Here is a 55,724-nt window from a genome sequence, read left to right on the forward strand (position 1 = left end):
AACTCCAGCAGAAGCGCTTGACGAGCTGCTGTCACGAATGAAAACACTTGGTGTTGCGACCACCGCTTGAGCCCGCCTCCCGGCATTCCCCGCGCGATGGTCTTCACGCTTATACGCAGTCTCCCTGGTGCGCCGGGCGTGTTGGCCACCATTGCGCATGATGCTTGCGCATCAGCGCGTGATACCAGCATCGGGGTATCAGGACGCTGCGACTTCACGTCCGGAAGACATCGTTCGTCCGCGTCCTCGTGAGAAGACGCTGCGATCTCTCGCGGCCACCGCTCCCCGCCTCGCGTGTCGTGACGATCGCGCGCAACGCCCCTCCGCAGTGAGGCGGGATGGGCGGATCAAATCATGAATTCCGAAAAATAGCAAGAGTATTATTTTTATCGGAAATCAACGCGCGGTCCTCCCGCGCTCGTCCCGGGCAAGCCGTCAGCGACGCGAAGCCTGGCTGACGGCGCCGACTCGGGACCCATTCGCCGCAGCCGAGGTGGGGCGGCAGATGCCAATGACCAAGCTGCCTCAAACATCGCCCTGGGGGTATGGGTCCCGGCTCAAGGCCGGGACGACACTGTTTTTGTGGCGCCAGCGGTGGTTGGCCACGATCGTTCGTCATGGCCGGGCTTGTCCCGCCTGCGCGGCCGAAGCCGCTTGGGCGCAGCGAAGGCCCGGCTATCCACGTGGCCCAGCGTCCTCGGAACGACGTAGATGCCCGGGACAAGCCCGGGCATGCCGAGCAACTAACAACGTGCTCGTAGGAGAGAAGCTCCGCGCCCCGCTCAGTTCGTCTTGGTCACCGGGGCCTTGGCCGGCGCCTGGGACGGTTCGGCGGCGGCCTGCGGGGTGCGGCCGACGACGGCCGTGAGCAGGCCCTGGCTCCAGAGCTGCTTCGCCGCCTTCTTCGCGTCGTCCAGGGTGACGGCGTTGACGATCTCGCTGCGCTTCTCGATGTAGTCGATCGGCATCTTGTCGAGCTGATATTGCAGCATCGCCTGCGCCAGCTTGGAGGAGGTGTCGAGCGCCAGCATCTGCGAGCCGTTGATGTAGGACTTGGCCTCGTCGAGCTCCTGCTGGGTCGGGCCTTCCTCGGCCATGCGGCGGATCTCCTGCTCGACGGCCGCGATGGTCTCGCCGGCGCGGTCGAAGCGGGTGGCGGTGTTGCCGATGAACAGCGCCGAATGATCCATCCACAGCAGCGCGTCGTAGACGGAGTAGGCGAGGCCGCGCTTCTCGCGCACCTCCTTGTAGAGCCGCGACGACAGGCCGCCGCCGCCGAGGATGTGGTTGACCACATAGGCCGCCATGAAGTTCGGGTCGTGGCGGCGGATGCCGGGACCGCCGAAGGTGATCACGGTCTGCGGCACGTCGAGCGGCACGAGCGCGCGCTGCGGCGGCATGGTGGCGACGACGTCGGGCACCGGCGTCAAGGTGGCCTTGGCCGGCAGGCTGCCGAAGGTCTGATCGAGGAGCTTGCCGAGCGTGGCCGGGTCGACGTCGCCGACAACCGCGACCTTCAGCGTGTCCTTGGCGAGCACGCGGCCGACATAGGCCTTGAGATCGTCGACGGTGATCGTCGGCACGCTGTCCAGCGTGCCGTTGGCCGGACGGCCGTAGGGGTGGTTGGGGAAGGCAAGCTCGAGGAACTTGCGGCCCGCCAGCGAGCTCGGATTGGTGGTCTCGCGGCGCAGGCCGGAGATCACCTGCGAGCGGATGCGCTCGACGTCGGCGCTGTCGAAATGCGGCGAGGTCAGCGCGGTGCGCAGCAGCTCGAACGCCTCGTCCTTGTTGTCGCGCAGCATGCGCAGCGAGCCGCGGAATTGATCGCGCGAGATCTGGAAGCTCAGCTCGATGGCGCGGCGGTCGAGCCGCTCGTGGAAGGTCTTGGAGTCGAGATCGCCGGAGCCTTCGTCGAGCAGGTCGGCCACGAGATTGCCGACGCCGGGCTTGCCGGCGGGGTCCTGCGAGGCGCCGCCCTGGAACGCATATTCCATCGCGATCAGCGGCACGGTGGCGTCCTGTACGAACCAGGCTTCGATGCCGCCGGGCGACACCAGGTGCTGGATCTTGGTCGCCGCGTGGGCGGCGGGAACGATCGTGAGCGCGGCGGCGCCGACGGCGAGAACGCAGGCGAAGCGGCGGGCGAAGGTCATTGTGTTCATCACGACCGCTTCTCCTCGCGCTTGGCCGCATTGTCCTTGATCAGATAGCCGGTGACCGAGCGCTTCTTCTGCAGCCAGGTCTGCGCGGCGGCGCGCACCTGCTCGGCGGTGACGGCACGGATGCGGTCGGGCCAGCTCCGGATGTCCTCGATGCTGAGACCCGTGGTGAGGCCGCCGCCATACCAGCGTGCCATCGTCGCCTGGTTGTCCTGGGCGTAGATCGCCTCGGCGATGAGCTGCGTCTTGACGCGCTCGAGATCCTCCGCGCGCACCGGGTTCTGCGCGATCTCGGCGATGACGCTGTCGACGACAGCCTCGACCTGGGCGAAATCGACGCCCGGACGCGGCGCGACCGCGATCGAGAACTGGCTCGGATCGAGCGACGTGCCCTGATAGGACGCGCTGGCATTGACCGCGAGCGGCTTGTCGACGACGAGCGCACGGTAGAGATAGGAGTTGCTGCCGCTACCCATCAGTTGCGCCAACACATCCAGCGCGGCCGACTGCCCGGGGGCCGCGGTGGTGGCCGAGGGCACCAGATAGAAGCGGCGCATCGAGGGCTGCTCGACATGCGGGTCGGCCAGCGTGACCGTGCGCGGCGCCACCGGCTCGGGCTCCTGCGGCCGCAACCGGCGCGCGGGGATGTCGGGTTGCGCGGGAATCTTGGCGAAGGTCTGCTCCACGAGCGGGCGCACTTCCTTGGCGTCGGTGTCGCCGGCGATCACCAGGATGGCATTGTTGGGCGCGTAGAAGCGGCGATAGAACGCCAGCGCATCCTCACGGCCGAGCTTCTCGATCTCCGGCCGCCAGCCGATCACCGGGCGGCCATAGGGGTGGTTGACGTACAGCGCCGCCATGATCTGCTCGTTGAGGCGGGCTTCCGGGGAGTTGGCGACGCGCATGTTGTACTCTTCGAGCACCACGTCGCGCTCGGGCAGCACGTTCTCGTCCTTCAGCACCAGGCCGGTCATGCGGTCGGCCTCGAACTCCATCATCTTCGGCAATTGATCGCGCGGCACGCGCTGGAAGTAGCCGGTGTAGTCGACCGAGGTGAAGGCGTTCTCATTGCCGCCGATCTTCAGCACCGTCTTGGAGAACTCGCCGGCGGGATGCTTCTCGGTGCCCTTGAACATCAGATGTTCGAGGAAGTGCGCCAGGCCCGACTTGCCGGGCGTCTCGTCGGCGGAGCCGACCTTGTACCAGATCATCTGCGTCACCACCGGCGTGCGGTGATCCTGGATCACGACGACCTGCAGGCCGTTGGGGAGGGTGAAGCTGGCGGGGGGCTCGGAGGCGAACGTCGTTTGCGCCGAAGCGCCGGCCGTGAACGCGATGAGGGAGACGAGCGCGGCGGCGACGGATTTGAACCGGTGCGAGGACATCATGATCCTTCTGAAGGCCCGCAGGGAGGGGCGATCGGGTTTGAGCGCAGCATGCTACATCGCGCCGGACGGCGCCCGACGTCACAAAACAGCGACATCGTGCCGCCGCGAGACATTAAATTTCGCTAACGCCAGCGAAGCCGGCATCTCCGGGCGAACGGCTGCCGCCGTCACCGTTCCTTGCCGGTCATGATGTCCAGCTGCTTGCCGCCGATCGGCTCCTGCTTGCCGGTGCCATAGGCATAGCTCGGCGACGGCGTCTGATAGCCGGGCGGCGGCTGGGTCAGGCTCTCGCGCTGCGGCTCGCTGGTGAACGGCTTGGTTTCGCTGTCGCTGCCCTTGAACATGCCGAACAGGCCGCCTTTGAAGCCGAGCTGCGACGGGCTCATCATCGGGTTGTTGGCTACGCCGGGCTGAATCGGCTCAGTCGGCTTGGCGGCGGCCGTCCGCCCCATCTTCATCTCGGCCGGGGTCAGCGGACGGGCCGCATTGACCGGATCCCTGTTTTCCTTCTTGCGCGCGGCGGCCGCGGCCCGGCGTTGCTGCTCGTCGGGGTCCTTCGGCCAGTTTGGCGCGGTCGCCTGCGCCGCGGCGGCGGGGGGCGGCAGATCGAGCTTGGGCGGCACCACCAGGGGCGACCGCTCGCGGTATTCGATGGAGGGCGTCTCCATGTTGGTGCCGCCGAGACCGCGCATCAGATTGTCGATGATCTTCTCTTCGAAGGTCTTGTCGTCTTCCTCGTCGTCCTGGGCACGGGCGGCGCCGGCGGCCATGACGAGGCCAATGCCGAGCGCAACGGCGGACAGCCGCAGGACGCGAATGGCCGCGTGGGTCATGATCCGGCCGCTGACTTCGGTCTTGCGCATGGCTTTCCCTGTCCTCGCTTGTCCAGTGCTCGTGCTCCGACGAACCGGCCGCGACCCACCGATTGCGATCCTCGATTCGACGGGGGGCCGTCCAGGCATCGCGCCGATCTCGAAAACGTGAAGATCATCAGGCTCTTGACCCAGGATCGGCACCGGCCGGTATCGACCCGGATCAGGGCGCTTTTGCGGCGGGGGCCCCGAAGAAGGAGTCATATAGCAGGCCCGCCACCCCGGCAACGATCGCCACGTCGGCCATGTTGAAGATGTACCAGTTGTAAACCGTGCCGCCGATCTGGATGTGGAACAACGCGAAATCGACCACCGCGCCATAGGCCAGCCGGTCGATGCCGTTGCCGATGGCGCCGCCGATGATCAGGCCGAGCGACGCCGTCGCCAGCTTGCTTTCCGCACGCGCCATCCAGATGGCGAGGGCGATCACCGCGACGGCCTTCACCGCCATCAGTCCATATTGCGCCAGCGTGCTCTCACTCTGCAGCCAGCCGAAGCTGATGCCGATGTTCCAGGCGAGGTAGAGGTCGAAGAACGGGGTGATCTTGACGGTGCCGCGGTTGGGCAGGTCGAACACGTACAGCAGCCACAGCTTGGAGGCCTGGTCGATGACCAGGGTGGCGAAGCCGGCGATGAGGCCGAGGCGGAGGCGGGGGGTCATGAGGTGAGCGCGATCATGCCAAGCAACTCGCGGCAAACACCGCTGTCGTCCCGGCGAACGCCGGGACCCATACCGCGTGATGTGTGTTGGCGGAGAAAGTCTGGGTCATCGTCCTTCGTCAACATGAACGCCGGTGGTTATGGGTCCCGGCGTTCGCCGGGACGACAGTTGTGGGTGTCGCGCGATCACGCGTCACATACCGACCCCGAGCGCCTTCCACTCGCGCAGCGCTTGCGCGTCGCGCGGGGAAACGTCCGGGTACTCAGGGTCGTCGCCGACGCTCTCCAGGATCTTCCAGGAGCGGGCGCATTTCTTGCCCACGGCCTTCTCGACGACGACCGCCACGCCCGGCACCGCATCGAGCCGGAACGCATCGGCCGGGGCGTCACCTTCGCGGACCTCGTAGTTCGAGGTGATGCAGACCTCGGCGAGATCGGTGTCGAACAAGGTGCCGAGCAGCGCGCGGTCGGCGACGTAGATGACCGGCGAGGCTTCGAGCGAGGAGCCGATGGTCTTGGCGGCGCGGGCGAGCTCCAACGCGCCGGTGACGACGCGCCTGACGTTGCGGATCGTCTCCCACTTCGCGGCGAGCGCATCGTCGCGGTATTGGTCCATCGCCTCCGGGAACAGCGTCAGATGCACCGACGGCTCTGCGTCGGGCCTGTACATCCGCCAGGCCTCGTCGGTGGTGAAGGACAGCACCGGCGCCAGCCATTTCAGGACGGCATCGCAGATCAGGTCGATCGCGGTCAGCGCCGCCTTGCGCGCCACCGACGACGGCGGGTCGCAATACAGCGTGTCCTTGCGGATGTCGAAATAGAACGCCGACAGCTCCGTGTTCATGAACGCAGCCAGGCTCGCGATCACGGTCTTGTAGTCGAACGCGGCGTAGGCGCGGCTGATGACCTCGGCCTGCTGCGAGAGCTGATGCAGCATCAAGCGCTCCAGCTCCGGCATGTCGGCAAACGCCACGGCGTCGCTGCGCTTGTAGTGATGCAGGGTGCCGAGCATCCAGCGGATGCTGTTGCGCAGCTTGCGGTAGGTCTCGATGGTGTTCTTGAGGATCTCCGGGCCGATGCGCTGGTCGTCGGCATAGTCGGTGGCGCAGACCCAGAGGCGCAGGATGTCGGCGCCGGACTCCTTGATCACCTTCTGCGGCTCGACGGTGTTGCCGAGCGACTTCGACATCTTGCGGCCGTTCTCGTCGAGCGTGAAGCCGTGCGTCAGCACCACGTCGTAAGGCGCGCGGCCGCGGGTGCCGCAGCTCTCCAGGAGCGACGAGTGGAACCAGCCGCGGTGCTGATCCGATCCTTCGAGATACATCACCGTGTCCCGGCCGCCGTCGACCTTGCGCCTGATGCCAGCGAGGCCGGGGAAGTGCACGGGGTCTTCGAGCACGAAGGCGTGGGTCGAGCCGGAATCGAACCAGACGTCGCAGATGTCGTCGACCTTGTTCCAGTCCTCGTTGGCGCGGGACCCGAGGAAGCGCTCGCGTGCGCCGTCGGCGTACCAGGCGTCGGCGCCTTCCTTGGCGAAGGCCTCAGTGATGCGCTTGTTGACCGTCTCGTCCTGCAGGATCTCGGCGGAGCCGTCGCCGGTCTCGCGCACGAACACCGCGATCGGTACGCCCCAGGCGCGCTGGCGCGAGATCACCCAATCCGGACGGTTGGCGATCATGCCGGTGATGCGGTTCTGGCCGGCGGCCGGCACCCATTGCGTGACCGAGATCGCGCGCAGCGCGCGGGCACGCAGCGAATCCCCGGACTTCGCCTGACCTTGGTCCGCGATGTCCTTGTCCATCGCGATGAACCATTGCGGCGTGTTGCGAAAGATCACCGGCTTCTTGGAGCGCCAGGAATGCGGGTACTGGTGCTTGAGCCGGCCGCGCGCGAGCAGCATGCCGGCATCCGTCAGCGCCTTGATGACGGCCTCGTTGGCGTCGCCCTTCTCGCCCTTGTCGTTGATGACGCGTTTTCCCGTGAAGCCCGGCGCGTGGTCGGTCAGCGCGCCGTTCTCGTCGACGGTGTAGGGGATGGTGGTCGCGATGCCCCGGCCGTCGAGCTCGCGCGCATGCGCCATCCAGACGTCGAAGTCCTCGCGGCCGTGGCCGGGCGCGGTGTGCACGAAGCCGGTGCCGGTGTCGTCGGTGACGTGGTCGCCGGGCAGCAGCGGGACGACGAAATTATAGCCGCCGGCGAGACCTTTCAGCGGATGGGCGCATTCGACGGCGTCGAGCGTGTCGCCGGGGATGTCGCGCAGCTTGTTGTAGCTCGTGACGCGCGCCTGCTTGAACACGCTGTCGGCCAGCGCGTCGGCCAGGATCAGCTTGTCACCGGTCTTGGCCCAATTGTCTGCCGGCGCGTCCGTGACCTCATAGAGGCCGTAGGCGATCTTCGGCGAGAACGAGATGGCGCGGTTGCCGGGCAGGGTCCAGGGCGTGGTGGTCCAGATCACCACCGAGGCGCCCGCGAGCGCGCCATGCGCCGGCGACGTCACCGGAAACTTCACCCACACCGTGTCGGACTGATAGTCCTCGTACTCGACCTCGGCCTCGGCGAGCGCGGTCTTCTCGACCACGCTCCACATCACCGGCTTCGAGCCGCGATACAGCGTGCCGTTGGCGGCGAACTTCATCAGCTCGCGGGCGATCTGCGCCTCGGCCGGATAGGTCATGGTGGCGTAGGGATGGTCCCAGTCGCCGATCACGCCGAGCCGCTTGAACTCCTCGCGCTGCACGTTGAGCCAGTGGTCGGCATAGGCGCGGCATTCCTTGCGGAACGCGACCATGGCGGCGGAGTCGCGGAAGTCGGGCTTGGTCTTGCCCTTCTTGCGGTAGTTCTCCTCCTCGATCTTCCACTCGATCGGCAGGCCGTGGCAATCCCAGCCCGGCACGTAGTTGGAATCGTGGCCGAGCATCTGCTGGCTCTTGGTCACGACGTCCTTGAGGATCTTGTTCAGCGCGTGCCCGATGTGGATGTTGCCGTTGGCATAGGGCGGGCCGTCGTGCAGGACGAATTTCGGCCTGTTCTTGGCGGTGTCGCGCAGCTTGCCGTAGAGGTCGATGTCGCTCCAGTATTTCAGGATCTCCGGCTCGCGCTGCGGCAGGCCGGCGCGCATCGGGAATTCCGTCTGCGGCAGATAGAGGGTCTTGGAATAGTCCTTGGCGTCGGATTTTTGGGCGTCGGGCTTTTGCGGCTTTTCGGACATCGTGATCTGGCTGGCTGAGAGATGAGGCGCTGAGACGCGATTTCGATCGCGGGCGGCGGAACGAGCAGAGACATCCCGGTCTTGCGCCGAGCTCAAAGCTCAGGCGGAAGCCGGGCCGCTAATGCCGATGATGCGCCGTATCAACATGGGGCCTCCTCATAGCAGCCGGACTGCGGAATCGCAAAGCGATCCTGCGGCAGCAACGCTGCGGGATCGTCGTTCAGCGTCATTCCGGGGCGATGCGCTAGCATCGAACCCGGAATCTCGAGATTCCGGGTTCAGCCCTGGCGGGCTGCCCGGAATGACGTCACCGATGGAGCAGGAGGATCAGCCGATCTCGCCGAGCCGGGGGAAAAGGCCGGGATGGGCCGCCAGCAAAGCGCGGGCCCTGGCGCTGTCGTCGTCCATCTGCCGGATCAGGGCCTCGATTGAGCTGAATTTGGCCTCCTCGCGGATGAAGCCGATGAAGGCGACGTCCAGGACCTCGCCATAGAGGCTGTCCTTGAAGTCGAACAGGAAGGTCTCGAGCAGCGGCGCGCCGTTGTCGAAGGTCGGCCGGCGGCCGAAATTGGCGACGCCGTCGATCAGCACCCGCTCAGCGCCGCGGCCGCGGCCGACCCGGACGGCATAGATGCCGTGGCGCAGCCCGCAATCGCGATCGAGCCGCATGTTGGCGGTGGGGTAGCCGAGATCGCGGCCGCGCTTCTCGCCGTGGATGACCTCGGAGCTCACGAACCAGGGGCCGCCGAGCATCGCGGTCGCCTCGCTGACCTGGCCCTCCGCCAGCGCTTCGCGGATCGCGGTGGAGGACACCGGCCGCTCGTCGATGTCGACATGGGCCTGGATGTCGACCTCGATGCCGAGCTTGGGGGCCTCGTTGGCGAGCAGGCTGGGCGAGCCGACGCGGCCCTTGCCGAAATGAAAGTCGTAGCCGACCGCGATTCCGGCGATCCCGAGCCGCCCGATCAGGTCATGGTGAATGAAATCCTGCGCCGAGGTCTGGGCGCGGCCCTTGTCGAAGGCCATGACCACGGCGCCGGCAAGGCCGGTTCCGGCCAGGAGTCGCAGCTTGGCGGTCTCGTCGGTCAGGCGGAACTGCGGGGTATTGGGGCTGAAGAAGCGCCGCGGATGCGGCTCGAAGGTCAGCGCCAGCGCCGGGCGCCCCTTGGCCTTGCCCATCTCGATGGCCGCCTCGATCACGGCCCGGTGACCGAGATGGACGCCGTCGAAATTGCCCATGGCCACCACCGCGCCCTTGAGGATGTCCGACGGCGGGGTGGAATCGCGGATGATCTTGAAATCGGGCATGTGACGGAAATATCTCGCGGATTTCGGTGGGCTACCGGCGGACGGTGGTTGCCGTGACGGTGGGCGGCCGGCCCCGCGAAGTCAAGCCGAAGGGGTTCCTCCGCTCATGCAGCGCAGCAATAGCGACATGCAGCCGCAGCGCAGTTAACGCGCTGTTTAACGGCTGATGCTACTGCTGAAAGCGGATGGCGGGGTCGGTTACGACCCGTGCCGCATGAGCTTTTTTGTAACAGTCTGCGCGTTGTGTTCGCGTCTGGGGGAGTCAAGATGGCGGTTGATTTGACGATGCCGGTGCTCGTCGTCGACGATTACAGCACCATGATCCGTATCATCAGGAATCTTCTCAAGCAGATCGGTTTCGAGGACATCGACGATGCCAGCGACGGCTCGATGGCCCTCAACAAGATGCGCGCCAAGAAATACGGCCTCGTGATCTCCGACTGGAACATGGAGCCGATGACCGGCTACGACCTGCTCCGCGAGGTCCGCGCCGATCCGAACCTGGCGACCACGCCGTTCATCATGATCACGGCGGAATCCAAGACCGAGAACGTGATCGCGGCCAAGAAGGCCGGCGTGAACAACTACATCGTCAAGCCGTTCAATGCCGCGACCTTGAAGACCAAGATCGACGCGGTGTTTCCGGACATGGCGACGGCCTGACGCCCGCCTGATCCACTCCAACGAAAGACGCCCGGCACTCGGCCGGGCGTTTTGCGTTTCAGGATCCGTTCACCACTTCAATTCGCGCATCAGGGCGCGCGGCGGATGGCCGAACAGCTCCTTGATCGAGGCCGGGTCGAGCTGCTCGACGCCGGCGAACTCCTCGGAATGGATGCCGCGGGTCACGAACAGGCAGTCGATGCCGAAGCCGTGCGCGCCGGCGAGATCGGTGCGGACGGAATCGCCGATCGCCAGCACCTCCTCGCGCGCGACCGGCCGGCCGGCGTGCTGCTCGGCCAGCATCATGGCTCGCTCGTAGATTGGCCGGTGCGGCTTGCCGTAGAAGATCACCTCGCCGCCGAGCTCGCGATAGAGCTCGGCGATGGCGCCGGCGCAGTAGATCAGCCGGTCGCCGCGCTCGACCACGATGTCCGGATTGGCGCAGATCAGCGGCAGCTTGCGCTCGCGGGCGCGCAGCAGCATCGGCCGGTAGTCCTCGGCGGTCTCGGTCTCGTCGTCGTAGAGGCCGGTGCAGATGATGTAGGACGCTTCTTCGAGCGGCGACAGCGCCAGGTCGAGACCGCGATGAATGGAATTGTCGCGCTCGGGGCCGAGCCAGAACACCTTGCCGCCGGGATGATCGGCCACGTAGTGGCGGGTCAGGTCGCCGGAGGAGACGATGGCGCTGTAGACCTCGTCGGCGACGCCGAGCTTGCGCAACTGGCGCTGGACCGAATCGGCCGGCCGGGGTGCGTTGGTAATCAGGATCACCGTACCGCCCTGGCGGCGAAAGTGGTGCAGCGCGTCGCAGGCGTCGGGGAAGGACTCCAGCCCGTTATGGACCACGCCCCAGATGTCGCTCAGCAGCACCTGCTTGCGGCCGACCAGATCGCGCAGCCGCTCTTCGAAGCGGAGAACGGTCATGGCAGCCGGCTGATCTCAGAGGGTCCCGGCGGCACGGCGGGCGAGCGCGGCATTGCCGCTGCGCGTCGGAGCATTGCTGTGTGACGCGTCGAGAGAGGTGGTGCCGGCGGCATTGGGGTCCTGAATCTTGATGTCCTGCCCGCCCGATGGGCCGGCGGCGGCCTCGCCGGTAGCAGATGCGCCCTCGGGTCGCAATGGGCGGGGCGGCGCGAACAGGAAGCCCTGGCCGAAGCGGACGTCGTAGTCGAGCAGGTCGACGACGCTGTTCTCGCCTTCGATCCGCTCGGCGATCAGGTCGATGCCGAAGCGGCCGAGCAGATCGGAGAGATCGGTCGGGTGAATGTCGGAGGCCGAGCTCTGCTTCGGGTCGAGCAGCAGCGCGGCCGGGACCTTGATGAAGCGGACTCCGCGATCGGCGAGCTCGCGCGGCTCGAACCGGAGGTCGGTGACATGGTCGATCGAGAAGCGGTAGCCGCGCTGTGCCAGGGCCGCGAGATGCTCGGTCCCGGTCGGACCGAGGCTGCGCAAGGTCGACTGCTTGAATTCGAGCACGAAGGACGGCGCGAGGGCGCGATTCGCTTCGAGGAAATCGAGGCATTGTGAAAAGTTTGCAGGGCTGCTGAGGGTCGCCGAGGAGATGTTGCAGAAGATGCCGACGTCCTTATTGCGAACCATCAGGCGGCGCAGCACCTGGACGCAGCGAAGCAGAACCATGTGGTCGATGCGCCCGACCAGGCCGGCGGCTTCCGCGATGCCGATGAAGTCCTCGGCCGCGACCACCTGGTCGCGCTCGTCGCGAAGCCTGGTCACCGCCTCGTAGAAGCGCACCTTGCGCTGTGGCAGCGTCACCAGCGGCTGCAGATAGATGTCGAGGCGGTTGTCCTCAATCGCGCCTTTGACGGCGGCGAGGATCTGCGGCTGGCTGCGCGGCACGGCCGTGGCCGCCGGGGCCTGCGGTTTGGGCGGCAGGGGGGCGGCAGCCGGTGCCGCGCTGAACGTGCCGGAGGTCTCGGCCACCTTCTGCTCGACGCCGCGGGACGGCACCGCGTTCATCTCGAGCGCGCCGCTGGAGGAAGCGGCGGCCGGGAGCGGGCGATCGGCGTCGCGAACCGTGCCGGCCCCAGCTCCCGGCGGTGTTGCCGGCGGGATGGCCGCGATCAGGTCCTCGTGCTGGGCCACGGTGACGGCGAGCTGCTTCATCAGTCCGCCGAGCTCGTTGATCTCGCCGATGACCCCCTGCAGGCGATCGGCGCTGACCGAGCTCGACGACACGATGCGTCCCTCCACCGCCGACAGGCGGCGGCCGAACTCGGCGACCTGACGCGCGAGGTCGGCGGTGCCGCGCGACAGATCGGCGATCTGGCTGCCGATATCGGTGCGGTCGCGCAGTCGCATCGACACGGCATTGTAGAGAATCAGGAACGTCAGTGCGGCGAGCGCGACGATCGCGGATTCCGAGCCACTGATACCGGCCACCGAATACAGGATCAGGCCGAGCGAGGCCGCGACCAGAACCATACAAATGGCAACGAAAATCGTGGAGATACGGATCATGCTTGGCGACGCTCCCAACCGAACGCAACCTTAGCACTTCTGTTGATTCGCGAGGATAGTGGGCGGGATTCAAATACCGGGAGACGCCGATGATTTCTCGTCTGCGTGTCATTTACGCAAGTTCACGCGGGAAAGCGGAGTGTCATCGTAGTGTTGCCGATCCGTAGAACACCGGGGGAAGCGCTTCGCGGATTCCAGACATGTTTAGACATGCGCGCGGTGCCATGAGCTGATCAACGCGTGTTGCTGAGCAGCTCAATTGAGCCGGTGATTCTTCGATGTCCATCGAACCGCGCCTGCCGCTGTCCGGGCAGGCTCACGTGCTGCGGTGACGTCTGCGCAGGGCGGCCACGCCGAGCAGGAGTGCCGCAACGGCGACACCGACGGGCACGTTGATCCGTCCGCGTGCGCCCGCAACTCCGCTCGCGTGATTCGTGGAGGTCGATGACGGTGCCAAGGGGATGGTGTCGGGATCGATCTCGTCCGCGTCGGGTTCCCGGGCCACGGGCGCTGCGATCGCCACGCGCAGCCGGCTGGAGAGCGACGGATAGTGCGGCGAAGGGCTGCGGAGCTTCACTGCCGCGACGATCGCGCAGATCGCCGCCAGCGCGACCAGGATCCCGCCGACCACCGCGAACGCGGTGAACAGGCCGTAGGTCATTTCCACCCAGCGGAACAGCGCGGTCAATCCGACGATGCAGGCGGCGATCAGGAAGATGCCCGCGGTGGCGAACAGCCCGGCGGCGACGGCGTAGGACGTCACCGTTCCGGTGGCCTGCCGGGCGCGATCCCGAATGTAGGATTGGGTGGCGCGCTTGACGCGGTTGAGCCTCTGTTCGAGCCCCAATCGCAGCAGCTCTCCTGGCGGTGCAAGCATGCGCGTCCTCCGACAATCCGCTCGCCGCGCGCAAACCGCCGGCTCGCGACATGAACGTGGAGGATTTGCGAAGGTTCCCGGCAATCAGGCGTGCCGTTCTGCGGCAATCCTTGCTGGGCAAGCTATTTGCGATCGGGGATGCTCTCCCGCACGCCGGGTAGGAGCGGACTTCATAAGGTGATGGCGGCACATGACCGATGCGGAGCCAGAGCGAGACCGTATGAATAGCTATGCCAACCAACGTTATTCCGGGGCAAGGCCGCAGGCCTTGAACCCGGAATCCCGATATTGTCTCGCGTCCCTTCCCAACAAGTACGAGATTCCGGGTTCAATCGCCAACGCGTGGCCGCGTTGACGATTGCCCCGGAATGACCGCTGCTGGGAAGCAGTCCAGATAAGGAAATGGCGGCCACCGGGGCCGCCATTGTTGTTGGCTGACGATGTCCGCGCGCGGCTTACGCCACGGCCTTGATGACCTTGCCGACCTTCTCGATGATTTCGCCGACCTGATCCTCGCTGACGATCAGCGGCGGGGTCAGCGCCAGCGTGTCACCGGCGATGCGCAGCATCAGGTCGTTGTTGTGGAAGGCGGTCTCCATCGCGGAGTAGCCGCGCTTGCCAGCCGCGTCGGGCAGCGGCGCGAGGTCGATGCCGGCGGTGAGACCAACCGTGCGGATGTCCAGCACGTTGGGCAGGCCCTTGAGCGACATCACGGCGTCGGCGAATTTCGGCTCGATCGCGCGGGCGTACTCGAACAGCTTGTCGTCGCGATAGATGTCGAGCGTGGCGAGGCCGGCCGCGCAGGCGATCGGATGCGCCGAATAGGTGTAGCCGTGGGTGAACTCCACCATGTGCTCGGGGCCGCTCATGAAGGCGTCGTGGATGGTGTCGCGCACCAGCACGCCGCCCATCGGTGCCGCGCCATTGGTGACGCCCTTGGCGAAGGTGAGAAGGTCAGGCGTCACGCCGTAGCGCTCGGCGGCGAAGGCGTAGCCGAGGCGGCCGAAGCCGGTGATGACCTCGTCGAAGATCAGCAGGATGCCGTGCTTCTGGGTGATCTCGCGCAGCCGCTTGAGATAGCCCTTCGGCGCCGGGATCACGCCGGTCGAGCCGGCCATCGGCTCGACGATCACGGCGGCGATGGTGTTGGCGCCGTGCAGGTTGACGAGGTTCTCGAGCTCGTCGGCGAAGTGCGCGCCATACTCCGGCTCGCCCTTGGTGAAGGCCTGCTTCTCGCGGTCATAGGTCGCCGGGATGTGGTCGACGCCGGTCAGCAAGGTGCCGAACAGCTTGCGGTTGTTGACGATGCCGCCGACCGAGGTACCGCCGAAGCCGACGCCGTGATAGCCGCGGACGCGGCCGATCAGGCGGGTGCGGCTGCCCTGGCCGTTGATCTGGTGATAGGCGAGCGCCATCTTCAGCGCGGTGTCGGCTGCCTCCGAGCCGGAGTTGCAGAAGAACACGTGGTCGAGGCCGGCGGGCGCGAGATCAGCGATGCGGTTGGCCAGCTCGAACGCCTGGGGAATGCCGAACTGGAACGGCGGTGCGTAGTCGAGCGCCGCGGCCTGCTGGCCGATCGCCTCGGCGATCTGGCTGCGGCCGTGACCGGCGTTGCAGCACCACATGCCGGCGGCGGCGTCGATGATCTTGCGGCCATCGACGGTGATGTAGTGCATGTCCTTGGCACCGGCGAGCAGGCGCGGGTTCTTCTTGAAGGCGCGGTTCGCGGTGAACGGCATCCAATGCGCGGCAAGATCATTCGGAACGGTGACGGCGGGGCGGGGGCTCTTGTCCAGCATGGGGACCTCTCGGACGGTTGTGCGACGGCGGCAGCATGATCCGGAAAGGTGGCGAACCGGTGCCAGAAAAGCTTGCCGAAACGGATCGTGCTTGATGGGCCTGAATGCGTGCGCCGACGTTGTCAGCCGCTGATCCGGGCCGCCGCCAAGCTATCAGCTTCGCGGACGGACGGAAATGTCAAAGGTCCAGCGTTCCCGCTGCCCTGGTGAGCGGATTCTGCACGGCAGCAGCAGATTGTGCCGCATATTGGAAGTCGCTGCGTCATTTCGCGCCAACCGGGCCGGTGTGCCTCGGGCAGCCGCGTCTCAGACGAGATCGCGCGCGGTGATCCAGAACACCTCGCCCTCGGAGTCCTCGGTGTCGAGCCAGAGCAGCGGCAGGTCGGGATAGGCCGCCTCGATCTGCGGACGGTCGCGTCCGACCTCGCACAGCAACCCTCCCTCCGCAGTCAGGTGGTCGCGCGCCTGGCTGAGGATGCGATGGATGATGTCGAGCCCATCGGTGCCGCCGTCGAAGGCCAGCGCCGGCTCGGCGCGGCATTCCCGAGGCAGGCCGGCCATGCCCTCGGCGTCGACATAGGGCGGGTTGGTGATGATGAGATCGTAACGGCGCTGGCTGAGCGGTGCGAACAGGTCACCGCGGTGCAGCGAGATGCGCTCGCCGAGGTCGTAGTCGGCGACGTTCTTCGCCGCAACGGCGAGCGCATCCTTGGAGATGTCGACGGCGTCGATCACCGCATTGGGGAAGTGGCGGCTGGCCAGGATCGCCAGGCACCCAGAGCCGGTGCAGAGGTCCAGCACGCTGTCCACGGCCAGCGGATCGTCGATCAGCGAGGTGCCGTCGGCTTCGGCGCCGCCGAAATGCGTCTCCAGCAGCTCGCCGATGAACGAGCGCGGCACGATGACGCGCTCGTCGACGTAGAACGGCAGGCCGCGCATGTAGACCTTGTTGACCAGATAGGCCGCCGGCTTCCTCGTGGTGATTCGCGCCGTGATCAGGTCGAGGATCGTCTTGCCTTCGGCCGCGGTGACCCGGGCCGTGACGAAGCTCTCGAACTGATCGGGGCGCAGATGCAGCGCCTCGCCGATCAGGAAGGCGGCCTCCGACACCGGATCGGTGGTGCCGTGCGCAAACACCAGATCGGCGTTCTGGAAGCAGCTCACCGCGTAGCGCAGGTAGTCGAGCAGGCTCGCCAGCTCGCCCGCATTGACCCTCGGCAGCCTCAGTGCCGCCGCCTTGCGCGGCGCTGCCGTCTTGACCTTCTTCGCCATCACGACTTCCAGCGCGCCGCGGCGGCATCGTCGTGGCTCTTGGCCTCGACCCAGCTGCCGCCGTTCTCGGTTTCCTCGCGCTTCCAGAACGGCGCGTTGGTCTTGAGATAATCCATCAGGAACTCAGCCGCCTCGAACGCCGCCTGACGGTGGCTGGATGCGGTCACCACCAGCACGATGTTCTCGCCCGGCCGTATCCGGCCGAAGCGGTGAATCACGGTCATGCCCTGCAGCGGCCAGCGCGCCATCGCCTGCTCGGCATGGCGCATGATCTCGGCTTCCGCCATCCCTGGATAGTGCTCGAGCGTCAGTGCGCTGATCGGCGTGTCATGGTCGTTGCCGCGGCACAGGCCGGAGAAGCTGACGACGGCGCCGATGTCGGTGCGGCCATGGCTGAGGGCTGCGATCTCGGCCGCGGTGTCGAAATCCTCTTGCTGCACGCGGACGGTGACGATCGCGGTCATGGACAGATATTCCGTTACGTCAGCCGCCGGTCATCGGCGGGAAGAACGCGATCTCGCGGGCGCCGGCGATGGCCGCATCCGGCTGCACATGGGTCTGGTCGATCGCGGTGCGGATCACCTTCGGCCTCTCGAACGCATAGGCGTAGCCCTCGCCGCGCGTGCTGAGCCAGGCGATCAGCTCGCTGACCGTGCGCACGTCTGCCGGCGGCTCGATCGTCTCCTCGGCCTTGCCGACGCGCTCGCGCACCCAGGCGAAATACTTCACCTTCATCGCGAGTCCGCCTCGATGAGATGGTGAATGCCGGCGCGGAAATAGTCGTAGCCGGTGTAGATGGTGAAGACCGCCGACAAGCCGAGCAGCCAAATTCCGATCCCGCTCACGATCGGGCCAACGGCCGTCGAGATCTGGGCGACCGCCGTATCGCCGGCCTCGCCCGCGAGCAGGAAGCCGATTGCCACCAGTTGCATCGTGGTCTTCCATTTGGCGACCTTGGTCACCGGCACCGAGACGCGCAGCGCGGCGAGATATTCGCGCAGGCCCGACACCAGGATCTCGCGGCACAGGATCACGATGGCCGCCCACAGCGACCAGTTCTGGATGGTGCTGTCGGCGGCCAGCATCAGCAGGCAGGAGGCGACCAGAAGCTTGTCGGCGATCGGATCGAGCATACGGCCGAATGCCGATTGCTGGTTCCAGATCCGCGCGAAATGACCGTCGAGATAGTCGGTGATCCCAGCTGCAATGAACACTGCGACGGCGACCCAGCGGAGCCACAAAGGATACATCCAGACCGACTGCGCGTAGATGCAACCGACCACGACCGGTATCGCGGCGATGCGCGTATAGGTCAGGATGTTCGGCAGGGACGTCGACGTCTTGCTGGGCACGCGTGTGGTCGCAATATTCATCCGGTGTACCAATACTGCCGCGGTTCGGACGTCAACCTCCGAGCCGAGCCGCTTCGGCAGGATGACGCAGATATGACGCGAATCGCAACGAAGTCTTGCGGAGATAGGAACTCTTGCGCATGCGGCAACGCGACCCGCAACGCTTCATTAAGCAACCGGACGCGGTCGCGCCAGTGCGCAGATCGGCGGGCGCGACGCACGGCTGGGACCTTGTTGCGGTGCAGTGACGGCTGCGCGAAGGCTTGAGCGAAAGCCTCAGATCGCCTCCGCGCCATGCACCGCGCACCAATGCGCCTGGCGTTCCGCGAACACGCGGTCGCGGACATAGCCCAGCGTCTCCTCGTCCAGGGTCTCGATGACGTCCAGGCTGAACGCCTCCGCGCCGTGGGCGGTCCAGGCCGCCTGCAGGCCGCCGCGGCGATGGCCGCCCTGGCGCAGGGTGAACCAGAGGCGGTTCTGGATCTTGTCGAGGTCCGGCGCGCAGCCGATCCAGCGCTCGCCGGTGGCGGCGCAGGTCACGGCGAAGATGCCGGCGGGGGTCTTGCGTTCCTTGTAGGCGGCCACAGCCGCCTTGCGCTGGTCGGGGGTCATGGTGGGGCTCCACTTTAACCTGGGTAATTAGCGTAGATTTTTATCCGGGTAAATTGTTTTTGCCGACAGCCTGCCAACTCGTCGTTTTTTTGCTGTCCCGGCTTTCACATGGTGAGCACGACGCGGCGGGTGGCATCATCCCTGGCCCAATTGCGTTCGATCGCGTTCAGCGGGATCGGATCGGCCGCGATCTCGAGCCGGGCAGGGATGGCCGCCTGCAACAACTCACCGGTGAGCGCGATCAGACGCTCGAGCGGAATGCTGCCGATGCCGCTGCCCATCAATTCGATGGCTGATGCGCGCAGCACCGCGCTCGGCAGGGTGATGTCGCCGCTGCTGATGGAGCCGATCTGGACGAATCGGATCGGTCTCGCCTCCGCGCCCGCCTTGGCCGCTGCCATCAGCAGCCGCTCGGCGCTGGCGCCCCAGAGATAGTCGAGCACGACGTCGACACCCCCGGCGAAATGGGGCTTGAAACGTTCCTCCAGCGCGTCGCCATCGCCGACCAGCGGAATGACCGCGTCGGCGCCGAGCGCGGTCAGGGATTGCAGCGTCGCGGCGTTGCGCCCGGTCGCGATCACCTTGGCCGCACCGAGATGCTTGGCGATCTGAACCGCGAGCCGACCGGACGTTCCAGTGGCGCCATTGATCAGCACGGTGTCGCCGGCGCGGAGGTGTGCGCGCTCGCGCAGCGCCGCCCAGGACGACAGGCCAGGATTGGCGATTGCCGCCGCGGTGACGTCATCGAGATCATCGGGCAAGGCGAGGCATCGCGCCTTCGGCACCACCGTCTTTTCGGCCATGCCGCCATGGGGGGCCCTGGGAAGCACGAAGTAGACCCGGCTGCCGTCCTCACAGCGGCCGACGCCATCGATCCCAGCCACAAAGGGAAACGCGCCGGTTGAGCTGTAGTGCGTGCCGGAGGCGCGGGCCTTGGTGATCTGGCTGATCGCTGCGGCGGTCACGGTGATCAGATGCTCGTCAGGAGCAGCGATCGGGTTGGCGAAATCGGCGTAGACCGGCGGCTGCCCGGCTTTCTGGACAATAGCGGCTTTCATGGTGGAGCTCCGGATTATATGTGTATAATGCACATATATCCGGAGGGGTTGATGTCGCCAAGGAATAATGTGCAAAATACACATATAAGTGAGCAACTCCGCGTCCTGCACGGGGCGCTGCTCGACATTGTGGCCGTGATGAACCGGCCGCAGCGCGACGAGGCGCTGATCAGGGAAGCCGGCATCGCGCTCGACCGCGCGCTGTTTCCGCTGCTGGTCGGAATCGAGCGATTTGGCCCGATCGGTGTGGTCGAGATGGCGGATCGGGTCGGGCGCGACTACACCACCGTCAGCCGCCAGGTCGCCAAGCTCGAGAGCCTCGGGCTGGTGGCACGCCAGGCCAGCGCCGCGGACCGGCGGGTGCGCGAGGCGGTGATCACGCCGAAGGGCAAGGCCATGACCGACCTCGTCGACGCTGCGCGCGAGCGGATCGGCCGCGCCATCTTCGAAAGCTGGGAGATCCGCGATGTGGATGAGCTGGTGCGGCTGATGCGGAAGTTCGCCGATGCGGTGAAGCAGGAGCCGCCGGCTGCGGCTTGAGCCGCGATCGGCTCAGCTCGCGTTGCTGTGAAAATACTCGAAAATCTTCCGCGCGCTTTCGGCGCTCACGCCCGGCACCTTGCCGAGATCGGCGATCGAGGCGCGTTCGATCTCTTTCAAGGTGCCGAAATGGTGCAGCAGCGCGCGCTTGCGCGACGGGCCGATGCCGGGGATCTCCTGCAGGCCGGCCTCGCGGATGTCCTTCTTGCGCAGCTTGCGGTGTGAGCCGATGACGAAGCGATGCGCCTCGTCGCGCAGCCGCTGGATGAAATACAGCACGGGATCGCGCGGCTCGAGCTTGATCGCCTCGCGCTCGGGGATGAACAGCGTCTCGCGGCCGGCGTCACGGTCGGGGCCCTTGGCGACCGACATCAGCGCGACATTGGTGACGCCGAGCTCGGTGAAGATCTCGCGGACGGCATTGAGCTGGCCGCGGCCGCCGTCGATGATGACGAGATCCGGCCATTGCGGCACGTCGTCCTCCTTGGCCGCGCGGGCGACATCCTTCTCCGACGGTGACACCAGCCGCTTGAAGCGGCGCTGCAGCACCTCCTTCATCATCGCGTAGTCGTCGCCGGGCGTCAGCCCTTCCGACTTGATGTTGAACTTGCGGTACTGGTTCTTCATGAAGCCGTCGGGGCCGGCGACAATCATCGCGCCGACCGCGTTGGTGCCCTGGATGTGGCTGTTGTCGTAGACCTCGATGCGCTTCGGGACCTGCGGCAGGCCGAGCGTCGTCGTCATCGCCTCCAAGAGCCGGCTCTGCGTTGCGGTGTCCGCGAGCTTGCGGCCCAGCGCCTCGCGCGCATTGGTCAGCGCATGGATGACGAGGTCCTTCTTCTCGCCGCGCTTCGGGCAGGACACCTCGACCTTGTGGCCGGCCTTGACGCACAGCGCCTCGGCGAGCAACTCGGCTTCCTCGATCTCGTGCGACAGCAGGATCAGCTTCGGCGGCGGCTTGTCGTCGTAGAACTGCGTGATGAACGCCGACAGCACCTCCTCCGGCAGATAGCTCTTCTCCGCGCGCGGGAAGTAGGCGCGGTTGCCCCAGTTCTGCCCGGTGCGGAAGAAGAACACCTCGACGCAGGAATAGCCGCCCTCCTGGTGGATGGCGAACACGTCGGCTTCCTCGACCGTGCGCGGGTTGATGCCCTGCTGCGAGGAGATCGCCGACAGCGCCGCGAGGCGGTCGCGATAGACGGCGGCAGTCTCGAATTCGAGCTCGCCTGACGCCTTCTCCATTTCGGCCGCCAGCAGCGCCTTCACCGCCTGGCTGCGTCCGGACAGGAAGTCGGTCGCCTCGCGCACCAGCTCGGTGTAGCCGGGGAAGTCGATCTCCTGGGTGCAGGGCCCGGCGCAGCGGCGGATCTGGTGCAGCAGGCAGGGGCGGGTGCGGCTCTCGAAGAACGAGTCGGTGCAGGAGCGGATCAGGAAGGCGCGCTGCAGCGCCGTGATGGTGCGGTTGACGGCACCGGCCGAGGCGAACGGACCGAAATAGCGCCCCGGCCTGGACTGCGCGCCGCGGTGCTTGAGGATCTGCGGCGCCCAATGGTCGCCGGTGATGAGAATATAGGGAAACGACTTGTCGTCGCGCAGCTGCACGTTGAAGCGCGGCTTGAGCTGCTTGATGAGGTTCGCCTCCAGCAGCAGCGCCTCGGTCTCCGTGGTGGTGGAGACGATCTCGACCGTCACGGTGGCTGCGATCATGCGCAGGATGCGCGCCGGCAGCGGCGCGTTGGCACGCGCATAGGACGACAAGCGCTTTTTGACGTTCTTGGCCTTGCCGACATAGAGCACGTCGTGCGCCGCGTTGAGCATGCGGTAGACGCCCGGCGAGGTCGGCGCCAGCCGCACCGCGTTCTCGATCGCCGCGTGGCCGATCGCAAGCGGACCTTCGCCGACCGCCTCCAGGCTCTCCTCGGCCAGCTCCGGCAGCCGGCCGTCATCGTCCTCGTCCGCAGCCGATGCGGCGGGATCGAGGTCGGGCGTGTCGATGGTCTCGGGCGGCAGGTCGGCCGCGCCACGCCGGCTCGGGGGCGCCGGCGCCTTGGGTGGATCGGAGCTGTGGGTGGTCATGTCCGCAAACTAAGCGCTGCCGCGCCGTCTCGCCAGCTTGCGATGGCGCCATGCACAGGGCAGGGCGGTAACGCTTCGTTAAGCACGTTAATGGCCGGGTAACCCGGCTTAACAACGGCTTAACCTAAAACTCTCGATAAATGCTCACGAAAGAAGCGAGAGTTCCGTAACCACGCCGGCCCGCGCACCACAGTCGCGCGGCGCAGGCTCCGGCGGGTGACGGCGAGTGGCGTGGAGTGAGCGATGAACAGGTTCTTGGTCGGTGCTGCCGCCGCGGCGGGCTTGGGCGCGGCGGCTCTCGGATCGGTCTCGGCCCAGGCGGCGGATCTCGGCTACGGGCGCGGCGCGCCCTATACCGTGAACCAGCCCCTCAACGCCTACAGCTGGGCCGGGCCCTACCTCGGCGGCACGCTGGGCTATGAATGGGGCACCGTCGGCAACAACCCGACCAAGCCGTCCGGTCTCACCGGCGGCCTGACCGCGGGTTACAATTGGCAGAACGGCCCGTGGGTGTTCGGCGCCGAGGGCGACATCAACCTGACCGGCGCCAATGACACCTTCGCCCCGTGGAAGTTCTCGAACCCGTGGTTCGGCACATTGCGCGGCCGCGCCGGCTACGCCTTCAACAACATCCTGTTCTACGGCACCGGCGGCCTCGCCTTTGGCGGCCTGCGCGCCGAGACCTTCGGTCTTTCGGAATCGCACACCACGGTGGGCTGGACGCTCGGTGCCGGCACCGAGTTCGGCCTGGCACAGAACTGGACCGCCAAGATCGAGTATCTCTACGTCGATCTCGACAGCAGCAATTTCGTGATCACGGGGGCGAAGAACGACTATCGGTTTGGAATTGTGCGCGCAGGCATCAACTTCCACTTCTGATGGCAACGAGGGAATAGGAAGAAGAAACGTCCAACGACAACCTCCCGGCCGCTCGCGCGGCCGGGATTTTTTTTGTCGGAGCGCTCTGTGCAATCTGGCAGGCGCGCATCATTGCGCGCGGCCTGCACGTACGAGCCGGCAATGCTGTGCACGCGAGCAGGCGCTGCCGACAGCTTCCAAACCAACGAAGGGGTGGCGTCGAGGCGCGCCCGGCTGCAATCATGCCGGCGCGTGAACCACCGCCAGGCGGGCTCGCCCTAAGACGACAGCACCAAGTTGACCGCTTTCGGGCCCTTGCCCTTCTTGTCCGGCTCGACCTCGAAGCTGATCCGCTGTCCTTCGGTCAGGTCCTTCAGGCCCGCGCGCTCCACCGCCGTGATGTGCACGAACACGTCGCGTCCACCGTCGTCCGGCTTGATGAAGCCGTAGCCGCGTTCACCGTTGAAGAACTTGACCGTCCCAGTCATGGCCATCGGGAAACTCCTCCCCCGCAATGCTTCCTCCACTGCGCGCCCTGCGCAGCGTCCGACCGGACATCACTTTGATCGGAAAGCGTTGGCCACCTTAACGCCCAGCGCTCGCCGCGCCGGATCGCCGGATCTTGTTAGGCCTTGATCACCCCGCCGCAACCATTCGCGGAAGCGGAACGTAAAGCCAGTCTTACAATCGGACACAATAATACGGTTCCGCGCCGATTGACTACGGCTTTTCGACCAGTCGCCGTTTCAAGCTTTGGGGAATTCGAGTCGGAAGCGCGCCGCGCCGCCCTGGCCGAGGGGCTTCTGCAGTTCCTGTAGGATGAGCTTCAGCTCGTCATGTAATGTCCAGGGCGGGTTGACGATCAGCAGCCCGGTCGAGGTCAGCGCCTCGCCTTCGATCTGCGGCGCAACACTGAACTCGATCCGCAGCACCTTGCCCGGCGGCTTGGCCGCGGCTGCGAGCGCCGCGACACGATCGCTCAGCTCTTCCGTCGCACGCCGGCTCTTGGCGGGATACCACAGCACGTAGATACCGGTGGTCCACTTCGCGAAGGCCGCGGCGAAGCGATCGGCGAGCCGCTCGAACTCATCCTTCGCCTCGAACGCCGGATCGATCAGCACCACGCCCCGGCGCTCGTTCGGCGGCACGAAGGCGGGCAGGGCGACCCAGCCGTCGAGATCAACGACACGGGCCTGAGTGTCGCGGCGCAACTGATCGATCAACTGCTTGCGGGGGATCGGCGCGAGCTCGCACAGGGTCATGCGGTCCTGCGGCCGCAGCAGCGCGCGCGCGATCAGCGGCGAGCCGGGATAGGCGACCAGCTCGGCCTTGGGATTGAACGATCGGACGATATCCAGATAGGGCTGGACCAGCGCATAGGCCTGATCGGACAGCCGCGCCTGCAGCACGCGGGCGATGCCGGTGAGGTACTCGCCGCTGCGCGTCGCCTCGTCGCCGGTGAGGTCATACAGGCCGGCGCCGGCATGGGTGTCGATCACCCGGAACGCGGCGGGCTTTTCCTGGAGGTAGACCAGGATGCGCGTCAGCACGATGTGCTTGATGACGTCGGCGAAGCCGCCGGCGTGGAAGGCGTGTCGGTAGTTCATGCCATCCGGGTTACGCCGTTCCGCGTCAAAAGGGTACCCCGTCGATGCGCAGGACGCCCTCCGGAGAGCCGCGGATGAGCGCCGCCGCAAGAGGCGCCGCAGGCCGACGCGCTGCGTCGCCCGATTTGCAGCCGCTAGCCGCCGCGGACGGGCGGCATGTTGACCTCGTCGCGCCGGCAGGCCTGCCGGTCGATCTCGTCGCAGTTGCGAAACTCCAGATCCTTCGACAGACAGATCCGGACCTCGCTCAGCCTGGTGCGATTACAGGTGACGGCAATGCCCGATGTCGTGAGCTTGGGGTTGGCCTTGATGAAGGCCTCCTCGACCGCCGCGGGCGCCACCGTCTTGGCCTCCGCGAGATCGAGGAATTCCGGGGGGATCTTGATGGCGGCGCGGGCTTTGCGGATGGCTTCGAAATAGGCCTTCGCCGACACGCCGGCGCAGGTGCCGTGCTTGTCCCACTCGTTGTAGATCAGGCCCGGCGCCGGCATCAGGTCGAGCATCGAGGTCATGAGGTTGCGCGGCAGGCGCGGCGCCGGCTGCTCGCAATATTCGGGGTAGCCGTTCTCGTATTGCGGCCACAGCCCGTGCACGACGAACGAATAGGGTCGGCCGCTGCACTGCTGGGACCGGTTGCCGCGGCCGCCGCGCTCCTCGGCTTCGGCGCAGTACGAGGGCGACCACGACAACGAGAGAACGTAGAAGTCGAACGCGCCCGGCGCATTCTGGCGGCGGTCCTGCGCCTCGGCGGCGCCAGCCGTGAGCACGCCGAGCAAGAGGGCAAAGCAGGCGATCGTTCTGGACAACAGGACGGCAGGTCGGCACAGGCAATCGAACATGGCGTACTCCCCGGACAATACTAGGAGCCTACCAGCGCGCTGGAACATTTCAAGAACAAAAATGGCTGCCCCGAGGCAGCCATTCGTCAGCCGGCCGCCCGCGCGAGCGGCCGATACGCCGGGAAAGGCGAATCAGGGCTTGGCGGCGCGGCAGGCCGGATTGAAGGCCCAGTTGCGATCGAGGCCGACGACGCAGAACTCGACGCCCTGGTCATAGCCGGCGAAGCCGCCATCCTCGATGATCGAGAAGTTGACGGTGCGCGCCTTGCCGTCGCTGATCATCACGCTGCCGGTGCAGAAGCGACGCGGAATGTTGTCGGACTGCCAGGGCCGGAAGGCGATCTCATGGACATTGGCGACGCCGGTGATCGTCAGCGAGGAATTCCAGAAGGTGCTCTCCTTGTCCTGGAATCGCGAGACGATGGTCGGAATGGCCGCCTCGCAAGGCGCGACCCGGCCTTCATATTTCGGACCGGACAACCAGAAGTTCATCTCGAGCGGGTTGGCGGCCTGAGCCGGGGCGGTGGCGACGATGGCGGCAAGCAGCGCGCCACAGGCGGCGCCGAACATCTTGAAAGGTGAGCTGAAGTCGCGCATGGGCCGTCCGCAAGGCTGATCCGGGAGCGTGGACCGTGCCGCGGCGGCCACAGGAGGTCAAGTGCAACGCGGCAACACTCCACGATTAGTCCTGTTAACGCGAGGCCGGTGTTCTTTTCTTGACCGGACAGGACCTTTAGAATGGCAGGCCAGATCGAGGAGAATGCAATGCGGACGCTGATGGCCGGATTCGTGAAGACTGCAGGCCTCGTGGCCGCTGGGATGGTGCTGGTTGCCGCGTCCGCCCAGGCCGACGTGGTGCCGCCCTTCAAGGGCAACGACACCGGCGGCATCATCGCCTTCCAGCTGGCCCAGACCACGGATGCGCGCCAGCTCGCGGTCGATCATTGCGCCTCCTACGGCAAGGTCGCGAAGTTCCGCGCCGTCGATGCGCGTTACGGTGGCTACGTTTCGTTCGCCTGCCGCTGGGTGCCCTATGGCTCGGCGCAGCGGCCGCTGCGGACGCTGTACTGACCTTCCATCAACTGCCGTTCTCCCAATTGCCATTTTTCTGCGGCATTCGCTCCGGCATCGATCAACGAGCCGGAACGGGGCATATGACCTGCACACGCATCGCAATTGGGCTGTTGGCCTGCTGCCTCCTGGGCGTGACCGCGAGTCATGAGGCACGGGCCGTCGACCTGCCGGTGCGCAAGGCCGGCCTGTGGGAGCTGAAGATGATCAGATCCGGCGGTCAGCTGCCGGAGGCGACGATGCAGCACTGCACCGACGCGGCCACCGACAAGGAGATGAACAACTTCGCCTCGCCGATGGCGCAGCAGGTCTGCTCCAAGCAGGACATCCAGAAGACCGCGACCGGCTACGTCTCCGATTCGGTCTGCAATTTCGGCGGCATCAATACGACGTCGCATGCCGACATCACCGGCGACTTCAACTCGGCCTATACGGTGAAGACGATGTCGCGCGTCACGGGCGGCGCCGCCGGCACCGGGGTGAAGGACACCGCGATGACGATCGAGGCCAGATGGCTCGGCGCCTGCAAGCCCGACCAGAAGCCCGGCGACATCGTGATGCCTGGCGGCATGAAGATGAATATCAAGGACATGAACAAGCTGAAGGCGCTGATCCCGGGCGTGAAGCAGTAAGCGGGCGCTCGTTGCGTGTGGCGGGCGCAGAGACGTGGGTTGGCGTTCATCCGCGGACGCGAAGCACGATCTTCCCGATGTGTCGGCTCGTCTCCATGCGCTCGTGCGCATCGGCTGCCTCGGACAGGCGATAGGTGCTGTCGATGAGCGGCCGAATGGCCGTTCCGAGCAGGGGCGAGATGCGTTGCCGCAGCTCGCTTGCGAGGCGGAGTTTGATATCGAGTGACGTCGACCGCAGGAATGCGCCGGTAATGCTGGCCCGGCGCGCCATCAGGCTGCGCAGCGGCACCGCCAGCTCCTTGCCATGTCCGGCCGAGAGCAGGGCGATCCGTCCGCCCATCGCGAGCGCCGCAAGGTCCTGTGCGATGTGAGCGCCGGCGGAGGTGTCGAGGATGCAGTCGACCCCGCGCTTCCCCGTCGCCGCGCGGATCTGCTCGGCGAGATCGGGATCGGCATAGTCGAACACGGCGCTGCAGCCGAGCCCGAGTGCCACGGCGCGCTTCTCTGCGGTGCCGGCGGTGGCAATGACGGGATGACCCAGCGCGCGCAGCAGCTGGATCGCGATCGTGCCGACGCCGCTGCTTCCGCCATGAATCAGGGCCGTCTCGCCGGGCATCATGCGCATCAGCTCGAAGAAATTGAACCAGGTCGTGAACAGCGCTTCGGGTAGGCCGGCGCCTTGGATCAAGTCGAGGCCGCTCGGCAAGTCCAGTGCAAGATGCTGATCGGTGCCGACGTATTGCGCGTATGAGCCGCCGTCGGTCAGTGCGATCACCGCTCTACCCAGCCGTTCCGGGGAAACGTTGGCGCCGCAGGCCACGATGCGCCCCGAGGCTTCCAATCCCGGTATGGGATTGGGCTCCCGCGACGGCCCGGCAGCGCGCTGGTTGCAGTCATGACGGTTGATGCCGGCGGCTGCGACCTCGATCAGCACATCGTCTGGTCCGAGGCGAGGGACCGGCCAGTCCTGTCGCTCCGACAGGACCTCCGGGCCGCCCGCGGCGGTGATGATGACGGCGCGCTGATCGTCCGGAATCATGCTTGGTCGCTCATGTGCTCACTTGCCGACCAGGCTGCACTTGCTGCGGTCGAGCGGGCGAAACGCCTGATCGGGGGCGATCTTCGTCACCAGCTTGACGAAGTCCCAGGGGCGCTTCGATTCGGCGGGGGTCTTGACCTGGACCAGATAAAGGTCGTGCACCATGCGCTGGTCGTCGCGGATCTGGCCGTGGTCCGCATAGGCATCCGAGACCGGCGTGGCTTTCATCCGGGCCATCACCGTTGCGCCGTCGTCGCTGTCGGCATCCTTCACCGCCTGCAGATAGTGCCGCACGGCCGAATAGACCCCGGCCTGGATCTGTGACGGCATCGCCCTCCGGCGCGCGTAGAACGCGTCGGAGAAGCGGCGCGCGGCGGGAGAGGCATCCTCGAAGAAGCTGGTGACGATGAGATCGCCCTGCGTCGCCTTGAGGCCGATGGCCTCGATGTCGACGTTCTGGAACGACATCGGCACGATCTTCATGCCCTGGGCCGCAAGCCCGAATTCCTCGGCCTGCTTGATGGCCGTGGCATTGTCGCCGGCGACGTTGAGCGCCAGGATCTTGGCGCCGGAGGCCTGGGCCTGCAGCAGGAACGAGCCGTAATCCGGCGTGCCGAGCTGCGCCTTGACGCTGCCGGCGACCGTGCCGCCGAGCTCGGCGATGCGGGCGCGCGCGGTCGCCTCGACCGAATGGCCGAACGCGTAGTCGCCGGTGATGAAGAACCACGGCTCCTTGCTGGTCTGCATGATGCCCGACACGACGGCTGTCGCGGTCGAATAGGCGTCGTGCGTCCATTGCACCGAGGTCGGGGCGCAGGCCTCGTCGGTGAGCTGATTGGCGCCGGCCCCGGAGATGAGAAAGATCTTGCCGTTGCTGCGCACCAGCTCCTGGACGCCAAGGGCCGCGCCGGAGCTGCCGCCGTCGGCGATCGCCTGCACAGCGTCCTGCTCGAACCAGCGCCGGGCGATCGCGACCGCGATATCCGGCTTGTTCTGATGATCGGCCTGAAGGATTTCGATCGGCCTGCCGTTGATCTTGCCACCGAACTCCTCAGCGGCCATCCGGGCCGCTTCCACGGAGCCGGGCCCCATCGCGGTCGCGAAGATGCCGGTCATGTCGGTGAGCACACCGATACGGATGGCACCCCCCTTGATTTCGGCCTGCGCGGATGAGCCTGCAAGCAGTAGCAGGCCAGCGATGCTGGATCTGAGACAGCGCGACATGATGATCCTCCCCGGATTTGAAGATTTTGCTTTTTGTCGTGTTTGATTGGTGCGCCTCGCGGTTCTCCGCGAGGCGGAAACGTCAGGCTTCCAGTTCGGCAGTCACGGCATTGCGCAGCACGCCGATGCCCGAGATGTCGACCTCGACCGTATCGCCGGGCTTCATGAACAGAGGCGGGGTGCGCTTGAGGCCGACGCCTCCCGGCGTGCCGGTGACGATCACGTCCCCGGGCAGCAAGGTCATGATCGTCGAGCAATAGACGATCAGATCGGGCACGTCGGTGATGAGGAGATCCGTGGTGGTCCGCTGCACGGTCTCGCCATTGAGGCGGGTCTGCAGCGTCAGCTTGGACGGGTCGGGAATTTCGTCGGCGGTGACCAGCCAGGGGCCGAATGCGCCGGACTGGTCGAAGGTCTTGCCCGACAGGAATTGCGACGTGTGGCGTTGCCAGTCGCGGATGCTGCCTTCATTGTAGCAGGAATAGCCGGCGATGTGTGTGAGCGCGTCCTCGCGCCGGACATGCCGCCCGGCTTTCCCGATCACGAGCGCGAGTTCGCCCTCGTAGTCGAAATGATCGGAGACACCAGGGCGAACGATCGGCTGCAGATGTCCGACCTGGCTGGTCGGAAAGCGCGCGAACAGCGCGGGCTTCTCGGTGACCGTTCGTCCGGTCTCGGCGACGTGGTCGCGATAGTTCAGTCCGACGCAGATGATCTTGCCGGGATCGGGGATGACGGGCGCGAAGGTGATCGCATCGAGCGGATAGTCGGGCTGTTCGGAGGTGAGCAGCGCGGCAGCGTCGCGAAGCGCATCCGCCTCGAGCAGCGCGCGCAGGCTCTTCGCCGGGAGCCGCCGGCAGAGGTCGACGACACCGTCTCCCTTCACCGCGCCGTATCCGGGACGCCCGTCGATCACAAAGGAAACCAGCTTCATACGTGAACCCTCTCAAAAAGAACGGAAACGCTCAGGCCGCGCTCGGCGGCGGTGCGAGGAAGGCGAGGCCTGACAACAGCGCCGCGGGATCTTCGCCCGTGCGGACAGCACCCAGGATGTAGCGGTCGGGGCGCATCAGCACGGCGTCGAAGCCGTGCTGATCGAGCCAGCCGTCGAGGCCGCCAGCTTCCTCGCCGCAAATGACGGCGACGTCAGCGGCCGTCAGGCGGGCATGATGCTGCTCGATCATTGCGGTCCCGAGACCGGACCGGCATAGCAGCGCGAAGCGATAGCCGACGCGGTCGTCGCTGCGGCCGTGATCACGGCTGCGGAATTGCGGCGCCAGCTTTCCCGTCATGCTGCGTTCGCCGCAGGCAAGGCCCGGGCCGAGCACTGGCTTCTGCACGTCGAGCTTGAGCTGGCCGTCGCCCTGTGCCGTGCCGGTCGCAAGCGCCGCCTCGACCGCCTTGGTGTTGATGAGCCCACCCAGCCGGATCGCGAGCTCGATGAATTCGCGCACATGCGGCGCGCGCTCGCTCTGATAGGTGTCGAGAAGATCAGGCGTTGCCTTCCCGGCAATCACATGAGCCAGCTTCCATGCGAGGTTGGCTGCGTCGCGAATGCCGGCACACATGCCCTGACCGAGGAAAGGCGGGGTCTGATGCGCGGAATCGCCTGCGAGCAGGAACCGTCCACCGCGCCATTGCTGGGCGACCGCGGAGTGGAATGTGTAGACGACGGCGCGTTCGATCTCGGCCTCTGTGGGCCGGAGCCAGGGCGAGAGCAGCTCCCACACGCGCGCCGGCTGGGTGATGTCGACCGCGTCCTCGTCGGGATGAACCGTGATCTCCCACCGGCGCCGGTTGCCGGTGCCGCGAATATAGGTTGCGGGACGCTGCGGGTTGCAGTGCTGGACGCTGAAATCGCCGAGATCGGGCCGCGCCTCGCTCAGCAGCACGTCGCAGACGAGCCAGCGCTCGTGAAAGCCGAGATCGTCCAGCGCCGAGCCGATGAAGCGGCGCACCAGCGAACGTGCACCGTCGCAGCCGATGACATAGGCGCAGGAGATGTCGACGAGCCGGCCGGTGCCGAGGTCCTCATAGCGAACGCGCGCCCCCTCGCGGTCCTGCTCGAGCGCGAAGACATCACAGCGCGTGCGCAGCTCGACATGAGGCCAGCGCTCGAGTCCCTTGTTGAGCACGTTTTCGAGATCGGGCTGGTGGAATCGGTAGCTCAGATTCCAGCCCATCGCGGTCGGCTCGCTGGGGCGCGGCCAGTCGAGCAGCAATCGTCCCCCCGCATCGACGAAGCGCATGCCGGGACTCAATGTAAGGTGGGGCAGGATGGCGTCGGCAAGGCCGATGGTCTGGAACACGCGCATGCATTCGTCGTCGAAATGCACCGCGCGCGGCAAATGATAGGCCTTGGCTTCGCGCTCCAGGATCAGCGTGCGGATGCCGCACAGGCCGAGCAGGTTGGCGAGCGTCGAGCCCACGGGCCCGCGACCGACGATGACGACGTCGAAGCTTCCGGAATGTGCGGCCATGTTGCTCATGGCCGCACATTCCGGAACCGCCTCGCAGCTTCAAGGCGCGGTCACGAACTGTCCGCGCAGCGGACGCTCAGGCCTGGACGGGGATCGCGGCCGCGGCGTCGCGCAATGGGGCCGCGTACTGAGCGACAGCCTCCTCGAGGGTCATGGCGGAGCGGATCCAGATGATCGAAATGCAGCCGAACACGACCTCGCCCCGCACGATCGGCACCGCGATCGACGACGTCTTCGGATTGAATTCGCCCTCGTTGCGGATCGCATAGCCGCGCTGAGACGTTTCCGTCATCATGCGCTGCAGCCGCTCGGGCGCCAGGAAGGAGAGGTCCTCGGCATCCTCGATGCGTCGCAGATGGTTGATGATGAGGTCCCGCTCTGCGGGCGGGCAGGCGGCCAGATAGGCCCGGCCGGCCGAGGTGTGCAGCATCGGCAGCCGCTTGCCGATCATGCTGCGATCGATCGAGAGCGGGCTGCGCGCATGCGTGGTCTCCTGGATGACCATCGCGCCGTTCTCATAAGTCGACAGATCGACCGGCCAGATCAGGCTGCGGCTGAGCTCGGCGAGATAGGGCGCGGCGACCTGGCAGATGAAGATGCCGGGATCATAGCCGTCGCCGAGGCTCAACGCGTGGCGCGTGACCCGGAAGCGGTCGTCGCTGGCGCTGCGCGCGACATAGCCGAGTTCCTCGAGTGTTTCGAGCAACCGATAGACCGTGGGCCGCGGCAGATCGAGCTGGCGCGCCACGTCGCCGGCGCGAATGCCCCCGGACCGATTGACCGCGCGCAGCACGTCGAGCCCCCGCTTGAAGGCGCGGACACCCTCCGCAGGACGGGCCTGCGGAGATCGCGTCCGTTGCTTGGACACTTGGAAAATCCTCCCTGTTCTTCGTTTCCGTCCGCCGATACCGTCTTGAGAACGCGAGCCGGATGCAGGGGCGGCAGTCTACCGCAGGACCGCGCGGAGCTGATACGAAATTCCGCCCGCGCCTTTCGGGAGAAAACAAGATGGAAATAACGGCGCTCGGTTACATCGGCATCAAGTCGTCCCAAGCGGAGCAGTGGGGACGCATGGCGACCGAACTCCTCGGGATGCAGCGCGTGGATCGCGCGGCCAGCGTGCAGGCCTATCGGATGGATGATCGCAAGCAGCGGCTGATCGTCGATGGCAGCGCCGATGGCGGGCTCGCCGTCATGGGCTGGGAGGTCGGCGACGCTGCCGCGCTCGCGCGGCTCGCGAGCCGTCTCGACGACAACGGCGTGAAGGTGGCCCGCGGTTCGCAGGCACTGGCCGACGAGCGTCATGTCAGCGAGCTGATCTGCTTTCAGGATCCCGCCGGCAACACGATCGAGGTGTTCTGGGGGGCAGCCGTCGCCTCGGATCCCTTCAGGCCGGGACGTCCGATCTCCGGCTTTCGCACCGGGCCGCTCGGCATGGGGCACGTCGTGCTCAACGTCGAGGACGTCGAGCCGCTGCTGCGGTTCTATCGCGACCTGCTCGGCTTCAAGGTGTCCGACTTCGGCCTGACGCCGTACAAGCTCTATTTCTTCCACGTCAACGGCCGCCACCACAGCTTCGCGATGGTCGGCTCCGGTCGCCGCACACTGCATCACTTCATGGTGGAACTAGGTAGTCTCGACGACGTCGGCCAGGGCTACGACCTGGCACAGCTCGACGAGGGGCGCGTGGCCTACACGCTGGGCCGTCACACCAACGACCACATGACCTCGTTCTACGTCAACACGCCCTCCGGCTTCTTCATCGAATATGGCTGGGGCGGCCGGGTGATCGATCCCGCGACGTGGCAGCCGCATGAGACCTTCGACGGCCCGTCGCTGTGGGGGCACGAGCGATTGTACCTGCCGGACGAGCAGCGCAAGCGCATGCGCGACATGCGGCTGTCCGCCGCCGCACGCGGCGTCCGCGTGCCGGACCCACGCGTTCCGCCGCTGAACTGCGCCTGGCTCGACGCGGTGATCGCGCAGGAATGAGCTATGCGGCGCGCTACACCGGAATGCGCACGCTCGCCCGCAACCCGCCCATCGGGCTGTCGCCGAGGGTGATGTCGCCGCCATGGGAGCGGGCGATGTCGCGGGCGATGGCGAGGCCGAGGCCGGTGCCGCCCTCGTCCTGGTTGCGCGCGTCGTCGAGGCGCAGGAATGGCTTGAACACCTCCTCGCGCATGTCGGCCGGGATGCCCGGGCCGTCATCGTCGACGGTGATGGTGAGGTAGCGGTGGTCGCGATGGCCGGTGATGGCGATCGCGTCGGCATGGCGGGCGGCATTCGAGACGAGGTTGCCGAGGCAGCGCTTCAGCGCCTGCGGCTTCACGGTCACCACCGGCAGGCCGTGGAACGATACCGTGGCGGAATGGCCGTTGCGCTCGGCGTCGCTGCGCAACTCCTCGAGCGCGTTGGAGATGTCGGTCGGCTGCGCGATCTCGCCATTGTCGCCGCGTGCGAAGGCGAGATAATCCTCCAGCATGTGCGACATCTCGTCGACGTCCTTGCGCATGGCGTCGATCTCGGGACTGTCGCCGAGCAGCGCCAGCTCCAGCTTGAAGCGCGTCAGGATGGTGCGCAGATCGTGGCTGACGCCGGCCAGCATCGCCGTGCGTTGCTCCAGGGTGCGCTCGATGCGCGCCTTCATCTCCAGGAAGGCATGCGCCGCGCGCCGCACCTCGCGCGCGCCGCGCGGCCGGAAGTTCGGCACCTCGCGGCCCTTGCCGAAGCTCTCGGCGGCATCGGCGAGGCGCAGGATCGGCTTGATCTGGTTGCGCAGGAACAGCACCGAGACGATCAGCAGGATCGACGACGTCCCGACCATCCAGAACAGGAAGATGTCGGTGTTCGACGCATAGGCGGCGCCACGCTGCGCGAACACGCGCATCACGGCATCATCGAGCGCGATGCGGATCTCGACCAGGTTGGAGCGGCCGACGGTGTCGATCCAGAACGGGCGGCTGATCTGGCGGCCGATCTGGCTCGACAGCGACTGATCGAGCAGGTTGAAGAACGGTTTCGGCCCCGGCGGCGGCATGTCGCCGGCCGGCAGGAAGTCGACCACCAGGTTGAGCCGCTGCTGCGCGATCCGGCGCAGCATGGTGCGGTCCTTGTCCTGCGGATAGCCCTTGTAGATGTCGATCAGCGCGGCGACGTCCTGCACGACTGCGGCGGACAGCCGTCGTGTCACCGTGTTCCAGTGCCGCTCCATGAACACGCCCGCAACCACCGTCTGCAGGATCACCATCGGCACGATCATGATCAGCAGCGCGCGCGCATAGAGGCCGGTCGGCATCCAGCCCTTGAACGCATTGCCGACGATGCTGTTGGCGCGCGAGACGCGGCGGGATGCGGTGCGGATGAGGGTGAGGCCGGTGTCGAGCGTGCTCATGCTGGGACGCCCTCGCTGCTTCCGTCATTGCCAGGAGCGAAGCGACGAAGCAATCCAGAGTCATCGCGGGCCTCTGGATTGCTTCGTTGCGCTCGCAATGACGTCGAGACCTTCACCTGCACCGCCTCAGCCCGTCACCATCAGCCGATAGCCGATGCCGCGCACGGCCTGCAGGAACAGCGGGTTGGCCGGATCGCTTTCCAGCTTGCGGCGCAGGCGGTTGATCTGGACGTCGACCGCGCGCTCGTTGACGGTGCCGTTGCCGGTCAGCGCGCCGCGCGGCACGGTCTCGCCGCGGGCATTGGCGAGGATGCGCAGCATCTCGCGCTCGCGGTCGGTGAGGTGGACGATCTCCTCGCCCTGCTTCAGCTCGCCGCGCGCCAGATGATAGACGAACGGGCCGAACGCGATCTGCTCGACGACTTCCTCCGCCGGCGGCGGCGCGGCGCGCTTGAGGATGTTGCCGATGCGCAGCGCGAGTTCTCTCGGTTCGAAAGGCTTTGCGACGTAGTCGTCGGCGCCGAGCTGCAGGCCCTCGATACGGCTCTCCGGCTCGGCGCGTGCGGTCAGCATCACGATCGGCACCGACGATTGCGTGCGGATGAAGCGGGCGAGGTCGAAGCCGCTTTCGCCGGGCATCATCACGTCGAGGATCAGGAGATCGAAATGCAGCCCGGTGAGCTTGGCGCGAGCATCGCTTGCGCTCGCTGCCGTGGTGACGCGATAGCCTTCGCCGCGCAGGAAGCGCGACAACAGATCGCGGATGCGGCGGTCGTCGTCGACGAGCAGGAGATGCGGTGCGTCGTCGGCCGGCGTCTGCGGCGGATGCGGTGCGATGGCGGCGATCGTCACGGTCACTCCTTGGCGGCGGCGACAGGCGTCTTGAAGATGGCTTCCAGCACCTTGTCCGGATCGTCGCGATCGATCATCGCGCGCAGGAACTGCCGGACCTTTTCGGCGCCGGCCGGCCCGATCTGCTCCAGCGCATGGTCGATGCGCCGCGTCTGCAACCCGGCCAGCTTGGCGACCAGCGCCTCGCCCCTCGGCGTGGCGAAAAGAAGGCGCTGGCGGCGGTCGTTGTTGCCCGTCTTCTGCACGATGTAGCCCTCGTCCAGCAGCTGCTTGAGCACGCGGCCGAGCGACTGCTTGGTGATGCGCAGAACGTCGAGCAGATCGGCGACCTTCAGGCCGGGATAGCGTGTGACGAAATGCATCACGCGGTGATGCGCGCGGCCGAATCCGAACGCCTCCAGCTCGTGGTCGGCATCGCCCACGAAGTCGCGATAGGCGAAGAACAAGAGCTCGATGATGTCCCAGCGCAGCGGCTCGCCGGCCGTCGCGGAGGGCTCAGCCGCGCGCAGCTCGGGGCTCAACGTCGGAGACGAGAAATTTATGTCAGCCATATTGACGTTTCTGCGGTTCAATGTTACAAAACAATCGCCCGCTGCGAAATTTTAGATCGTTTCATCAGCGGGCAATGGTCTCCAGGCGTGTCTCAACGGGCCGTAGGCAACCCCGACGGGCATCCTTGGGCGACGTATCGAACAACCGTGTGATGTCGAGCGGCATTTCGGCAAACCATACTGGACTTCCGCCGGGCGCAAAAGCATGTCCTGTGGTGGCATGCTTGCCCGGTGACCGGTTCAAAGCCGGTCGCGGCAGGTCCGAAAATTCAAAAAGCCGACCGGCCCGATCGGACGGGTCGGCGCCAGAACTCGCGAATGGCGATCAGAGCGGGGGAAGCAAGGACATGACTTTGACATTCGACATCAAGCCGACGACGAACCCGACCTCCGATCAGGAGCGCGCGGCCAAGCTCGCCAACCCGGGCTTCGGCCGGGTGTTCACCGATCACATGGCCGTGGTCCAGTACAGCCAGGACAAGGGCTGGCACAGCGCGCGGGTCGAATCCCGCGCCAACTTCCCGCTCGATCCGGCCGCGGCCGTCCTGCATTATGCGCAGGAGATCTTCGAGGGCCTGAAGGCCTACAAGCGCGACGATGGCGGCGTGAACCTGTTCCGCCCCGATGCCAATGCCAAGCGGTTCTGGAATTCGGCCGAGCGCATGGCGATGGCGCAACTGCCCGAGGCGGTCTTCATCGAGGCGGTCGAGCAGCTCGTCCGCATCGACCGCGCCTGGATCCCGGGCGGCGAGGGCAGCCTGTATCTGCGCCCGTTCATGATCGCCAACGAGGTGTTCCTCGGCGTGAAGCCGTCGGCGGAATACATCTTCGCGGTGATCGCCTCGCCGGTCGGCTCCTATTTCAAGGGCGGCCCGGCGCCGGTCTCGATCTGGGTCTCGGAGAACTACACCCGCGCCGCGGTCGGCGGCACGGGCGGCGTCAAATGCGGCGGCAATTATGCCGCGAGCCTCAAGGCGCAGGCCGAGGCGATCGCGCATGGCTGCGACCAGGTCGTGTTCCTGGACGCGATCGAGCGCCGCTATGTCGAGGAGCTTGGCGGCATGAACGTGTTCTTCGTGTTCGACGACGGCTCGCTGTCGACGCCGCCGCTCGGCACCATCCTGCCCGGCATCACCCGCGATTCCATCATCAAGCTGGCGCGCGACGCCGGCCGCGAGGTGCGCGAGGAGGCGTACTCGATCGACCAGTGGCGGGCGGACGCCAAGAGCGGCAAGCTGAAGGAGGCGTTCGCCTGCGGCACCGCCGCGGTGATCTCGCCGATCGGCAAGGTGTGCTCGGCGAGCGGCGACGTCCTGATCAACGGCGGCGAGGCCGGCCCAGTCGCCATGGGCCTGCGCAAGCAGCTGGTCGACATCCAGTACGGCCGCAGCCCCGATCCGCATCAGTGGATCCGGGATGTGAAGTGAGGGGCCGGGCTCCCTTGCGCTTGCAGGTTCTGGGCACAGTCTAGCCGCGATGACGGTTTGCTCCCTCCCCCGCTTGCGGGGGAGGGCTGGGGAGGGGGAAGCCCCGTAAAGACCGCCGTTGGGGCGCCCCCACCCCAACCCTCCCCCGCAAGCGGGGGAGGCGGCGCACTGAATGCGCGGCGCAAGCTTGGCTCTTACTGAAATGCTGGAAACGGTGCCACGCGCCAGCGTGTGATCGGCCTTCGGGTTGCCGCCCCGCGCCCCGGCTGCTACCAACCAAGCAACGCATTCCATCCCGTAGGGTGGGCAAAGGGCCGCGTAGCGGACCGTGCCCACCACTTCGGCGTTTATCAGCCATGGTGGGCCCGCTGCGCTTGGCCCACCCTACGTTCCGGTCCCCATGTCCGACAAACCGAAGAAACCCCAGAAGCTGAAGGCGCGGCTGCCGCGCGGGCTCGAGGATCGCGGCCCCGCGGCGATCGCCGCCACGCGCGAGATGGTCGAGAAGATCCGCGCCGTCTACGAGCGCTACGGCTTCGAGCCGGTGGAGACGCCGGCGTTCGAATACACCGACGCGCTCGGCAAGTTCCTGCCCGACCAGGATCGTCCGAACGAGGGCGTGTTCTCGTTCCAGGACGACGACGAGCAGTGGATCTCGCTGCGCTACGACCTGACCGCGCCGCTCGCGCGCTACGTCGCCGAGAATTTCGACGCGCTGCCAAAGCCGTATCGCAGCTATCGCGCCGGCTACGTTTTCCGCAACGAGAAGCCCGGCCCTGGCCGCTTCCGCCAGTTCATGCAGTTCGACGCCGACACGGTCGGCTCCGGCTCGCCGGCGGCGGACGCCGAGATGTGCATGATGGCGGCGGATGCGATGGAGGCGCTGGGGATTCCGCGCGGCTCGTATGTCGTGAAGGTGAACAACCGCAAGGTGCTCGATGGCGTGATGGAGGCGATCGGCATCGGCGGTGATGAGCACGTGGGCCGTCGGCTGACGGTGCTCAGGGCAATCGACAAGGCCGACAAGTTTCCGATTTCAGAGATCAAGAAGCTGCTCGGCGAGGGCCGCTGGGACGGCGGCGAGGTCGGCAAGGGTGATTTCACCAAGGGCGCGGGCCTGACTGAAAGTCAGATCGACGCCCTGCTGGCCTTCTTCGAGATGAAGGTCGCGGAGCCGCAAATCCAAGGTGAGGAGCAGGATCTGCAGTTCAACGCCCAGGTCTTGGCGAGCGTTGCTCAGCAGAAATTGTTCATGTCCTCGCCGGCCTATGTGGAAGGCGTCAACGAGCTGACCGAGATCGCAAGGCTGTGCAGCGCGGCCGGTTACGGTTACAGCCGGGTCCGCGTCGACCCCTCCGTCGTCCGCGGTCTCGAATACTACACCGGCCCTGTCTACGAAGTCGAACTCCTGCTCGAGACCAAGGACGAGAAGGGCCGTCCGGTGCGCTTCGGCTCGGTCGGCGGCGGCGGGCGCTATGACGGTCTCGTCTCACGCTTCCGCGGCGAGCCGGTGCCGGCGACCGGATTCTCCATCGGCGTGTCGCGCCTGCAGGCGGCGCTGACCTTGCTCGGCAAGCTCGACACGCGCCCCGCCTTCGGGCCCGTGGTCGTCACCGTGTTCGACCGCGACCGCGTCGCCGACTATCAGAAGATGGTGTCGACCCTGCGCAGTCACGGCATCCGCGCCGAGCTCTATCTCGGCAATCCGAAGAACATGGGCAACCAGCTCAAATATGCCGACCGCCGCAACGCGCCCTGCGTCATCATCCAGGGCTCGGACGAGAAGGCGCGCGGCGAGGTGCAGATCAAGGACCTGATCGAGGGCGCCAAGGCGGCGGCCGCGATCGCCTCCAACCAGGAATGGCGCGAGAGCCGCCCGGCGCAGGTCTCAGCCAAGGAGGACGAACTGGTCGCCGGCGTCCGCGAGGTGCTCGCGCGCCACGACGTGAGCTGGGGATAACAAGACTCGTCATACGCGGGCTAGACCCGCGTATCCATCTCTTCAAACGACGCCATCGATTTCAGAAGATGGATCGCCGGGGCAAGCCCGGCGATGACGCAGCAGAGACAAACAACAGGGAGCAACGAATGCCCGAGATCACCGTGAGCATGGCCGCCGGCCGCACCGACGAGCAGAAGGCCAACATGATGCGGGACATCACCAAGGCTCTGGTAACGCATCTCGGCGTCGACCCGGAAGCTGTGGTGATCCAGATCAACGAGGCGCCGCTGACGCACAAGATGAAGGGCGGCAAGACCTTCGTCGAGCGCCTGGCCGAGCAGAAGAAGTAGTTGGACGTCGTCCTGGCGAAAGCGAGGCTATGACATCTGTCTCGACGATCACCGCGGTCGTCCCGGCGAACGCCGGGACCCATACCCCCAGGGAGCGGTTCGAGGCACGCTGGTCATTGGCCCTTTGCCTATCACGACCGCCACGGCGTATGGATCCCGGATCGGCGCGCGCGTGCCGCGCGCTTGTCCGGGACGACAGCACAGTTCGGAGCAGTCATGGACGCACGTGAGATCATCAAGCCGGGGATGCGCGCCGAGCGTCTGCTGGTGGTGCCGCCGGAGCGCACCGTCGGGCATTTCGTGCCGCACATGCCGATGGTCTATGCGACGCCGATGATGATCCTGGAGATGGAGATGACGTCGGGCGATGCCATCAACCCGGCACTGCCGCCGGGCTGGGTCACGGTCGGCACCGAGGTCAACGTCCGCCATCTGGCGGCGTCGCCGGTCGGCGCGACCATCCGCACGGTCGCCGAGGTGATCGAGGTCGAGCGCCGCGTCATCCGCTTCTCGGTCGAGGCCTATCATGGCGACGTGAAGATCGGCGACGGCCGCCACGGCCGCGGCCTCATCAATGTCGAGCAGTTCAAGAAGCGCTTCGGCGTGACGTAGCCGCTCAGCGCTAGACCGACTGGCCCGTCTTCAACAGCGAACAGCCGGTGATCCTGAGGCTGCCGTCGGGCTGGGTCCGCAACGTGTACAGAGCCTCCCACGCCTCGCCTTCGGCATCGACGATGTGCACGCGCTGCGCGATGCTGCCGTCCTCGACCTGCGCGGCGCCGAATTCGAAGCTGCGATGGCGATAGACCGGCGGATAGCCGCTTTTGACCATGCTCATGAAGATCTCGACGCTCGGAAACAGCGCCTGGATCTCCGGCGCGGCTTGGGCATAGGCGGTCGCTCCGTCGTCGCGCGCCAAAGCCTGTTCCTGGGCGCGAATGACGCTCTGCGCCGCGCTGGCGTCGGCAGCCTCGGCAGGGTGCATCAGCAGCGCCATCAGCAGGACGAGCGGCACCAGAATGCGCATGTTGTGCTCCATCGGCGGTTCAGATCGATCTATCATGCGCCACGCGCCGCCCGTGACAAGCCTGCCGTGGCGCGTCAATGTCACCGGCCGGCGGCGATCGACCGGCTGGATTGTGTCGCCATCGTCACGTCTTCGCGAGCCATGCGGCCCGCGCGGTGCCGGTGGCGATGGGACCGGCTTGATCTGGCCTGCCCCGGCGCGAATCATGCATTCAGGCCGTGAACGAAGCAGGAGCCGCATGACCGATTTTTCCAGGACCCGATCGCTCTTCACGATACCTGAAGGGGTCATCTATCTCGATGGCAATTCGCTCGGCGCGCTGCCGTCGGCCGTGCCCGCCCGCGTTGGCCGCATGATCGAAGCGGAGTGGGGACAGGAGCTGATCCGCGGCTGGAACACCGCCGGATGGATGGTGCAGCCGCGCCGGGTCGGCGATCGCATCGCCCGGCTGATCGGGGCCGCGCCCGGCACGGTCGTGATGGGCGATACGCTCTCGATCAAGGTGTATCAGGCGCTCGCCGCCGCGCTGTCGCTCAATCCGGGCCGCCGCGTGATCCTGTCCGACAGCGGCAACTTCCCGTCCGATCTCTATATGGCGCAGGGCCTGGTCCGCATGCTCGGCGACCGCGCCACCTTGAAGGTGGTCGAGCCCGAGCAGGTGGAGGCGGCGATCGACGACAGCGTCGCCGTGCTGATGCTGACCGAGGTGGATTACCGCACCGGCCGCATGCACGACATGGCCGCGCTGACGAAGAAGGCGCACGCGGCCGGCGCGCTCACGGTGTGGGACCTCGCGCATTCCGCCGGCGCCGTGCCGGTCGACCTCGCCGGCGCCGAGGCCGACTTCGCGGTCGGCTGCACCTACAAATATCTCAATGGCGGTCCCGGCGCGCCGGCCTTCATCTATGTCGCGCCGCGTTACGCAGACATCGCGCCGCCGGCGTTGTCCGGCTGGATGGGGCACGAGGCGCCGTTCGCCTTCGATCTCGACTACCGCCCCGGCGGCGGCATCGAGCGCATGCGCATCGGAACGCCGCCGATCATTGCGCTCGCCGCGCTCGATGCCGCGCTCGACGCCTGGGACGGCGTGTCGATGCCGGACGTGCGCGCGGCTTCGATCGCGCTGTCGGAATTGTTCATCGCCGAGGTCGAGAAGCGCTGTCCGTCGCTGACCTTGGCGTCACCGCGTGATGCGACGCAGCGCGGTAGCCAGGTGTCGTTCCGCCACCCGGACGGCTATGCGATCATGCGCGCGCTGATCGCGCGCGGCGTGATCGGCGACTTCCGCGCGCCGGACGCGCTGCGCTTCGGCTTCACGCCGCTCTATATCGGCGAGGCCGAGGTGCGCGGCGCCGTGGGCATCCTCGCGGAGGTCCTCGACAACAGGCTGTGGGACAGGCCCGACTATCGCCAGAAGGAGCTCGTGACGTGAGCAGCGCGCCCTACGATCCCGCCACCGAGGGGGCGCGGATGAACTTCAAGGGTCGGATGTCCTATGGCGACTATCTGATGCTGGATCGCCTGCTCGATGCGCAGGCGCCGCTCTCGACCGCGCATGACGAGCTGCTGTTCATCATCCAGCACCAGACCTCCGAATTGTGGATGAAGCTCGCGATCCACGAGATCAAGGCGGCGATGGCCGCGATCGCCAAAGACGACGTGCAGCCGGCGTTCAAGATGCTGACGCGGGTGTCACGCATCTTCGAGCAGCTCAACGGCGCCTGGGACGTGCTGCGCACGATGACGCCGAGCGAGTACACGCTGTTCCGCGACAAGCTCGGCGAGTCCTCCGGCTTCCAATCGTTCCAGTATCGTTCGATCGAATTCCTGCTCGGCAACCGCAATCTCGCGATGCTGCGCCCGCATGCCCATCATCCGGAGCTGACCGCTGAGCTGGAAGCGATCCTGGCGAAGCCCAGCCTGTATGACGAAGCACTGCGGCTCTTGGCACGGCGCGGCTTCTTCATCGGCGCCGACGGCCAGCGCACCGACTGGCGCGGCACGCGCAGCGAGAGCGCGGAGGTGGCGGCGGCCTGGACCAGCGTCTATCGCGAGCCGCAGCGGCATTGGGAGCTGTATGAGCTCGCCGAGAAGCTGGTCGATTTCGAGGATTATTTCCGCCGCTGGCGCTTCAACCACGTCACCACGGTGGAGCGCATCATCGGCTTCAAGACCGGCACCGGCGGCACCAGCGGCGTCAACTATCTGCGCAAGATGCTGGAGATCGTGCTGTTCCCCGAACTCTGGAAGCTGCGCACCGGGCTGTGAGCCCGCGCGCACATCAATCGATCAGGAGATCCTCATGCTCTATGCCGTCAAGGACTGGGACAACGCTTACGCCAACGGCCCGAACATCGCCGGCGGCGAGCGCTGGCCCGGGCTGTGGGTGGCGCCGGCGGAGAGCTATCGCGCCGACATGGTGGGGCAGGGCCGTGCCAAGCTCGACATCGCGTATGGCGCGCATGAGCGGCAGCGCCTCGACCTGTTCCTGCCCGAGGGCACGCCGAAGGGTCTCGTCGTGTTCGTGCATGGTGGTTACTGGATGCGGCTGGACAAGAGCTTCTGGTCGCACCTCGCGCAAGGCGCGATTGCGCGCGGCCATGCCGTGGCGATGCCGTCCTATCGGCTGTGTCCCGAGGTCGGCCTCGCCGACATCTCGGCCGACGTCGCCCAGGCGATCGCGCGGGCGATGGACGAGGTCGGCGGTCCGGTGGCACTGACCGGGCATTCCGCCGGCGGCCATCTCGTCAGCCGCATGATCTGCCGCGGCGCGCCACTGCCGCCCGAGCGACAGGGGCGCATCACCAGCGTGGTCTCGCTCTCCGGCCTGCACGATCTGCGCCCGCTGCAGCGGACCGCGATGAACGACACGCTGCATATCGACGACGCCACGGCTGCGAAGGAGAGCCCCGCGCTGCTGGTGCCGATCGATCACGTCAAGGTCACTGCCTGGGTTGGCGGCGCCGAGCGCAACGAATTCCGCCGCCAGGCTCAGCTGCTCGCCAATATCTGGACGGGGCTTGGCGCATCCACGGCTTATGTCGAGGCGCCGGACCGGCACCATTTCGACGTGATCGACGATCTGGCGGATGCGGACAGTGGGTTGGTGCAGGCGCTGGTGGGGTGATCTCAAGTAGCGTCGATTGCAGCGCTCGCCCCGTGCTCCGTGCATGCGTTCTGCGGTGACGGCGCAGCGACCTCATCTCCCCTCCCCCTTGCGGGGAGGGGGTGGGGGTGGGGGTCCCCGGGCGCTGAACTTGACTACGTGCGCTGTCGATATTTCCCAGGATGCGAGTCCATTTGAAGCGCGGATCAGGATATCCGCTTGCGACGTGCCGGAAGCGCGTCCTGCGTCAACGATGGTGATGGTCTTCGCGGAGCCGCGGAGCTTCAGCGCTCCTCACATCGAGCGTGACTCGTGGACCCCCACCCCCGACCCCTCCCCGCAAGGGGGAGGGGAGTTCACCGTCATCGTGGCGATATCTCGAATCCGGCGCTGATCGCCTCAGCGCTCGGCCACCGCATCGCCCCAGGCGTGCGCGATCTCGGTGGCGCCGCTGTTCACGTCGCCCTGGCGCAGCACGATGCTGGGGCAGGCGAATTTCATCGGCATGGTTTGCACCGGCGCCGGCACGGTCTCGAACTTCGCTGTCAGCACGTCCATCACCTCCGCCGGCAGCCGGGTGTCGGCGCCGACCACGTCACCTTCGCTGGCGTCGATGCGCGGCTGGTGGATCGCCGTATCGAGATCCATGCCAAAGTCCATCACGAAGGACAGCATCTGTGCCACGGCGGGCAGGATGCGGCGGCCGCCGGAGGCGCCGAGGGCGAGGCGACGGCCATCGGCGGCCTGCGCCACCACCGGCGTGTAGTTGGTGAGGCAGCGCTTGCCCGGAGCCAGCGAGTTCGTCGTGCCGGGCGTCGGGTCGAACCACATGATCCCGTTGTTCATCATGATGCCGCTCTGCGGCGCCTGGAATTTCGAGCCGAAGCCCGACAGCAGCGTCTGCGTCACCGCCGCCATGTTGCCGTCGCGGTCCACCACCGAATAGTGCGTGGTGCAGGCCGGCGCGAGATATTCGGCGCCGAGCGCGCGCTTGCCAGGCGCATCGCCCATGTCGTTCAGCCGTTCGCGGTACGCCGACTGCACCGCCTCGGCATAGGCGATGAACGTGCTTGCATCCGGCGCCTTGCCCGATGCCGTCACGCGCGCCTGCATCAGCCGCAGCGCGTGAGCCAGCGTCGGGCCGGCCGTCAGCTCCGGCGTCGCGAACACCGTGCCGCCGCGATAGGGGATGCGCAGGGGATCGCGGACATGCGCCTCGAACGCGGCGAGGTCATCCACCGAGAGCGCGCCGCCGGCGGCCTGGATGTCGCGAGTCAGCGAGCGGGCGATGTCGCCGCGGTAGAAGTCGCGCGCGCCGGCGCTGGCAAGATGTGCCAGCGTCGCCTTCAGCTGCTCCTGCGGCAGCCGCGTCACCGCCTTGGCGCCCCATTGCGGATTCGGCGGCAAGCCATCCTTCAGATAGGCCGCGGCGCTGCCGGGATAGCGGCGCAGGTCGGCGGCGCAGCTCGAGATCATCACGGTGGTCCACCAGTCCACCAGCAAGCCCTCGGCGGCGAGCTTCACGCTCGGCGTGACGAGATCCTGCCACGGCAGCCGCGCGTAGCGGCGATGCGCCGCCTCCATGCCCGCGACGACGCCGGGCACTGCGATCGCGCCGGGGCCGTGCAGATTGCGGTCGTCCTTGACGCGGGGCCAGGGAAAGATGTCTGCCGCGACGCTGCCGTCGTTGGCCAGCGGATAGTCCGCGGCATCAAGGCTGTCGGGCGCGCGCATGCCGTAGTCGATCACCTCGACGTGGTTGTCCCTGGCGCGGTACAGCAGCATGGCGCCGCCGCCGCCGAGGCCGCTCATCCACGGCTCGAGCACGCCGAGCGCAAAGCCGGTCGCCACCACGGCATCGACGCAGTCGCCGCCTGCGGCCAGCACCTCGGCCCCGACCTCGGCGGCGCGCCGTGACTGCGCCGCGACAATGCCGCCCTTGCTGGTCACCGCCGGCTTGCGGATCTGCTGACGATTGGAAAACTGATACGGCATGGCACTCCCCGATCCCGCCTGATGGTCCGGCGAATTGACACCGCCGGGCCTCGGCACACAATCGGCAACAGCGGGACGCTCCCCAGCCCGGATCGAATGACGGGGCCTCGCGTTGAGGAGATGTTTACCAATGGGTACTATGGTCTTCGGCAGACCAGATCGATCTCGATCAGCGCGTCATAGGCAAGGCCGGTGACGCCGACGCAGGTGCGGGCCGGCAGCCGGTCCGGCGGGAAGAATGAACGATAGGTTTCATTCATCGCCGCGTAATCGCGCTTGAACTCGGTCAGGTAAATCCGAGACATCACAATATGTTCGAGGCCAAGGTTAAGACCTTGGAGGATGTACTTCAAGTTCTGCATCACCGCCTTCGTCTGATGCACGATCCCCTCCGGCAGCACGCCCGGCGCCTCCGGCGAGTCCGGCATCTGGCCGGTGACGAACACGAAGTCGTCGGTTTCGACCGCGTGGCTGAACGGCGCCACCGGCCTCGTCGCGCCGGAGATCATGTGGAACTGCATGGGGATGGTCCTTTGTTCGGGGCTTCGCTCGAAACACAACAAAAGCCGTCATTGCGAGGAGCGAAGCGACGAAGCAATCCAGGGCCGAGCGTGACGCCCTGGATTGCTTCCGCCTTCGCTCTTCGAGCTTCGGCGGACAAGTCGCTTCGCTCGCAATGACGGAATTCCGGGACGCGGCGATTGGATCGAGAGTCAGCCCGCATCCTCGAACAGCCGCTTGCTCAGGATCGCGTGCACTCCCCAATTGCCGTCGACGACCTGCGTGACGCCGAAGTCCACCGCCGCCGACATCAGCGCGACCGCCTCGTCCTCGCTGAGGCCTTTGATGTGCATCAAGAAGCGGCGCATCTTGCGGAAGGCATCCTTCATCGCGAGGTCGAGCGAGGAGGTCGCGTAGACCTCGCTTTGGCCTTGCGCGCCGAACTCTGCGAGATAGTTCGGGTGGCTGAAGCCGGTCAGCACCCAGTCGGTCGCGGTCTCGATCAGCGGGTAAGAGAGATCGGCGAACGGCTGCCCCGCGAGCTGCGCCTTCTTGTGCAGGATGACCTGAAACGTGCCAGTCATCGAGCATTCAATCGCCGTGCCGCCGAGCTCGCCGTCGCCTTGCGTGGCGTGGGGGTCGCCGACCGACAGCAGCGCGCCGGGAACCGCGACGGGGAGATACACGGTCGCGCCCTTGCCCAGCCGCCAATTGTCAAGATTGCCGCCGAAATAGGACGGCGGAATCGAATCGACGAAGTCGACCTCGCGCGGCGCCACCGCGATCACGCCGAAATGCGGCCGCAGCGGAATGCGGATGTTGTCGAGCACGCCGTGGCGGCGCTTGATGCTGCCGGGCGCCACCGGCACACCGGGATAGTCGTAGGTCGCGTGGACGACTCCGGCCGGATCGGTCTGCGGCTCCCAGCGGTAGGAATAGAGCGCGCGCGCATGCGGCTCGGGATCGCCGGCAAAGATCTCGTAGATCGTCACCGCCTCGCGCGGCGCCGGTGCTGCAATCAGTTCGTTGTAGTGATAGCCCCACCACGCCGCGACGCTGGAGCCGAACACACGGCCTTCATGCGTCCTGCTCTTGCTTGGCCGCGGCACGATGTCGAGGATGCGAACTTCGAGCACGTCGCCGGGCTGCGCGTCCTTGATCGCGACCGGGCCGGTGCAGATGTGGACGCCAAAGCCTTCGCCGGCGCCGCGGCCGAACACGCTGGCGTCCATCGGACCGGCGCCGCGGCGGTCGACGTTCTTCTTGGCCTTGGTCCAGCCGAACACGCTGAGCGCAGCGGCATCGCCTGCGATCATCAGCTCGGGATCATCGGAGGCATGCTGGGTCAGCGTCTCCACCGTGATCGTGTCGCCGGATGCGATTTCGATCTGCGGCGGCAGCGAGCGGCTGAAATAGCCCCAATGCACCCGTTCGGCCGACACCGCGAGATGATGGTGATGCCGCCGCGCATCCTGGTCGTTGGCCGGCGCGGGTAGGGCGATGTCGCTCCTGGTTGACGCCGGCCTCTCGCAGACGCGCTGCTGCGCCAGCGCGTCCTGCGGCCAGCCGCGCTGGCCGCGCGGAGTCGCCGACGTGATCGCCTGCTCGGCCTTCTGCTGCCGGAACTCGCGCGGCGACAGGCCGAAGCGGGCGCGGAAGCTGCGGCTGAAATGTGCCGAATCGGCGAAGCCGTAGCGATAGGCGATCTCCGAGATCGAATGGTTGGCTTCGGCCGGATTGGACAGGTCGGTCCAGGCCCGCTGCAGCCGCCGTTCCCTCACGTAGTGACTGAAATTATCACCAGCGCCTTCGAACAATTTCTGCAGATAGCGCTCTGAGATGCCTTCGGCCTGGGCCACCCGCGCCGGCGTCAGCTCGGCATCGTCGAGCCGCCGCTCGATGGTCTGGCAGATCCGGTGAAGGATCGCGGCCTGCGTCGCGCTGCTGCCGGCCTCCGTTGCCGGCACCGCTTGTTGATGGGCGAGCGTCAGCAGCAGATCGACCAGGCTCTGTGCGACCGTGCTCCATTCGGCATCGCTGAGGGTTTCGAGCGCCCGCGCGGTGGCCTCGATGGTGCGGCAGACCACGTCGGCAAGACCGCTCGGCGCGATCACCTGGGGCCTGGCCAATTTCAGCTTGCCGCTGATGCGGCCATGCAGGGCGTCCGCCGTCACCGACAGCACGATCGCGCGCAGGTCGCGCTGGAAGGCGATCCCCCAGTCTCCCGTGCGCGGCAGCAGCATCAGATGCCCCGCGGGCACGATGCGGTGGCTGTCGCCGCTCCGGAGCACGGCGCCGTCCTCGATCGCCAGCAGCACGATCGGCAGGTCTTCGTGGGGCTGCGGAACCGCAGTGACCACCTGCGCGCCGGCCGACAGCCGCGAGAGCGCGATGCCCGGCGCATGGCGATGCGAGGCGGTGGCATGGCCATCATAGAATGGCGTCTTCGCCGCGGGCTGCAGCCCGACCGCATTCAGCACGTCGCGCCACGCCTCCGGACGCTCGCCCTCGGAATAGGATTCGCTGGTGAACGGACGAAAACTCATGGCACGCCCCGGGTCCGGGAACGCGAAGCAACCCCCGTGCCAGATGAGCTTGACCGTTTGTCGTTTTGGCATCGGCGTTTCGGTGCGCGTCAGTCGTCGGCTCCTGGTGTCGTTGTCGCTGGGGCTGTCGCCGCGCGCGCGGTCTGTTCCCCTCCCCTTGCGGGGAGGGGTTAGGGGTGGGGGTCCACAGCGGCGGTGTCGCTTGGGGCGCCCCCACCCCGACCCTCCCCCGCAAGCGGGGGAGGGAGCGCACCTTGCGCTGGGCGAGAGGGTGCCCGACGTCGACCTCACTCACACCGGAACACGTTCTTGCGGATCGTGCCATGCACGCCCCAATTGGCGTCCACCACCTGGGTGACGCCGAAATCGGCGCCGACCGACAACAGCGAGATCGCCTCGTCCTCGCTGAGATGATGCACCGTCATCAGGAAGCGGCGCAGCTTGCGGAAGGCGTCGCGCATGGCGCGGTCGAGGCTGGAATGGTTGGCGATCTCGGTCTGCGCATTGGCGCCGAGTTCGGCGAGATAGTTCGGATAGGTGAAGCCGTAGACCGACCAGGCGTCGTTGGTCTCGAGCAGCGGATGTGTGAGGCCTTCGAGCTGGGTGCCGCCGAGATCGTTCTTCTTGTGCAGGATGAACTCGAAGTCGCCGGTGAGCGAGGTCTCGATCGCGGTGCCGCCGAGCTCGCTGTCACCTTGCGCGGCATGAGGATCGCCGACCGAGAAATAGGCGCCGGGCACGGCGACCGGATAGTACATCCGCGCGCCCTTGCCGATGCGCCAGTCGTCGATGTTGCCGCCGGTGTAGCTCGGCGGGATCGAGGACACGTAGTCGGCTTCCGATGGCGCGAGCCCCATCGTGCCAAAATGCAGCCGCGCCGGCACCTTGATGCCCGGCATGATGTTCTCGCGCTTCCTGATCGTCGCGTGGTCGACCGGCACGCCGGGATAGTCGATGGTCGGATGCACGATGCCGTCGGGGTCGGTCTGCGGCGTCCAGACGTAGTTGTAGACCGCCCTGGCGAACGGCTCCCCCGCGGTGTCCAGCTCGTAGATGGTGATGACCTCGCGCGGCTTCGGCTCCTCGATCAGGTCGTGATAGTGAAAGCCCCAATTGGCGGCGGCGTTGGAGCCGAAGCATCTGCCGGCATGGCAGCCGCACTGGCTCGGCCGCGGCCTGATGTCGAGGATGCGCACCTCCAGCACGTCGCCGGGCTCGGCGCTCTCGATCGCAACCGGGCCGGTGAGCAGATGCACGCCGATGCCCTCGCCGGAGCCGCGGATGAACGGGCCTTCGGTCGGGCCGGAGCCGCGCCGCGCGACGGCCTTGTGCTCCCTCGTCCACTTGAACACGCTCTCGGCGCCGGGATCGTCCTTGATCATGCGCTCGTAGTCGTCGTTGGCGTGATGCGTCAGCGTCTCGATCGTGGCGCGGTCGCCGGAGCGCAAGGTGAGAGCCGGTGTCACCACCTTGGAAAAATATCCCCAATGGATGGTCTTCGGGGACACCGGCAGCAGATGGTGCTTCATACAAGGGCCTCATGAAAGATCGGACGCGAGATTGTTGATGTTGACGTGAAGGATGAACTCATGCGACCGCATCCTTCGGCCGCTCGGCGTCCATCACCGAGAGGAAGCGCGCAGTCAGCGGGTGACGCGGATTGGAGAGCACCTCGTGCGCCGGACCCTGCTCGAGAATGACGCCGCCGTTGAGGAAGGCGACGCGGTCGGCGACCTCGTCGGCGAAGCGGATCTGATGCGTGGAAATGATCATGGTGAGCCCATCGTCGATGGCGAGCCGGCGGATCACCTCCAACACCTCGCCCACGAGCTCGGGATCGAGCGCTGAGGTCGGCTCGTCCAGCAGCAGCACGCTCGGGTTCGGCGCCAGCGCGCGGGCAATCGCCACGCGCTGCTGCTGGCCTCCGGACAGATGGCGCGGCAGCGCATCGGCGCGATGCGACAGGCCGACGCGGTCGAGCAGCTCCGCCGCGCGGCGCTCGGCCTCGAAGCGGCCCAGGCCGTGCACCCAGCGCAAGGGACCTGCGACATTCTCCTTCGCGGTGAGATGGCCGAACAGGTTGAACTGCTGGAACACCATGCCGACGCCGACGTTGGCGCGCTCATTGGCGATCGCGCGCGGCGACAGCTTGCGGCCGGCCTCGTCAAAGCCGAGCTTGCGGCCGCCGACGCGGATCTCACCGGAATCCCAGTTCTCCAGGTGATTGATGCAGCGGAGCAGGGTGCTCTTGCCGGAGCCTGAGGGGCCGAGCAGCGCGATCACCTCGCCGATGCGCACGGTGAGATCGAGCCCGTCGAGCACGGTGTGGCCGTCATAGGCCTTGCGCAGCCCGGTGACCTCGACGGCGACATTGTTGCGGGCGACCGTCGCGGCGCGCCTGGCGCGATCCTCGATCGACAGCGCTAGCGGCGGCGTTTCTTTGAGTTCGGCGGGCTCCGGCGGCGCGGCCTCGATGGCAGGGGCTGTTTTCTCGGCGAGTTCCAGCTTCGTCGCGTGGCCGATGCGGCGCCAGGGTAGCAATAGCGCAAGGTAGTCCGCCAGCTTGCGCTGCTTCGCCGTGCGGTCGAGATCGAGCAGCCATTCCAGCGCGAGCTGGATGACGCTGATCGCGCCGGTCAGCACGAGATAGATGAGACCCGAGGCGAAGAAGATCGAGAAGAAGTCGAAGGTGGACGACGCGAGCTGCGTCGAACGCAAGGTCAATTCCTGCACCGCGATGACGGAGGCGAGCGAGGAGTTCTTCAGCGCGCTCACGGCCTCGTTGCCGAAGGCGGGGATCATGGTGCGGATCGCCTGCGGCGCGATGATGCGGCGCATCAGCACTGATGGCGTCATGCCGAGCGCCTGGCCGGCCAGGAGCTGGCCGCGATCGACGCCGAGCACGCCGGAGCGCAGCATCTCGGCGATGAACGGCGCCTCGTTGCAGGCGAGTGCGAGGCCCGCCGCCAGCACCGCCGGCAGCTTGATGCCGATATGCGGCAGCGCGTCGTAGGCGAACACCATCTGCAGGATCAGGGGTGTGCCGCGGAAGATCACGGTGTAGCCGCGTGCGATCGCCGCCAGCAGCCAGAACCGGCTGAGCTGCATGGCCGCGAGGACGAGGCCGAGGATTAGTCCGCCGATCAGGCCGAGCGCGGTGACCTGCAGGGTCAGCTCGATGCCCTGCAGCAGATACGGCATGCTGAGATAGTGCAGGAAGAGTGACATCGGTTGGCAGGCCTGCTGGCTACGTAGGGTGGCAAAGGCGCGAAGCGCCGTGCCCACCGCGGTGCTTCGGAACAGCGTTGGTGGGCACGCTGCGCTTTGCCCACCCTACGAGTTTGGTCGGGTAGATGGGTCGCGCACGTTTCGCCGAGGAATTGGTGCGCTCCCTCCCCCCTTGTGGGGGAGGGCTGGGGAGGGGGGTACCCAGCAAAGAGTCTTCGTGTGGACCCCCACCCCCGACCCCTCCCCGCCTAGCGAAGCTCCGCTTCGCGTGGGGGGAGGGGAGCGCACTGTCTCTGCGGCGACAGATCCGCCTTCGAACGGAGCGCCTGTTAGTCCGCCGTGAGAATATCCGGCTCCTTGAAGTTCGCCGGATCGAGCTGCCACTTCTTCAGCAGCTCCTGATGGATGCCTTCCTTCTGCACCTCGATCAGCGCGGCCATGACGGCGTCGCGGAACTTCGGCTTGTCCTTGGGAACGGCGATGCCGACCGAATAGGGGATGGTGACCGCGATCGCCTTTTCCAGCTTGTCCGGATAAGCCTTCACCGCCTGGTCGACGGTGTTGACGTCGTTGACATAGGTGTCGGCGCGCCCCGCCAGGATGGCCTGGATGCAGTTGGCGTTGTTGTCGTAGAGCTGGATCGTCGGCTCAGGCTTTCCGGCTTCCTTGCATTTCGGCGCGAGATCCTGGATCAGCGGCACCTCGACATAGCCGGTGTTCTCGGCCGCGGCCGCGCCGCACATCGACAGGTTGATGCCGTTGATGCCCTTCGGGTTGCCCTTGGCGACTAGCACGCCGTCGAACACCTTGGAGTAGGTGATGAAGTCGGCGGCCTTGGCGCGCTCCTTGGTGGCGTAGATGTCGGAAATGACGATGTCGGCCTGGCCGCTCGCCAAGGTCGTCAGCAAAGCGGCGAAGGTCACCGGCTTGTAGGTCAGCTTGAAGCCGAGGCAGTCGCCGATCGCCTCGCCGAGATCGATGTCGAAGCCGACATATTTGCTCGGGTCTTTCGGGTCGATCGACTCATAGCCCGGCGTGTGCGGATTGATCGCGTTGACCAGCGTCTTGCCCTTCCAGTCCGGATATTTCTCCTTCAGCGCCGCGCAGCCCGCGGGCGTCGCCGCCTGCGCGTCGATGGGGGCGAGAAGTCCCGCCGCGATGATGGCGCCGAGCGCGGCAAGCCACGCCCGCCGCGCTCCAGTGAATAGCCTCGTCTGCATGTTGCCAGCTCCTTCGAACGATGATGTCGCGCTGGTCCGGCGGTGCATTGGTGCCGTCGCCCCGGTCCAAGCTCGAAGGCAAGCTTAGGTGCGGGCCTGCGCGGATGGCTTGTCCGTGGGCGCACAAAATATTGGATCGTGCCGGTGCAAGAATTGAGCACGCATTGCTCAAATCCGCGCCGTTGCGACGGACCGTCGCGCAGGCGTCAAGTCCGCCTGCTCGGTCCTCGAAGATTCCGAAAGTCGGAAATCGAGCGCGCCGGCGACGGTTTCACGTGCGCACGGGGCTAGCGCCAAGATGGCGCTGCCGCCGCATCACGCGTCAGGATCGCCGCGTCGCTGCGCCCATGCGAATGTGCATTGCGATAACTCGTGGCACAGGCTTGGCGGCAGCGGAGCTGCCGACTACGATGCCGCTGCACAAGTCGCTGATCTGTTTGTTGAGGTGTCTGCAATGCTGTTCCGTTTTACGGGACAAATATCACTCGGCCATTTCGCAGTGCGGACACTGATCGTCACAGCCTACGCAATCATCTTCGCGCCCGTCGTCATGATCGTCGTGACCAGCTTCTTCGCGCAGGAGATCGTGAGCTTTCCGCCGCCGGGCCTGTCGCTGAAATGGTACGCGAACGCGCTGAGCAAGCCGGAATTTCTGCGTGGCCTCGTGACCAGCTTCCAGGTCGCGCTGCTCGCGACCGCGATCGGCGTGCCCATTGGCACTGCGGCGGCGCTTGCCATCGTGCGGGGCGAGTTCCGTGGCCGCCAGGCGCTGTCGTCGTTCCTGCTGGCGCCGCTGGCCGTGCCCGGCGTCGTCGCCGGCTCCGGCCTCTACATGTTCTATGTGCTCGCCGAGGACCTGCTCGACCGCGACATCAAGGCAACCACGGAAGGCCTCGTCGCCGCGCATACGCTGCTGGCGATTCCGTGGACGGTGCGGCTCGTGGTCGCCAGCCTGCAGGGGCTCGACCGTGCCGCCGAGGAGGCCGCCGCCAATCTCGGCGCCAGCCCGTTCACGGTGTTCCGCCGTATCACCCTGCCGATGATGCGCTCCGGCATCGTCGCGGCGGCGATGTTCTCGTTCATCCAGAGCTTCGAGAATCTCGATCTGTCGATGCTGCTGGTCGGTCCCGGCCGGATCACCTTGCCGGTTGCGATGCTGAACTACCTCGAATTCCGCATCGATCCGACGCTCGCCGCGGTCGCCACTGTGCAGATCGCGCTGGTTGGCATTCTGATGGTGGCGACCGACCGCTTCGTCAAGCTGTCGCGGGTGGTGTGATGGCGCAGCTCACCCTGGAGAAGCTGACCAAGCGCTTCGGCACGTCGATCGGCGTGGAGGGGCTCGATCTCGCCGTCGGCGAGGGCGAGCTGGTCGCGCTGCTCGGACCCTCCGGCTGCGGCAAGACGACCACCTTGCGCATGGTCGCGGGTTTCCTGCCGCCCACGAGCGGCCGCGTGCTGTTCGACCGCGAGGACGTGACGCATCTGCCGGCCTACAAGCGTGCGACCGGCA

The 55,724-nt window shown here is 66.5% G+C and carries 51 protein-coding genes (1 of these 51 running past the window's edge); 15 read left to right on the forward strand and 36 right to left on the reverse strand.

The genetic code is table 11. The features are described from left to right. Nucleotides 1-782: 782 nt before the first annotated feature. The 6 genes from QW863_RS29900 to QW863_RS29925 all read right to left on the reverse strand — a co-directional run bounded on the left by QW863_RS29900 (nt 783) and on the right by QW863_RS29925 (nt 9,595). Nucleotides 783-2,162, reverse strand: a complete 1,380-nt coding sequence (locus QW863_RS29900; RefSeq protein ID WP_315713619.1) for a pitrilysin family protein — start codon at nt 2,160-2,162, stop codon at nt 783-785. Further along, nucleotides 2,162-3,547, reverse strand: coding sequence for a pitrilysin family protein (locus tag QW863_RS29905; protein WP_315713618.1), 1,386 nt, complete (start codon nt 3,545-3,547; stop codon nt 2,162-2,164). The genes QW863_RS29900 and QW863_RS29905 overlap by 1 nt, the downstream gene beginning before the upstream one ends. A 167-nt stretch (nt 3,548-3,714) precedes the next feature. Continuing rightward, the gene (locus QW863_RS29910) at nt 3,715-4,380 is read right to left on the reverse strand and encodes a hypothetical protein (RefSeq protein ID WP_315713662.1); all 666 of its coding nucleotides are present in this window, start codon (nt 4,378-4,380) and stop codon (nt 3,715-3,717) included. Between the two features lie 202 nt (nt 4,381-4,582). Next, nucleotides 4,583-5,080: a signal peptidase II gene (gene lspA / locus QW863_RS29915; RefSeq protein WP_315713617.1), complete on the reverse strand. Its 498-nt coding sequence runs from the start codon at nt 5,078-5,080 to the stop codon at nt 4,583-4,585. Nucleotides 5,081-5,272: 192 nt separating this feature from the next. Then, entirely contained in the window at nt 5,273-8,287 is a 3,015-nt protein-coding gene (gene ileS / locus QW863_RS29920; protein ID WP_315713616.1) for an isoleucine--tRNA ligase, read from the reverse strand. A gap of 327 nt (nt 8,288-8,614) precedes the next feature. After that, nucleotides 8,615-9,595, reverse strand: a complete 981-nt coding sequence (locus QW863_RS29925) for a bifunctional riboflavin kinase/FAD synthetase (RefSeq protein ID WP_315713615.1) — start codon at nt 9,593-9,595, stop codon at nt 8,615-8,617. A gap of 267 nt (nt 9,596-9,862) precedes the next feature. On the opposite strand from QW863_RS29925, the gene QW863_RS29930 reads away from it, so the two are divergent. Beyond that, the gene (locus QW863_RS29930; RefSeq protein ID WP_006613531.1) at nt 9,863-10,258 is read left to right on the forward strand and encodes a response regulator; all 396 of its coding nucleotides are present in this window, start codon (nt 9,863-9,865) and stop codon (nt 10,256-10,258) included. A gap of 69 nt (nt 10,259-10,327) precedes the next feature. Here QW863_RS29930 and QW863_RS29935 read toward each other — a convergent pair whose 3' ends face one another. From QW863_RS29935 to QW863_RS29980, 10 genes are all read right to left on the reverse strand, one after another. Further along, the gene (locus tag QW863_RS29935) at nt 10,328-11,182 is read right to left on the reverse strand and encodes a TIGR01459 family HAD-type hydrolase (protein ID WP_315713614.1); all 855 of its coding nucleotides are present in this window, start codon (nt 11,180-11,182) and stop codon (nt 10,328-10,330) included. Nucleotides 11,183-11,197: 15 nt separating this feature from the next. Beyond that, complete coding sequence (locus tag QW863_RS29940; RefSeq protein ID WP_315713613.1) at nt 11,198-12,736, reverse strand: EAL domain-containing protein; 1,539 nt, start codon at nt 12,734-12,736, stop codon at nt 11,198-11,200. Nucleotides 12,737-13,052: 316 nt separating this feature from the next. Then, nucleotides 13,053-13,613, reverse strand: coding sequence for a phage holin family protein (locus tag QW863_RS29945; RefSeq protein WP_315713612.1), 561 nt, complete (start codon nt 13,611-13,613; stop codon nt 13,053-13,055). Between the two features lie 455 nt (nt 13,614-14,068). Then, nucleotides 14,069-15,412, reverse strand: a complete 1,344-nt coding sequence (locus QW863_RS29950) for an aspartate aminotransferase family protein (protein ID WP_315713611.1) — start codon at nt 15,410-15,412, stop codon at nt 14,069-14,071. A gap of 306 nt (nt 15,413-15,718) precedes the next feature. Beyond that, nucleotides 15,719-16,684 carry a 50S ribosomal protein L3 N(5)-glutamine methyltransferase gene (prmB, locus tag QW863_RS29955; protein WP_315713610.1) on the reverse strand — a complete coding sequence of 322 codons (966 nt, stop codon included), beginning with the start codon at nt 16,682-16,684 and terminating at the stop codon, nt 15,719-15,721. Further along, nucleotides 16,684-17,148, reverse strand: coding sequence for a molybdenum cofactor biosynthesis protein MoaE (locus QW863_RS29960; protein WP_315713609.1), 465 nt, complete (start codon nt 17,146-17,148; stop codon nt 16,684-16,686). The genes prmB and QW863_RS29960 overlap by 1 nt, the downstream gene beginning before the upstream one ends. 19 nt (nt 17,149-17,167) lie before the next feature. Continuing rightward, a complete protein-coding gene (moaD, locus tag QW863_RS29965; protein WP_315713608.1) occupies nt 17,168-17,419 on the reverse strand; it encodes a molybdopterin converting factor subunit 1 in 252 nt (83 codons plus the stop codon). After that, complete coding sequence (pgsA, locus tag QW863_RS29970; RefSeq protein ID WP_315713607.1) at nt 17,416-18,057, reverse strand: CDP-diacylglycerol--glycerol-3-phosphate 3-phosphatidyltransferase; 642 nt, start codon at nt 18,055-18,057, stop codon at nt 17,416-17,418. Before pgsA ends, moaD begins: the two co-directional genes overlap by 4 nt. A 255-nt stretch (nt 18,058-18,312) precedes the next feature. Beyond that, a complete protein-coding gene (locus tag QW863_RS29975) occupies nt 18,313-18,648 on the reverse strand; it encodes a GIY-YIG nuclease family protein (RefSeq protein ID WP_315713606.1) in 336 nt (111 codons plus the stop codon). Nucleotides 18,649-18,752: 104 nt separating this feature from the next. After that, nucleotides 18,753-19,706: a zinc-binding alcohol dehydrogenase family protein gene (locus QW863_RS29980; RefSeq protein WP_315713605.1), complete on the reverse strand. Its 954-nt coding sequence runs from the start codon at nt 19,704-19,706 to the stop codon at nt 18,753-18,755. Between the two features lie 51 nt (nt 19,707-19,757). Here QW863_RS29980 and QW863_RS29985 point away from each other — a divergent pair, with 51 nt between their 5' ends. Then, nucleotides 19,758-20,246, forward strand: coding sequence for a MarR family winged helix-turn-helix transcriptional regulator (locus tag QW863_RS29985; protein WP_315713604.1), 489 nt, complete (start codon nt 19,758-19,760; stop codon nt 20,244-20,246). Between the two features lie 12 nt (nt 20,247-20,258). Here QW863_RS29985 and uvrC read toward each other — a convergent pair whose 3' ends face one another. Continuing rightward, nucleotides 20,259-22,322 carry an excinuclease ABC subunit UvrC gene (gene uvrC, locus QW863_RS29990; protein WP_315713603.1) on the reverse strand — a complete coding sequence of 688 codons (2,064 nt, stop codon included), beginning with the start codon at nt 22,320-22,322 and terminating at the stop codon, nt 20,259-20,261. A 243-nt stretch (nt 22,323-22,565) separates the two neighbouring features. Between uvrC and QW863_RS29995 the strand changes: the two genes are divergently transcribed. Next, complete coding sequence (locus QW863_RS29995) at nt 22,566-23,201, forward strand: porin family protein (RefSeq protein WP_315713602.1); 636 nt, start codon at nt 22,566-22,568, stop codon at nt 23,199-23,201. A gap of 257 nt (nt 23,202-23,458) precedes the next feature. On the opposite strand, the gene QW863_RS30000 is transcribed toward QW863_RS29995, so the two are convergent. From QW863_RS30000 to QW863_RS30015, 4 genes are all read right to left on the reverse strand, one after another. Further along, on the reverse strand, nt 23,459-23,674 hold the full coding sequence (locus QW863_RS30000; protein ID WP_006612991.1) for a cold-shock protein: 216 nt from the start codon (nt 23,672-23,674) through the stop codon (nt 23,459-23,461). Nucleotides 23,675-23,926: 252 nt separating this feature from the next. Continuing rightward, nucleotides 23,927-24,787, reverse strand: coding sequence for a 23S rRNA (adenine(2030)-N(6))-methyltransferase RlmJ (locus QW863_RS30005; protein WP_315713601.1), 861 nt, complete (start codon nt 24,785-24,787; stop codon nt 23,927-23,929). A 134-nt stretch (nt 24,788-24,921) separates the two neighbouring features. After that, on the reverse strand, nt 24,922-25,626 hold the full coding sequence (locus QW863_RS30010) for a ribonuclease T2 (RefSeq protein WP_315713600.1): 705 nt from the start codon (nt 25,624-25,626) through the stop codon (nt 24,922-24,924). A 132-nt stretch (nt 25,627-25,758) separates the two neighbouring features. Beyond that, on the reverse strand, nt 25,759-26,223 hold the full coding sequence (locus QW863_RS30015; protein ID WP_315713599.1) for a hypothetical protein: 465 nt from the start codon (nt 26,221-26,223) through the stop codon (nt 25,759-25,761). A 168-nt stretch (nt 26,224-26,391) separates the two neighbouring features. Here QW863_RS30015 and QW863_RS30020 point away from each other — a divergent pair, with 168 nt between their 5' ends. Further along, nucleotides 26,392-26,697: a hypothetical protein gene (locus tag QW863_RS30020; RefSeq protein WP_315713661.1), complete on the forward strand. Its 306-nt coding sequence runs from the start codon at nt 26,392-26,394 to the stop codon at nt 26,695-26,697. 83 nt (nt 26,698-26,780) lie between these two features. Further along, entirely contained in the window at nt 26,781-27,329 is a 549-nt protein-coding gene (locus tag QW863_RS30025; RefSeq protein ID WP_315713598.1) for a DUF3617 domain-containing protein, read from the forward strand. A gap of 46 nt (nt 27,330-27,375) precedes the next feature. Here the strand turns inward: QW863_RS30025 and QW863_RS30030 are convergent, their stop codons facing one another. The 5 genes from QW863_RS30030 to QW863_RS30050 form a co-directional block, all read right to left on the reverse strand. Next, nucleotides 27,376-28,368: an NAD(P)H-quinone oxidoreductase gene (locus QW863_RS30030; RefSeq protein ID WP_315713597.1), complete on the reverse strand. Its 993-nt coding sequence runs from the start codon at nt 28,366-28,368 to the stop codon at nt 27,376-27,378. Nucleotides 28,369-28,386: 18 nt separating this feature from the next. Further along, nucleotides 28,387-29,592, reverse strand: coding sequence for an ABC transporter substrate-binding protein (locus QW863_RS30035; protein ID WP_315713596.1), 1,206 nt, complete (start codon nt 29,590-29,592; stop codon nt 28,387-28,389). A gap of 82 nt (nt 29,593-29,674) precedes the next feature. Further along, nucleotides 29,675-30,526 carry a fumarylacetoacetate hydrolase family protein gene (locus QW863_RS30040; protein WP_315713595.1) on the reverse strand — a complete coding sequence of 284 codons (852 nt, stop codon included), beginning with the start codon at nt 30,524-30,526 and terminating at the stop codon, nt 29,675-29,677. Between the two features lie 31 nt (nt 30,527-30,557). Continuing rightward, nucleotides 30,558-32,081: a bifunctional 3-(3-hydroxy-phenyl)propionate/3-hydroxycinnamic acid hydroxylase gene (locus tag QW863_RS30045; RefSeq protein WP_315713594.1), complete on the reverse strand. Its 1,524-nt coding sequence runs from the start codon at nt 32,079-32,081 to the stop codon at nt 30,558-30,560. A gap of 67 nt (nt 32,082-32,148) precedes the next feature. Next, nucleotides 32,149-32,940, reverse strand: a complete 792-nt coding sequence (locus tag QW863_RS30050; protein ID WP_315713593.1) for a DNA-binding transcriptional regulator — start codon at nt 32,938-32,940, stop codon at nt 32,149-32,151. A 140-nt stretch (nt 32,941-33,080) separates the two neighbouring features. Between QW863_RS30050 and QW863_RS30055 the strand changes: the two genes are divergently transcribed. Then, complete coding sequence (locus QW863_RS30055; protein WP_315713592.1) at nt 33,081-34,064, forward strand: VOC family protein; 984 nt, start codon at nt 33,081-33,083, stop codon at nt 34,062-34,064. A gap of 13 nt (nt 34,065-34,077) precedes the next feature. Here QW863_RS30055 and QW863_RS30060 read toward each other — a convergent pair whose 3' ends face one another. The 3 genes from QW863_RS30060 to QW863_RS30070 all read right to left on the reverse strand — a co-directional run bounded on the left by QW863_RS30060 (nt 34,078) and on the right by QW863_RS30070 (nt 36,869). Then, on the reverse strand, nt 34,078-35,466 hold the full coding sequence (locus tag QW863_RS30060) for an ATP-binding protein (protein ID WP_315713591.1): 1,389 nt from the start codon (nt 35,464-35,466) through the stop codon (nt 34,078-34,080). Nucleotides 35,467-35,592: 126 nt separating this feature from the next. Further along, on the reverse strand, nt 35,593-36,324 hold the full coding sequence (locus QW863_RS30065) for a response regulator transcription factor (protein WP_315713590.1): 732 nt from the start codon (nt 36,322-36,324) through the stop codon (nt 35,593-35,595). Next, complete coding sequence (locus QW863_RS30070) at nt 36,321-36,869, reverse strand: MarR family winged helix-turn-helix transcriptional regulator (RefSeq protein WP_315713589.1); 549 nt, start codon at nt 36,867-36,869, stop codon at nt 36,321-36,323. Before QW863_RS30070 ends, QW863_RS30065 begins: the two co-directional genes overlap by 4 nt. A 347-nt stretch (nt 36,870-37,216) precedes the next feature. Here QW863_RS30070 and QW863_RS30075 point away from each other — a divergent pair, with 347 nt between their 5' ends. The 4 genes from QW863_RS30075 to QW863_RS30090 all read left to right on the forward strand — a co-directional run bounded on the left by QW863_RS30075 (nt 37,217) and on the right by QW863_RS30090 (nt 41,200). Continuing rightward, nucleotides 37,217-38,296 (forward strand): branched-chain amino acid aminotransferase, encoded by a 1,080-nt coding sequence (locus tag QW863_RS30075; protein WP_315713588.1) that lies wholly within the window; start codon nt 37,217-37,219, stop codon nt 38,294-38,296. A gap of 496 nt (nt 38,297-38,792) precedes the next feature. Next, nucleotides 38,793-40,256, forward strand: a complete 1,464-nt coding sequence (hisS, locus tag QW863_RS30080) for a histidine--tRNA ligase (RefSeq protein WP_409998712.1) — start codon at nt 38,793-38,795, stop codon at nt 40,254-40,256. Next, the gene (locus tag QW863_RS30085) at nt 40,157-40,588 is read left to right on the forward strand and encodes a tautomerase family protein (RefSeq protein WP_315713586.1); all 432 of its coding nucleotides are present in this window, start codon (nt 40,157-40,159) and stop codon (nt 40,586-40,588) included. Before hisS ends, QW863_RS30085 begins: the two co-directional genes overlap by 100 nt. Nucleotides 40,589-40,804: 216 nt before the next feature. Next, the gene (locus QW863_RS30090) at nt 40,805-41,200 is read left to right on the forward strand and encodes a thioesterase family protein (protein WP_315713585.1); all 396 of its coding nucleotides are present in this window, start codon (nt 40,805-40,807) and stop codon (nt 41,198-41,200) included. A 10-nt stretch (nt 41,201-41,210) separates the two neighbouring features. Here the strand turns inward: QW863_RS30090 and QW863_RS30095 are convergent, their stop codons facing one another. Then, nucleotides 41,211-41,615 (reverse strand): DUF4864 domain-containing protein, encoded by a 405-nt coding sequence (locus QW863_RS30095; RefSeq protein ID WP_315713584.1) that lies wholly within the window; start codon nt 41,613-41,615, stop codon nt 41,211-41,213. A gap of 238 nt (nt 41,616-41,853) precedes the next feature. Between QW863_RS30095 and kynU the strand changes: the two genes are divergently transcribed. Genes kynU through QW863_RS30110 form a run of 3 tightly spaced genes read left to right on the forward strand, consistent with a single transcriptional unit; the run spans nt 41,854 to nt 44,742 of the window. Further along, nucleotides 41,854-43,047 carry a kynureninase gene (kynU, locus tag QW863_RS30100; protein WP_315713583.1) on the forward strand — a complete coding sequence of 398 codons (1,194 nt, stop codon included), beginning with the start codon at nt 41,854-41,856 and terminating at the stop codon, nt 43,045-43,047. After that, a complete protein-coding gene (kynA, locus tag QW863_RS30105) occupies nt 43,044-43,883 on the forward strand; it encodes a tryptophan 2,3-dioxygenase (RefSeq protein ID WP_315713582.1) in 840 nt (279 codons plus the stop codon). The genes kynU and kynA overlap by 4 nt, the downstream gene beginning before the upstream one ends. 34 nt (nt 43,884-43,917) lie before the next feature. Next, a complete protein-coding gene (locus QW863_RS30110; RefSeq protein ID WP_315713581.1) occupies nt 43,918-44,742 on the forward strand; it encodes an alpha/beta hydrolase in 825 nt (274 codons plus the stop codon). Between the two features lie 378 nt (nt 44,743-45,120). Here QW863_RS30110 and QW863_RS30115 read toward each other — a convergent pair whose 3' ends face one another. The 6 genes from QW863_RS30115 to QW863_RS30140 form a co-directional block, all read right to left on the reverse strand. Then, entirely contained in the window at nt 45,121-46,716 is a 1,596-nt protein-coding gene (locus QW863_RS30115) for a gamma-glutamyltransferase (protein ID WP_315713580.1), read from the reverse strand. Between the two features lie 137 nt (nt 46,717-46,853). After that, a complete protein-coding gene (locus QW863_RS30120) occupies nt 46,854-47,237 on the reverse strand; it encodes a RidA family protein (protein ID WP_315713579.1) in 384 nt (127 codons plus the stop codon). Between the two features lie 192 nt (nt 47,238-47,429). Then, complete coding sequence (locus QW863_RS30125) at nt 47,430-49,763, reverse strand: acetamidase/formamidase family protein (RefSeq protein WP_315713578.1); 2,334 nt, start codon at nt 49,761-49,763, stop codon at nt 47,430-47,432. A 287-nt stretch (nt 49,764-50,050) separates the two neighbouring features. Then, nucleotides 50,051-51,292, reverse strand: coding sequence for an acetamidase/formamidase family protein (locus QW863_RS30130; protein ID WP_315713577.1), 1,242 nt, complete (start codon nt 51,290-51,292; stop codon nt 50,051-50,053). Between the two features lie 58 nt (nt 51,293-51,350). Beyond that, a complete protein-coding gene (locus QW863_RS30135) occupies nt 51,351-52,991 on the reverse strand; it encodes an amino acid ABC transporter permease/ATP-binding protein (protein WP_315713576.1) in 1,641 nt (546 codons plus the stop codon). 329 nt (nt 52,992-53,320) lie between these two features. Next, a complete protein-coding gene (locus QW863_RS30140) occupies nt 53,321-54,211 on the reverse strand; it encodes an ABC transporter substrate-binding protein (RefSeq protein ID WP_315713575.1) in 891 nt (296 codons plus the stop codon). 454 nt (nt 54,212-54,665) lie between these two features. On the opposite strand from QW863_RS30140, the gene QW863_RS30145 reads away from it, so the two are divergent. Then, on the forward strand, nt 54,666-55,490 hold the full coding sequence (locus QW863_RS30145) for an ABC transporter permease (protein ID WP_315713574.1): 825 nt from the start codon (nt 54,666-54,668) through the stop codon (nt 55,488-55,490). After that, a protein-coding gene (locus QW863_RS30150; RefSeq protein WP_315713573.1) for an ABC transporter ATP-binding protein crosses the window boundary here: on the forward strand, nt 55,490-55,724 show its 5' end (the start). Its footprint extends 830 nt past the window's final position; 235 of the gene's 1,065 nt are visible here — the first part of the coding sequence; its start codon is at nt 55,490-55,492; its stop codon lies beyond the right edge, outside the window. The genes QW863_RS30145 and QW863_RS30150 overlap by 1 nt, the downstream gene beginning before the upstream one ends.

The organism is Bradyrhizobium sp. SZCCHNR1017, assembly GCF_032381375.1.
Taxonomy (GTDB): Bacteria; Pseudomonadota; Alphaproteobacteria; order Rhizobiales; family Xanthobacteraceae; genus Bradyrhizobium.

What these genes read in the sequence shown, in the direction of transcription:
- QW863_RS29900 (WP_315713619.1), bottom strand. Translation starts at nt 2,162, where the DNA reads ATGAACACAATGACCTTCGCCCGCCGCTTCGCCTGCGTTCTCGCCGTC.
- QW863_RS29905 (WP_315713618.1), bottom strand. Translation starts at nt 3,547, where the DNA reads ATGATGTCCTCGCACCGGTTCAAATCCGTCGCCGCCGCGCTCGTCTCC.
- QW863_RS29910 (WP_315713662.1), bottom strand. Translation starts at nt 4,380, where the DNA reads ATGACCCACGCGGCCATTCGCGTCCTGCGGCTGTCCGCCGTTGCGCTC.
- lspA (WP_315713617.1), bottom strand. Translation starts at nt 5,080, where the DNA reads ATGACCCCCCGCCTCCGCCTCGGCCTCATCGCCGGCTTCGCCACCCTG.
- ileS (WP_315713616.1), bottom strand. Translation starts at nt 8,287, where the DNA reads ATGTCCGAAAAGCCGCAAAAGCCCGACGCCCAAAAATCCGACGCCAAG.
- QW863_RS29925 (WP_315713615.1), bottom strand. Translation starts at nt 9,595, where the DNA reads ATGCCCGATTTCAAGATCATCCGCGATTCCACCCCGCCGTCGGACATC.
- QW863_RS29930 (WP_006613531.1), top strand. Translation starts at nt 9,863, where the DNA reads ATGGCGGTTGATTTGACGATGCCGGTGCTCGTCGTCGACGATTACAGC.
- QW863_RS29935 (WP_315713614.1), bottom strand. Translation starts at nt 11,182, where the DNA reads ATGACCGTTCTCCGCTTCGAAGAGCGGCTGCGCGATCTGGTCGGCCGC.
- QW863_RS29940 (WP_315713613.1), bottom strand. Translation starts at nt 12,736, where the DNA reads ATGATCCGTATCTCCACGATTTTCGTTGCCATTTGTATGGTTCTGGTC.
- QW863_RS29945 (WP_315713612.1), bottom strand. Translation starts at nt 13,613, where the DNA reads ATGCTTGCACCGCCAGGAGAGCTGCTGCGATTGGGGCTCGAACAGAGG.
- QW863_RS29950 (WP_315713611.1), bottom strand. Translation starts at nt 15,412, where the DNA reads ATGCTGGACAAGAGCCCCCGCCCCGCCGTCACCGTTCCGAATGATCTT.
- prmB (WP_315713610.1), bottom strand. Translation starts at nt 16,684, where the DNA reads ATGGCGAAGAAGGTCAAGACGGCAGCGCCGCGCAAGGCGGCGGCACTG.
- QW863_RS29960 (WP_315713609.1), bottom strand. Translation starts at nt 17,148, where the DNA reads ATGACCGCGATCGTCACCGTCCGCGTGCAGCAAGAGGATTTCGACACC.
- moaD (WP_315713608.1), bottom strand. Translation starts at nt 17,419, where the DNA reads ATGAAGGTGAAGTATTTCGCCTGGGTGCGCGAGCGCGTCGGCAAGGCC.
- pgsA (WP_315713607.1), bottom strand. Translation starts at nt 18,057, where the DNA reads ATGAATATTGCGACCACACGCGTGCCCAGCAAGACGTCGACGTCCCTG.
- QW863_RS29975 (WP_315713606.1), bottom strand. Translation starts at nt 18,648, where the DNA reads ATGACCCCCGACCAGCGCAAGGCGGCTGTGGCCGCCTACAAGGAACGC.
- QW863_RS29980 (WP_315713605.1), bottom strand. Translation starts at nt 19,706, where the DNA reads ATGAAAGCCGCTATTGTCCAGAAAGCCGGGCAGCCGCCGGTCTACGCC.
- QW863_RS29985 (WP_315713604.1), top strand. Translation starts at nt 19,758, where the DNA reads ATGTCGCCAAGGAATAATGTGCAAAATACACATATAAGTGAGCAACTC.
- uvrC (WP_315713603.1), bottom strand. Translation starts at nt 22,322, where the DNA reads ATGACCACCCACAGCTCCGATCCACCCAAGGCGCCGGCGCCCCCGAGC.
- QW863_RS29995 (WP_315713602.1), top strand. Translation starts at nt 22,566, where the DNA reads ATGAACAGGTTCTTGGTCGGTGCTGCCGCCGCGGCGGGCTTGGGCGCG.
- QW863_RS30000 (WP_006612991.1), bottom strand. Translation starts at nt 23,674, where the DNA reads ATGGCCATGACTGGGACGGTCAAGTTCTTCAACGGTGAACGCGGCTAC.
- QW863_RS30005 (WP_315713601.1), bottom strand. Translation starts at nt 24,787, where the DNA reads ATGAACTACCGACACGCCTTCCACGCCGGCGGCTTCGCCGACGTCATC.
- QW863_RS30010 (WP_315713600.1), bottom strand. Translation starts at nt 25,626, where the DNA reads ATGTTCGATTGCCTGTGCCGACCTGCCGTCCTGTTGTCCAGAACGATC.
- QW863_RS30015 (WP_315713599.1), bottom strand. Translation starts at nt 26,223, where the DNA reads ATGCGCGACTTCAGCTCACCTTTCAAGATGTTCGGCGCCGCCTGTGGC.
- QW863_RS30020 (WP_315713661.1), top strand. Translation starts at nt 26,392, where the DNA reads ATGCGGACGCTGATGGCCGGATTCGTGAAGACTGCAGGCCTCGTGGCC.
- QW863_RS30025 (WP_315713598.1), top strand. Translation starts at nt 26,781, where the DNA reads ATGACCTGCACACGCATCGCAATTGGGCTGTTGGCCTGCTGCCTCCTG.
- QW863_RS30030 (WP_315713597.1), bottom strand. Translation starts at nt 28,368, where the DNA reads ATGATTCCGGACGATCAGCGCGCCGTCATCATCACCGCCGCGGGCGGC.
- QW863_RS30035 (WP_315713596.1), bottom strand. Translation starts at nt 29,592, where the DNA reads ATGTCGCGCTGTCTCAGATCCAGCATCGCTGGCCTGCTACTGCTTGCA.
- QW863_RS30040 (WP_315713595.1), bottom strand. Translation starts at nt 30,526, where the DNA reads ATGAAGCTGGTTTCCTTTGTGATCGACGGGCGTCCCGGATACGGCGCG.
- QW863_RS30045 (WP_315713594.1), bottom strand. Translation starts at nt 32,081, where the DNA reads ATGAGCAACATGGCCGCACATTCCGGAAGCTTCGACGTCGTCATCGTC.
- QW863_RS30055 (WP_315713592.1), top strand. Translation starts at nt 33,081, where the DNA reads ATGGAAATAACGGCGCTCGGTTACATCGGCATCAAGTCGTCCCAAGCG.
- QW863_RS30060 (WP_315713591.1), bottom strand. Translation starts at nt 35,466, where the DNA reads ATGAGCACGCTCGACACCGGCCTCACCCTCATCCGCACCGCATCCCGC.
- QW863_RS30070 (WP_315713589.1), bottom strand. Translation starts at nt 36,869, where the DNA reads ATGGCTGACATAAATTTCTCGTCTCCGACGTTGAGCCCCGAGCTGCGC.
- QW863_RS30075 (WP_315713588.1), top strand. Translation starts at nt 37,217, where the DNA reads ATGACTTTGACATTCGACATCAAGCCGACGACGAACCCGACCTCCGAT.
- hisS (WP_409998712.1), top strand. Translation starts at nt 38,793, where the DNA reads ATGGTCGAGAAGATCCGCGCCGTCTACGAGCGCTACGGCTTCGAGCCG.
- QW863_RS30085 (WP_315713586.1), top strand. Translation starts at nt 40,157, where the DNA reads ATGGCGCGAGAGCCGCCCGGCGCAGGTCTCAGCCAAGGAGGACGAACT.
- QW863_RS30090 (WP_315713585.1), top strand. Translation starts at nt 40,805, where the DNA reads ATGGACGCACGTGAGATCATCAAGCCGGGGATGCGCGCCGAGCGTCTG.
- QW863_RS30095 (WP_315713584.1), bottom strand. Translation starts at nt 41,615, where the DNA reads ATGCGCATTCTGGTGCCGCTCGTCCTGCTGATGGCGCTGCTGATGCAC.
- kynU (WP_315713583.1), top strand. Translation starts at nt 41,854, where the DNA reads ATGACCGATTTTTCCAGGACCCGATCGCTCTTCACGATACCTGAAGGG.
- QW863_RS30110 (WP_315713581.1), top strand. Translation starts at nt 43,918, where the DNA reads ATGCTCTATGCCGTCAAGGACTGGGACAACGCTTACGCCAACGGCCCG.
- QW863_RS30115 (WP_315713580.1), bottom strand. Translation starts at nt 46,716, where the DNA reads ATGCCGTATCAGTTTTCCAATCGTCAGCAGATCCGCAAGCCGGCGGTG.
- QW863_RS30120 (WP_315713579.1), bottom strand. Translation starts at nt 47,237, where the DNA reads ATGCAGTTCCACATGATCTCCGGCGCGACGAGGCCGGTGGCGCCGTTC.
- QW863_RS30125 (WP_315713578.1), bottom strand. Translation starts at nt 49,763, where the DNA reads ATGAGTTTTCGTCCGTTCACCAGCGAATCCTATTCCGAGGGCGAGCGT.
- QW863_RS30130 (WP_315713577.1), bottom strand. Translation starts at nt 51,292, where the DNA reads ATGAAGCACCATCTGCTGCCGGTGTCCCCGAAGACCATCCATTGGGGA.
- QW863_RS30135 (WP_315713576.1), bottom strand. Translation starts at nt 52,991, where the DNA reads ATGTCACTCTTCCTGCACTATCTCAGCATGCCGTATCTGCTGCAGGGC.
- QW863_RS30140 (WP_315713575.1), bottom strand. Translation starts at nt 54,211, where the DNA reads ATGCAGACGAGGCTATTCACTGGAGCGCGGCGGGCGTGGCTTGCCGCG.
- QW863_RS30145 (WP_315713574.1), top strand. Translation starts at nt 54,666, where the DNA reads ATGCTGTTCCGTTTTACGGGACAAATATCACTCGGCCATTTCGCAGTG.